Origin of the sequence: Enterococcus sp. OL5 (genome assembly GCF_006491895.1) — a bacterium.
In the GTDB taxonomy this organism is placed as follows: Bacteria; Bacillota; Bacilli; order Lactobacillales; family Enterococcaceae; genus Enterococcus_D; species Enterococcus_D innesii.
Map to the genome: position 1 here is coordinate 1 of NZ_VHIL01000015.1, position 57671 is coordinate 57671.

The window sequence follows — 57671 nt, forward strand, 5'->3', positions numbered from 1 at the left end:
GAGATTAATTTTTAAATTACCATAAAGTAAAAAAATAGCGTGACCGAAAAATCATTTTTTTGTGTTAAGTAAAATTTCTTTACAACTTTTTATTGCAATCACTCTTGGCATTAGGTATAATGACTAGTGTTGATTTATACGTTTTCTAAACGTAATTGAACTTTTTTTCGGAGGTGAAATACATGCCAAACATTGAATCTGCAATCAAACGTGTTCGCACAAGCGAAGCGGCTAATGCTAAGAATTCATCTCAAGTAAGCACAATGCGTACAGCAATCAAAAAATTTGATCAAGCTGTTGAAGCTGGTGCTGATAACGTAGATGCGTTATATAAAGATGCTGTTAAAGCAATCGATATGGCTGAGACTAAAGGATTGATCCACAAGAACAAAGCTAGTCGCGACAAATCTCGTTTAAGTAAAAAAATTGCAAAATAAGCAAATTAAGAAAGGCGCAGCAATCGATGATTGCTGCGCCTTTCTTTTTGACTTACTGTTTGCCATGTTTTAAAACAAATAGCTGGAACAAATACTCTTTGTCCATCTGACCACTTTTTACTAAGTAATCATTTTCGATCAATTCACTATATAGTGCTGCTAATTGCTTTTCTCCAAACCCACGAGCTTGCTGCATCGCTAACTTCACTCGGTACGGATGAATCCCCAACGTTTCTGCGATATTGGCTTGCTGGTAGCCAATTTTCATCAAAATCGCCGCCTGTAACAGCAGACGGACTTGGCTGATCAAGATAGCATTGATCTTGATCGTCTCTTCCCCTTGCAATAATAGATCGTCATACAAGCGCAACGCATCCGATACGTTCCCCTTTAAGACATCGCTGGTTAATTCAAAGACATTGTGTTCCAACGTCTTAGGGATCAACTGCAAGACGATCTCCTTCGTGATTTTATTGCCATTTCCAGCATACAACCGTAGTTTCTGTAACTCCTGCATCGCTTTTGAAAGTTGCAGATCCGTTAACCGTAAAAACAAATCAAACGCCTCTCGGCTCATCTCGATGCCGTCATTGGCCAACGACTGTTGGAGATACTGACGCACGTCGGCTTCTTTCATAGGTGCGACATCAATCACAACTGCGGCTTTCTTCAGCTGCTTAGTAATTTTTTTCCGTTCATCTAATTTATCGACATCTGCAAAAATCACCATTACCGATGATTCCAATGGGTCTTTGATATAATTCAAGAAATCATCTAGGTCATGCTCAGGTGCATTGCTCTTTTTTTCAGCCGTTAAGAAAAATGGCCGCTCGACGAAAAGTAAGCGCTGATCGCCAAAAAAAGGCAACGATTGGGCTTCTTGGATCACCATATCAAGGGGATCTTTCTCCATGTCAAAGGAAGCAAAATTCAGATCATCTTTCCCAACGGAAAAACGCTCCAAAAATGCCGTGCGAACTTGCTCTTGTAAAAACATTTCACTGCCGATGACCAGATAAATCGATTGCAACTCCTTGGTTCGAATTGCATGCAACGCTTTTTGTAATTCCATCGTTCCCCCCGCTTTCATTCTTATCCTACCATTAGTCAATCGGATAGTCTAGCAGCGTTTTTATCAAAAATGATTGTTGTTTTTCAGACCAAATAAATTGGATCATGCCTTGCTGATCGGTTCGCAAAACGGTCTGATTTGCCAACGTTTCCAGCACCTCTTCATGAGGATGCCCGTACCGATTTTTCCGTCCACTTGAAACGATCCCGAATTGGGGATCGATTGCCGTAACAAACTCAGGTGCCGTAGAGGTTCGACTGCCATGATGCCCTAGTTTCAAAACATCAGCTTTAAGATTCGGATAATCATAAATCAACTTTTTTTCCCCAGCTTGTTCGAGATCACCAGTAAACAAAAATGTTTTATCCCCTACCTTGGTTTTAATCACCATCGAATCTTCGTTTTGTCCTGCACCTGATTCTGGTGCCAATACTTGCAACTGAAGGAAATCACCCACCACTTGGCCAACCGTCGTCCAAACAACGCTTGTCTGCTTAGGGAGCTCTTTTAATAGCTTGGCAATCCGGTGATCTTGTTCACTTCCTGGTACAAGATATAACGTTTCAACGGGGATCGCCTTCATTAATGCTAGTGCGTCCCCCATATGGTCCGTGTCCCCATGAGTTAGAAACAAACCAGTAATCTTCCTGACTCCCTCCCCCTTCAAAAAAGGAATCAATGTAGATTCCGCGGCAGCTTGTCGTTTACGCTCTTGCCAGTTTTCTTTCGGAAAAGACAAAGAACCTCCAGTATCGATCACATAAACTTCGCGATTCTTTTCTGCCTGCAAAACGATGCTGTCTCCTTGCCCAACATCGACATAGCTAATCGTCGGTACAACGCTGTTTTTTTGGTAGACCGTTGGTATAACGAGTGAGAAACAGATCACCAGCAACCACCGTTTCTTTTGATAAAAAAACAGGCCAAGCAGACAACAGATGCCAGCCAATCCCACAGGTATAGCACCAATTGTCAGGGAAATGCCCCCAACAGCGCCTATAATTATTTCCATAAGCAGCAAAAGTCCTTCGAAAACGACAATCAGCCCCCTGATGGGTGGGAAAAGTGTACTGACCATAAACAATAAAAGACACGCTGGTAGCAAAATTACTTGAAAAAACGGCAGAAAGAAAAACGTCAATAAGCCGCCAAAGAGCGGAAATTCATAAAAAACTGCGACAATGATGGGTGCTGCAAGTACAGGTAAGAATTGGCAACACCAAAACCATGACCATCCAACTGGTCGTTGCATCAGTAGCAAAAATGTCATCAAAAGGCTTAGTTGCCCCGATGTTTGAAGCAATACTTTGGGGTCAACGAATAAAAGTGCTGTCAGGACAATCCCATAGCGATCACTCCCCGATAGGCGTTGAGGAAAAAGGGCGTTCACTTGATTAACAGCCAATGCCAAGACGGCGCGCCATACACTAATGCCACCCCCACACAGACCGATCGCCCCTAAGAAAAAGACCACCAAAGGTAACAACATTTCTTTTTGCGTGAAACCCAATCGGCATAAGATCTCGCGAAACCATTTGAAAAATAAGACGATATGCATTCCTGAAATCGTAAAAAAATGCAACAAGCCACTTGCACTGTAAATTTGTCGCACCTCTTGAAACGCGTGATCTTTAAAACCAAAGAGCAATGCATTGATATAGGTAGCGGATCGTTCAGGAAAAATTCGTTGAACAGAAGAAATAACATCCGCTCGAACTTTTGCAAGCGAAAAGCCTGAGTCTGCTGCTTCCATTCCTACAATTTGCTCGATATGGACTGAGCCAATAATTGATCGACTGGACAGATAGGCAGAATAGTCAAACCCGTGGCGGTTTCGTGGTCTTTCAGGAAGAGAAAAAAATCCTTTCACCAGCAGCTTTCTTCCCCAATCGGATCGATCCTGCCATTGCTGTTTTTCAGTCTCTGAAGAAATCGTGTAATGGCCAATCACTTTACCTGCGGAGGATTTTGCTTCAAACGTAAGCAGATCACCATTGATTTTGATCGTGTCTGGCAGCACATTGACTACCCCTCGATACTCACCTTCTTGTATGTCCCCAGTCCGAAATAGAGAGACGCGGACACTTAACAGCAACAGTCCGACAAAACAAACCATGCACAAAAATGCCTGTCGTTTTAAGACAAGCATCGCGAAATAATAAAGTGCAATGAATCCAAGTAGGATAGACTGCACATAGTATGCAGTCACCGAACAAGCGAAAATAATACTAAGAAATAGAAATGAATCAGTTCTCTTTTGTTGGTTGTGCATCATTCAGCACACCAAAGGATAGTTTTTCGAAGTACACAGGATCGAGTTCAACTTGGTGGACGGAAGCACCTACTTGTTGAATCAATTCTAGTGCATACTGGTTGTTACGATAATCATTCAAATAATGGATCTTTTTAACACCTGCTTGCAAAATGGCTTTCGTACAAGGAAGACAAGGAAAATGTGTTACATAGATTTCAGCATTCTCTGTCGATACCCCTAATTTTGCACATTGCAGTAAAGCATTCATTTCAGCATGAATCGTCCGAATACAATGGTCATCGACAACATAACAGCCATCGTCGATGCAGTGTACATCGCCACTGACTGACCCATTGTAGCCTCCAGCGATGATTCGGCGATCTTTGACTAATGTAGCGCCGACTTCAAGTCGGGAACACGTACTGCGTAAAGACAGTAAAACAGCTTGCGCCATAAAATACTGGTCCCAAGGGATTCTCGTATTGCTCATTCATTTGCTCCTTTGCGATTGATTAGTTCTATTCTAATCGAATTTCTTGAATTTTCAACCGTCATTTCTTAGTATTGCTTACTTTTATTTGGTTCAGTCTGTCACTGTAATCATCTCTTTCAAGGACTCAAAGGTCTTCTCTCCGATGCCTGTGATCTTTTTTAGGTCATCAATCTGTTTAAAAAAACCATATTCTTCGCGGTAAGCGATGATTGCTTCTGCTTTTTTGGCACCCACACCCGGCAGTTCTTGCAGTTGCTGCGCATTGGCTTGATTCAGATTGATTTGTGTCACTACTGTCTGGCTGCTACTTACTCCTGAAGCATTTATCTCCATAAACCCTTCATCCTCTTGATGGAGAACGATCACCATCTGTTGATCTTGCAACACTTGTGCTAAGTTTATCGCTGTTTCTAACGCCTCTTCTGTCAGACCACCTGCTTGTTCGATCAGTTCATACATCCGCGCACCTGATTTTAAGCGATAAATGCCCGGTTGGTGCACTTCCCCTTTGATATCTATGACGATCTCAGATTCTTCATCATGAGGACTATCTTCTTGAAGGGTTCCACCTTCTCCCATTTCAGACGTTTGCCCTGCTGCATCTGCCATTGAATGCCAGTTTGTTTCTTTGTTCTGCGAAAACGGCACAAACCAGATAATCAACAAAACCACCAGCACCGCACCTACAAGTGCAATCCGCCAGTAATCTTTAAGCATTTTCCATCGATCCATTTTCACCACCTCATAGATGAAATACGCAAAAAGTAATCAAGGACAGAAAAAAAGTCAACACTTTCCACGTGTCGACTTTTTCACTAGTTAAGAGTTTCTGTTTCACGCAATTCAGGAATTCACGACGCCGAGCCTCGATGATACAACGTTGTATAATAAGGCTGTTCGCTGGTATCGATCGCAATACCGATCCCCAGGTAGTCATACCCTTCAGTTAAGATCGTTGCCCGATGTCCTTCTGAATTCATTAAGCCTTGGTGAGCGTAAATGCTGCTGGCTTGGCCAAATGCTAAGTTTTCTCCTGCGGCGGTGAAGCTGATCCCGTCTTCTTGCATCCGATCAAAGGGGCTTGACCCATCCAAAGCAATATGATCAAAATACCGATTTTCAGCCATATCTTGGCTATGCTTACGGGCAGTCTCACTTGTTGCAGCACTAAATTCTAATGGCTCCAATCCAAATTTTACTCGAGTCGCATTCGTAAGTTCAAACAGCTGCGTACGCAGACCGCTTAATACCGCTGTCTGATTTTGCCTAAAATCATCTGCATGCAAGACCTCTAGCTCTTGATTGATGATTTGGATCGCGGTCACTGTGTCTTCGGCATGAACATCATAGAAAAAAGTAATCAATTGATCATCATGTAAGAAGAGATCATAGTTCGCATCTGGCTGGATTCGATACCGTCGTGATCCTCGTTGAAAACTTTCTTGACGCGTGCCCATCTGATTACGAACGCTGGCTTTTGAAGACCCGATTCCTAGCGTGTCATCGATATGCAGGGTATCTTGGTTCGTATAGATTCCTTGCGCGATATCATTCTCATCATACATCACCATCATGAAGTTACGAAAATCATCGTGGTAGGATGTCCACGTTAATCCATACCGATTCGCTGATTCATTGATTGCTTCTCCAAAGGTTTCTTCAATCACTTGTCGTGATTCATTGTATAAATGTGTCTGAGCAGGCGTTTCTTCCACTTGTCTGTCTGAAGCATCTTGTGAAAGAGAAAATCGGGAAGAGATAGTTTGAGTGATCTCGTTGAGGCGGGCATCCCGAAAGGCCAAACGACCGTCATGCCATGTGATCATCTGGCTTGCAAAATAAAGAAGCCCGATGAGAAAAATGCTTTTGAATAAGAATTTTAGTTTTTTCATACGACTCCTCCGTCAATGATTTTTTTATCTGCTAGCTGTAAGGCGATCGGTGATCCACTTCACTCATCCTTAGTTTAGATCGCTGAAGAAGCCTTCTTGTCTTTTCTAAAGACTATCATTCCTGTGGGAAGTTGACCAGTTGCAGCATGAAATTTCTTAGATGGTCTATGTCTTTTTAAGCTCCTGTTAAGAAATTTTTTTTACTCACGAAAATTTTGCAGTGCCATCGAACGCTCCATCAAAGGATTGGCGATTTTAGCCAATGTATGACGATCGTACTTTTCTGGACGTTTGATGGTGAGGTAAAGAATAAACTGTGGATCATCCGTTGGATAGATCGAGACCGCCGAATAAATATAATCAAACTCTCCTGTCAGGTAGCCTTGACCATTCTCATTGGCAATCTGAGCTGTCCCAGTTTTGACAGAAATCTCATGGTTCGTTAGTTGGTATACATCATAAGCGGTGCCATAACGTTCATCCGTCACTACATCGGTCATGTATTCCAATACAGCATCAGCCGCTGTTTGTGAAATAGGCTGGGAAACGACTTCTGGAAAAACTTGGGTCTCTTCCCCCACTTGCCGAATCAATTGGGGACGAATCATCTCGCCACCATTGGCAAATGCACTAAATAACTGCATCATCTGCATCTGATTAACACCAATCGCATGACCATATGAACTCATAGCTTGATCAACCCGATTTCTTGAAGGTAAGATACCTGGTACCTCACCGAAAAGCTCACTTCCAGTAACTTTCCCTAGTCCAAAATCAGCTAAATACTGCGCCCATATTTCACCGCCGATCCGCTGCTGAAGACGAACCATCCCTGTGTTGCTAGACCAAGCTAACGCTTGCCGCATCGTCAGCTCACCATTTGCCCCTGAGTCGTGGTCACTGATGAGTCGATCTTCAATCTGCATACTCACTGGATTATAACGTTCCGTGGGATCAAACACTCCTTCATCAATTGCTGTCGCAACGGTTGCCAGCTTCAAGGTCGAACCAGGTTCATACATCTCTTCTGTGAAAAGGTTGCGCCATATAAAATGCGCATCATCAATCCCCTCTTGGGTCTCTGGATGAAAAGTCGGTCTTTGAGCCATCGTTAAAATTTCACCCGTTTTGGCATCCATTAATAAAGCAGTTAAATTTTCTGGCCGCGTTTCTTCCAAAACTTCATCCATCAGAGATTCAGTGAATAACTGCAAATGCGCATCTAATGTCGTCCAAACATCTTGTCCGTCAATGCCTTCTTCAACCGTTTGATTGGTTGCAGGAACAGGATTCCCTGAAGCATTGACTTGAAAGGACTCTCGCCCGTTTTGATTGCTCAGGAAATGGTTCATTACATATTCTAACCCAGATACACCGACACGAATCTCTTCATCATCTGAGGTCGTGCCTATCAAATGTGAAGAAAAGATGCCATTCGGATAGCTGCGACTTGTACGAGCCTCGAAATAAATGCCATTGATTCCAGCTGCATCAAGGGCCGATTGAATTTGATTTCTAATAGTCACACTTAGACCACTCCCCACACTGCCAAATTCCACTTGATATGCAGGTGGTTCCGTTTGATTCACACCGTTTGTCAAAATAGTCAAAACTTGATCGTTTGAAATAGGTAAATACTCTGAAAGAATCGTTGCTGTTTCCTCAAAATTCTCTCTGCCTAGATACATAGGTCGTCCATTATCAATGTAATCTTCAGAAAGAATTGCTCGAACAGTATAAGAAAGAACGTCTTGTGCAATCACAGACCCTTGTCGATCAAAGATTGAGCCTCGCCTTGTTTCAATCGGTCTGGAACGATAATACAAATGTTCTATTCTTTCAGACAAAGAGACGCCTGCGATGACGCCAACTTGAACAATGTAAATCAGACGTGCAGAGAACCCCATAAAAAGTACAAAACTGATGATGTACAACCAATGACCGACTAGCTTACGATTTTTTTTCGCTTTATTCTTATTTAGCATGCGAGAGTCATGCATCGTAAAAGCGCCCCTTTCGATCGAATATATCTCTATAGTATTGGGTATTTGTGATAATCCTGTGAGGGAAAGAACAATTATTTTTCAAAAGGGCATTTCCCTGTCAAACTAACCAGCACGCTGTGATATAATTTAAAAAATATAATTTAATTGTTAGGATGTGACCAAAATTGCAAAAATTATTGATTGTTGATGATGACACCCATATGCGTGCCTTAGTGAAAACCTATGCGGAGATCGAAGGCTACCTTTGTTTTGAAGCATCAGATGGAAATGAAACACTGGAAAAACTAGCCAATCGTTCATTTGATTTGATCCTCTTAGATGTCATGATGCCGGGAAAAGATGGCTTTCAGACGCTTTCGGAAATCAGAGGGAGCTGTAACACGCCAGTCATCATGATTACCGCTCGAAAAGAAGAGTACGATAAACTCTTTGGCTTCAATCTTGGTGCCGATGATTACATCGCTAAGCCATTTAGTCCTAAAGAGTTAATGGCTCGCATCAAAGCTGTGTTGAAACGGAGCATTCAGTTTCAGTTCGAAAAGATCGTTTTTGGTGATCTCGAGGTCAATGTTTTTTCACATACCGTGACGATCAAAGGGGAACCTTTGCCGCTAACACCGAAAGAATTTGACCTGCTGGTCTATCTAACGAAAAACAATCATATCGCATTGAGCCGAGAATCTATTTTGGAAGGTGTCTGGGGCTTTGATTATTTTGGTGATACCAGGACAGTGGACACACACATCAAATCGTTAAGAGAGCGTCTAGGCGATTATCGAGAATTAATCCAGACGGTTTGGGGGGTAGGGTATAAATTTGATTATGAAGACTAGTCGGTTAGGATTCAATTATTTCAAAAGCAAATTACTTATTCGACTTTGGTCCGCCAATATGTTGCTGGTCATCATTGGTATCGCTTTTTTATGGACCGTTCAAATTTTACTCTTTGAACCAAATTATATCAACACAACGAAAGAATCACTTCTGGAAACCGTTCAAGAAACAGCTACTTCTCTTGAAGATATGGCAGTAGATCCTACTGGTTTACCAGATGAGCCATTACTTTTCCTCAGTAAAACAATTGTTGGAACTCTCTTCTTAATCGATGATTCCGGTGAAATCCTTTCTGCATATAATAATGGACAGAAACTGAACATAGACGGGTTGAAAAACGAATACAACTGGTTATTATCACATGCGCCAACTGTCCTCAATGGGGAGAGTCTTAGTACCGTAGAAAACTTTGAAAAATCTTCTGCCATTCTTATTGGCGTCCCTATGACTCTTTTCCAACGTCCAGCTGCCCTTTTGCTTTCAAATACCATCACTCAAATCGAAGCGCTTCAGAGGTTGAATCGTCAACAGCTCTTTCTATTCACCATCATATTAACTATTTTGGGTCAACAATCTCCTTTTTTTTGGCACAACATTTTATTCGTCCAATCAAAACGATCAAAGAAGCTATTGTTCGCCTAACGAAGGGTGAACTTTATTCAGTGCCAAAACTCAACCGTGGAGATGAATTAGGAACACTTTCTGAATCAGTTGCGGATTTAAGCACAGAACTTCAGCGAGTAGACGTGTTGCGAAAAGAAGTGATTGCCAACGTTTCTCATGAACTACGCTCCCCCCTTGCGTTAATCACTGGTTATGGGGAGATGGTACGTGATGTATCTGGAAGCGATGAACGACTTCGAAAAGAACATATGGACCTAATTATCAGCGAAGCCCACCGTATGAGTGCCATGGTCGATGACATCATGGATTTCTCTATTATGCAAGCAGGCTATACACAACTAAAAAATGAAGTTTGGAATACATACGAGGTGGTTTCCTCCGTCGTTGCTTACGCAAGAGGGATCGCCAATCAATATGACATCACTGTCGATTTTGAAGCAGATAGTACGAATGGAAATGCTCTTTTTGATCGCATCAAAATGGAACAAGTCTTGCGTAATTTAATAAACAATGGCATCAACCATACACCAAAAAATGAACGACTCTTGATCAAATTGACGAATACAGCTGCAGGAACAAAAGTTGCTATCATCAACCCTGGAAAAGATATCCCTCCAGAACAACTCGAACTTATTTGGGAAAGATACCAACGCGTCCAACATCAAGCAGGACATAAAGAAGGAACCGGCATCGGCTTAGCGATCGTAAAAACCATTTTGACTTCTCATGCCTTCGAATATGGTGCTGAGTCGAAAAATGGCGTGACTTGTTTTTGGTTTGTTGTGCCGAGACTAGAAGATCAATGAGAACTACGTTTGTACCGTTCATCATGAGTACTGAATGACTTACTTTCTATGCACAAAAAAAGCCTTGATTTCTCAAGACTTAATGATTTCTTGTATTTCAGCCATTGATTGGACGGTATGGTCGGCAGATACATCTTTCAAGAGACCTTCTATATCATAAAATATCGTCTTGACACCTGCTCCTTGTCCTGCAAAAACATCCATCGTGCGATCACCGATCATGACAGTCTGATCTTTGTCTAGTTGATACTTTTCAACAAGATAAATCAGGGAAGTTGGATCCGGTTTGCGGGGGAAGTTGTTTTCTGGGCCAACGATCTCAACGATCAGGTCTGCCATCTGTTCTTTTTCTAACAACTCTTTCGTTGAGACGACATCGCGGTGGGTCAAAATGTAGTTCTTGCCCCCAGCAGCAACCACGGCTTCTAATGTTTCTTTGGTTCCTGCAAAGGAAAGCGGCAAACGATCATCCAGCGCTTCATTTGCTTTGAATGCTTTAGTGAACTCTTGAAAATCTAAGTTGTATTTTTCAGCAACTTTTTTGGAAGATGAATCTTTCAGTATATAATAAATCTCCGCTGGATCTGGATCAAAGCCATACTCCTTCAATGTCTTGATAAAAGCTTTTAACATGATTGGGTAGCTGTCGTAAAGTGTTCCGTCAAAATCCCATATGTAAGATTGGTACATGATATCCCTCGTTTTCTCCCTTTTTCAAATGAATGAAAGTTCCATTCATTTTCAGTAACTCTAAAAAGTTTACCACACTTTGTTTGGTTTGTCTTATTTATCAAGGGATTTCCTCTACAAGAAAAAACGCCATTGACCATACAATCCTTCCGCTTGCACAAACCTACATGCAAGCGAATGCATTGCAGAACAATGAACGTTCCTCACTACGAAAAATTACCAGCTACCAGAAACACCGCCACCGCTGCTGCTTCCTCCGCTAAAGCCGCCAAAATCATTCGAAGAACTTTGCGTATCGGCAATGACTTGTTCTTGATGGGTCACATGATTATTCATCATTACAAAGAACAACGCCATATTCATACCATGGGGGTCATACTCTTGGCGAGCATTATTCAAAACGGCTGCTCGATCAGAAGCATCAAATGAGGATAATTTGTTCGCTAAATCTGGGTGATTTTGATAAACCTGTTTCAAGTCAACTTGGAACAAGGCATCTGTTTTCACTTCCGCTAGAACATTAGAAACTTCTTTTGGAATGGCTTGTACCATCTCAGGATAGGTCGCTTTTTCCGTCACAAGTTGCGCTAAGTATCGCCCTTGCTCATTGCGTCTTCTGATCTCTTCTTTGGCTTGCTTGGCTATTTCTGCTCGATAAGCATCTGCTAAAGGCAGATTTTCGGGTAACACCGCATCAGTTAAATCGTAGTCTGCCATCCGTTCAGACACTTCCCTGCCTAATTGGGCTTCATAGGTTTTTAAGGTGTCATGTTGTGTAAGGATCACCTGACCGAAATGTTTGACCGTGGTTTTTTTCTTCATCAGCAGATTTGAAAAATAGGCCCCAATTGCCGGATTCGTCAAGGCATGTTGGATGACTCGTTTATCTGCTGTCGACAATCCAGTGACCGAACTCAATTTCGCTGGCACGTAAGTACTCGTCACATACTGCGTAAATGCTTGTTGACAATCTTTGGCTGTCTGATACTGATGGTAACGCTGATAGTTCTTTCTATTGCTAGCCCATTTCAAGAAATCTTTCTGTTGGAAGTGACTATCTTCTAAGAGATGTTTCGGCAACGGCAGGTGCTCTGCAAAACGCTGTTTGGTTTTAAGATGACGAAAACTAATGAACCCTACAAGGCCTGCAGCTGCTGCCGCTACAACACCACTAACGATTTTTCCAATAGTGAACCACATCTGCTTGTTGGCTTCTGCTTCTTGTGCCTGTTTTTCTGCTAACATTTGCTTGCCATCTTGATAGATCGTCCCTAAACCAATCGTTTCATCCGCTTCTTTCATGCGCTGATAGACTTCATTAGAAGCTGCCAATATCGCTGTATCATAATCTTCATCTCGTAATGCGTCTTTGGCATCTTCATCCACTAAATCATCTTCCGATAGCTCACTGAAGACATAGGATAGTCCATCGCCATAACCCAGACGAAATTCACGATCATCAATAGCAAAGAGAAACAATAGTCCATTATTGTCCTCTGGATTTCCTAAACCATACTCATTGAACAGTTCCAAATTACGCTCTTCAATCGATTGCCCATCTAAGGAAGGGATTGTGATCACAGCATATTCTGGCGCTCCGGTCAATGATTGGAACCCCTCTTTATTCAAGGCATCGATCTGTTCGATCGTCTCTTGTGAAAGGACCCCGGCATCATCACGAACAAATGTCTGTCCAAAGGCAATTGATGGTTGAAGGACAAAAAATCCCATCAAACCAATAAAAACCAACATCCCAAGTTGGAAGATTTTCTTCATTTTACCACCCCTTTTTATCGTGTTATCTTTCATTGTATTCGATTCCAAACAAAAAAACATCCGTCTTAGGAATGAAAAAAATAGTAACAGGACCAAAAAACCTTTAAAAGACAGCATTCTGATTAGTCTTTTAAAGGTCACTTCATCATATTTTCTTACAAAATGAACACGAGCTAGTTTTTAAATGAATGGATCGGTGCGGGAATACGGCCGCCACGCAAAATGAAATCGGTAGACTGCGCAGGATTGGTTTTCATCACTGGCGCCGTCCCTAATAAACCACCAAACTCGATGCGATCGCCGATTTCTTTGTCTTTCGCTGGAATGATTCGAACCGCTGTCGTCTTGTGGTTGATGACACCGATCGCTGCTTCATCCGCGATCATTGCGGCGATCGTCTCAGCCGAAGTATCTCCCGGAATCGCAATCATATCTAAACCGACAGAGCAGATTGCCGTCATGGCTTCAAGTTTTTCTAAATTCAATAAACCAGCTTCTACTGCTTTGATCATCCCTGCGTCTTCAGAAACGGGGATAAAGGCACCCGACAGACCACCAACATGGTTGCAGGCCATTACGCCGCCTTTTTTGACTGCATCATTTAACAAGGCCAAAGCAGCTGTCGTTCCGTGGGTACCGACAGATTCTAAGCCCATTTCTTCTAAAATCAATGCCACGCTATCGCCGACTGCAGGAGTCGGTGCCAGCGAAAGATCGACGATCCCAAATGGAACGCCTAAGCGCTCTGAAGCAACGCGCCCGACTAACTGCCCCATCCGTGTGATCTTGAAGGCAGTTTTTTTAACGGTTTCCGCCACGACATCAAAGGACTCCCCTTTGACTTTTTCCAAGGCACGTTTGACGACACCAGGTCCGCTGACACCGACGTTGATTTCCACATCAGCTTCACCGACCCCATGAAAAGCCCCCGCCATAAAGGGATTGTCTTCCACTGCATTGGCAAAAACAACCAGCTTTGCACAGCCCATATCTGATGCTTCAGCAGTCTTCTTGACTGTTTCTCCCATCAAACGCACTGCATCCATGTTGATTCCGGCTTTCGTTGATCCAATATTGACCGACGAACAGACAAAATTGGTTTGTGCCAAGGCTTCTGGAATCGATTCGATCAATGCAAGGTCGCCGCCTTGATAGCCTTTTTCTACTAGCGCACTATAGCCGCCGATGAAATTGACCCCAACTTCTTGCGCCGCTCGATCCAAGGTCTGCGCAACTTTGATACAGTCGGCTGGCGTCGGCTGGCAAGCGGCCACTACGATCGCTACAGGGGTAACCGAAATCCGCTTGTTAATGATTGGAATACCATATTCACTTTCGATCTCTTCGCCGACTTTGACAAGGTCTTTAGCTTTTGTTGTAATTTTTTGAAAAATTTTCTCACAGGTACGATCAATATCGGCGTCAATACAATCCAATAATGAGATCCCCATCGTGATCGTACGAATATCTAAATTTTCTTCTTCCACCATGCGAATGGTTTCAAGTATTTGATTTGTCTCCATAGTGCCTCCTATAATTTGTGCATGGTATCAAAAATTTCTTGATTTTGAATGCTGATTTTCACACCTAATGTCTGACCTACTTGGTGAAGCTCCTCACGAATACCGTCAAAATCCTGATTGGCATCCATGTTTAAAAGCATCATCATCGTGAAGTAATCTTCCATGATCGTTTGGGACACATCTAAAATATTGATTTCTAATTCTGCTAATTTCTGGCTGACACCAGCAATGATCCCAACCTTGTCTTTTCCAATAACGGTTAATACGGCTTTCATATCCTCCCGCCTTTCATTAAATTTTTCTTATTATAGCACAACAAAACCACATTTTCGATGTAACATCAAACGAGAATGCGGTTTCTTCTATAAATGTTCGTTATTACGCCCGTTTAATCAAGTTTGCCTGGCTATCAAACTCATAAATGATCGGCTGTGCGTTAGGAATATCGATCGTATCCATGGCATCTTTGGGCACGTTCTCCAAGTACTTGACTAACGCCCGCAAGCTGTTCCCATGACCAGTAATGAGAATATTCTTATGATCTTTAAGTAACGGAACCACCTGGTCTTGCCAAAATGGGACTACTCGCGCCACCACCATCCCCAGATTTTCGCCCTTAGGTATCAAGCGGGGGTCTAAAGAATCATAGCGGCGGTCTAAATCATTTTCCTCCACATATAAAGGCGGTTCATCATATCCACGTCGCCATTTTTGCACCTGTTCTTTTCCATACTTTGCCACCATCTCACCTTTATTGACCCCTACTAATTGGCCATAATGACGTTCATTTAGGCGCCATGTTTTTATCACAGGAACCCAAAGTTGATTGCTGGCTTCCAAAACGGCATCGCAGGTGATGATCGTTCGTTGAAGCACAGATGCAAAGGCAAAATCAAAAGTAATCCCTAAGGTTTTGATCTGTTCACCCGCAGCCCAAGCTTGTTGTCGGCCTTTTTCGGTCAGAGAAACATCCAGCCACCCTGTCCAATAATTTTCGAAATTTGCTTCACTTTCGCCATGTCGAATCAATACGACCTTCATTCTATCGCCTCCTCTTCTCTTTTATTATCTCAAGAAATCTAGAAAATGTCTTATGTTTCGTTTTTGTCGCTTTGTTTCAACCCACTTCTCATTTTGTCATTGCAGATCCTGGTTCTCGTTTAAGCGAAGCTGTTTCCTTTCTTCATTATCCGTTATTTTCTAAGCATCCTTTCAAATAGACGTATTTAGAAAATGGCTGCTGCTCCTTCACCACTTTCTTCTTGCTTGGATTGCAAATAATTTGAATAAATGGTTTGACGCTCTAAAACAATTTTTGACTTTTTTTCTCTGACTTATTGACTTCAACTGATGTTATGCTATGATAGTTTCTATCACTTATATGTATTTTTATACATTCATTAGTTATTATTTGCATTTTTAATAGATGCGTAGAAAAAGTTAAAGGGGCGTTTACATGAAAAGGTTTAGTAAGGGAACTGTTTTATTAGGGATCATCACAGCGTTGCTGCCGTTTTTCTTTGTCGGACAAGCACATGCAGAAGAAACCGATCCAATCTATAAAAAAGTCAAAGAAAATGGTGTATTGGTCGTGGGTTTATCTGCCGATTATGCACCTTATGAATTCCGTGCCAATGTTGACGGAAAAAATGAAATCGTCGGGATCGATATTTCCATTGCCCAAAAAATTGCAGATGACTTAGGGGTCGACCTGAAAATTGAGGAACTTGGGTTTGATGCGTTGTTAGGAGCGTTAAAAACGGGCAAAATCGATGTCGTCATCTCTGGAATGGCTGCTACGGATGAGCGCCGCAAAGAAGTCAATTTCACTGACACTTATATGGAAGTCCAACAGACCGTTTTAGTTCGAGCAGAAGACGCGGATCGTTTCCAATCGACGGCTGATTTTGATGGTGTGGCTGTCGGTGCACAACGTCAAACCACTCAAGAAGAGCTGGCAAATACAGAATTGACTGGCTCCACCGTCACCTCTTTGCAAAGGGTGCCTGATTTGATCACCAATCTAAAATCACGCAAGATCGATGCGATCGTGATGGAAGGTCCCGTCGCCGAAGCTTATGTGACGGCGAATGATACCTTGGCATTAGCCGAAAATGTCACGTTTGAAAACGGCGTGAAGGAGACCGCGATCGCCATCTCGAAAGAAGCGCCAGTTTTACTGGAAAAACTCAATTCCTCCATTGAAACTATCATTAGTAATGATCTTTTAAGCCAATACAAAGAAGATGCCTATCGATTGATGTTTACCGAAGAAGGCACGATCGATGAAGAGCAAAGCTTTTGGGAAAAATATCTGCCTTTTTACATCACTGGAACTGGCTATACGATCTTCCTAGCCTTGGTTGGGGTATTATTCGGCTCTATCGGTGGCAGCTTGTTAGCCTTTATGAAGCTTTCTAAGTCAAAAGCATTGAAAGTCATTGCCGCTGTCTATATTGAATATGTTCGGGGAACACCTTTGTTAGTACAAATATTTATTGTATACTTTGGAACAGGCGTGTTAGGCTTAGAGCTTTCGAAATTAGCTGCCGGCTGTATTGCCTTAGCACTAAACAGTGCCGCCTATGTGGCAGAAATCATTCGTGCCGGGATCAATGCCGTCAATAAAGGACAGCTGGAAGCCGCTCGTTCACTAGGAATGAATCAGATCCAAGCGATGCGCTTCATCATTTTCCCGCAAGCCATCAAAAACATCTTGCCTGCTCTAGGAAATGAATTTGTCACGGTCATCAAAGAGTCTTCGGTCGTATCGGTGATCGGCGTGTCTGAACTGATTTTCCAAACAGGCGTCGTTCAAGGGGCCAGCTTCAAACCATTTTTACCATACGTTATCGTATCATTGATCTACTTTGTATTGACCTTCGCCCTCTCACGTCTATTGGGTGTTGCTGAAAGGAGAATGAAAACTAGTGATTAAAGTTGAAAAATTAGTGAAAACATTTGGCGAGAATACCGTCTTAAAAGAAATCGATCTTGAAGTGACACCTGGTGAAGTCGTTGTGATCATCGGACCCTCAGGAAGTGGGAAAAGTACTTTCTTACGCTGCTTGAACCTTCTTGAACAGCCGACTGGTGGGAAAATCACCTTCGAAGGCAATGATTTATTAGCAAAAGGGGTGAAAATCGATCAGATTCGTCAAAAAATGGGAATGGTCTTTCAAAGCTTTAATCTATTCCCTCATAAAACGGTCTTAGAAAATCTGACTATCAGCCCGATCAAAGTCAAACAGCAAGAGCAAGCCGCTGCCGAAGAGACAGCGAAAGGATTGCTGGAACAAGTTGGCTTAGCTGAAAAAGCAGATAGTTACCCCTCTAGCCTTTCTGGCGGGCAGCAGCAACGGGTCGCTATTGCTAGAGCGTTGGCAATGGATCCTGATGTAATGCTCTTTGACGAACCAACCTCAGCATTAGACCCAGAAATGGTCGGAGAAGTGTTGACGGTTATGCAAGCTTTAGCAGAAAAAGGCATGACGATGGTGGTCGTTACCCACGAAATGGGCTTCGCCAAAGAAGTTGCCGATCGTGTCATCTTTATGGCTGACGGTATCATTCAAGAACAAGGAACACCAGAACAGATCTTTGAGCATCCGCAAAATGCGCGGACACAGGATTTTTTAAGCAAAGTTTTATAGAAATTGGAGATGACAAAATGAACCGTCCGTTGATTGCAGAACGTTTTTTACAACCAGAAGAAAATCTTTTAATGGAGATCGCCACTCTTGCGAAGAAAACCCCAAATTTGATTGATTTGTCGATTGGTGATCCTGATTTGATTACAGATGCGACAATCATTGAAGCAGCTTTTGCTGACGTCAAAGCGGGTCATACAAAATACACCGCTTCAGACGGCAGTGCTGATTTTATCCAAACTGTCGTTGATTTTTATCAAAAGCAATACCAGCTTACTTTTTCTCCTAGTCAAGTACGAGGAACTGTCGGTGCATTGCATGGCATGTACTTAGCTTTGGCTGCCATCATTGATCCTGGTGATGAAGTGATTATTCATGAACCGTACTTTTCGCCTTACAAACAACAAGTGGAACTAGTCGGTGGTGTGCCAGTCTTTATTCCGACCTTTGAAAAAGATGGCTTTCAAATCGATGTCGAAGTCTTAAAATCCGCCATCACTGAGAAAACTCGGGCGATCATTATCAATTCACCAAACAATCCTACTGGTGCTGTTTTTTCTCCAGAAACTTTTGAAAAAATCGCAGCAGTTGCCATTGAACATGACTTGCTGATCCTCTCAGATGAAGTCTATGAAGCCTTTTGCTTTGATGATACCTTTGTACCGATGGCAGCCTTCGCACCTGAGAACACCATCACTTTCAGCAGTTTCTCAAAAGCCTTTGCCATGACTGGCTGGCGGATCGGCTACATGATTGCACCTGAATCGATCAATCTTACGGCAAAACTGATCAATGAGGCGATCGCCTATTCGGCACCAACCCCTTCACAACGGGCAGGTATCTACGCATTGAATCACTATGATACCCTCGTGCCGCAAGTGGTTGCTGTCTTTAAGGAACGACTGACTTACATTGAACAACGGGTTGCTGAGATCCCCTTCCTTTCCTTATCTCCAGTCAAAGGAAGCATGTATGCCTTCATCAACATTGAACAAACGGGGTTGGACTCTGTCAGCTTTGTCGAGAAATTATTAAAGGAAACCAGTGTGCTGATGATTCCTGGGAAAGCCTTTGGAGAAACGACCGGCGATGGCTATGTTCGCTTAGCTGCCACCCAATCGTTGGACTTGTTAAAAGAAGCTTTCGACCGGATTGCCGCGTGCTCATTTGACTAAAGAAAATCCCACTCACTTCTAGTGTGTGGGATTTTTTTTGGTGGCAGCCGTTTTTCAAAAGTATCACGTTCCATATAAAAAAGGGACAGAAGAATCCGATTTGATTCTTCCATCCCATGACTATCTACTCGCTTTTACTTTTTTGCTTCTTCAAGCAATTTTGCCATCGCTTCTTTTTGATAAGCTTCTGTCAATTCAGCGATTTTTGCTTTTTGGGCTGCCTCATCCATAGTTGGATCAGCCATTAATGCAGCTTGCATTTTTTCTTGGACATACGCTTGTCCTTGTGTTTTCATGGTGTCCGCTTGTTCTTTCGCTAAAGAAGCCAGTTTTTTTGCTTGATCCACACTCAAGACTTCCCATGAATCTGGCAATGAGAACGTATTGGTACGGCTGACATATTGGCCATCGTTATCAGCGATTCCGAACAAGAAGCGTGATAGGTCACTTTTATAAACCCAGCGGGTCGTTTTTATTTCCAATTGAGCTGAATCAGCCCCTGTTTCCACGACATTGGTCACTTTATCAGTACCGGTTTGTTTTGGTTCCTCTTGATCAGCATCCGTTTTATACAGGTAGATTTTTTCCGTACCATCTCCTAATGGCTGATACAATAGCAAATCAAAATTCTCGTTATCGGCACTAGAAACCAGTGGGGTTGTTTTAGCAGTCGTTTCTTTTTCCATTCCAAAATGGTAAGTCAAATTGGCCATCAATGCGACGACACTAGCTACGAAGACGAGACCTAAGACCAATGATAAACCTGTTTGCCGCTTGTTTTTGGCAAAGACATTCAATACCGCAAATCCTAACACGCTAAGAACGATCAAAAGCAAGATCATTTGTCCGCACCTCCTTCAAGAACCGTCAATCGTGGTTCTTTTTTCTTTAAGGAGAAGGCGATCAAGAAACCTAAGAAACTAAAGACCGCTGCCACATAAAAGGCGGCATGGTAGCCGGATAAAGTCGCTTCGATTGCTTGGTCTTTGTAGGCCAAAGGCGTTTTATCCAACAAAGAATCACTTGGCAAATTGCCTTTAGTCACGTTTGTCAAGACACTGATCAAGATAGCCGTACCAATTGAGCTGGCTACTTGACGGAACGTATTGTTTACCGCGGTACCGTGACTGATCAAATGACCAGGTAAGGCATTCATTCCTGAAGTCGTTACTGGCATCATCACCATTGAGATCCCGAACATCCGAATCCCATAAAGAATAATGATATGCAAAATCGGTGTATCTTTTGTTAGGAAAGCAAATGGTAAGGTTGCAGCGGTCAAGATAAACATCCCGGTGATGGCTAAACGTTTTGCACCATACTTATCAAAGATCGCACCAGTGATCGGCATCATGATCCCCATGATCAGCGCACCTGGTAATAACATCAATCCTGAATGGAACGCTGATTCACCACGAATGTTTTGGATATACAATGGGAGAACCATTTCAGCACCGATCATCGCCATATTCGTGACCCCTGAAAGGATCGATGCCAAGGTAAAGGTCGTTGATTTGAACACGCGCAACTCTAAGAACGGATGCTCAATGTGCAATTGACGCCATGCAAAGAAAGCAATGAAAAAGACACCGGCTGCAAGAAAACCGATTACTTCAATACTGCCCCACCCTTTGTCACCGACGCTTGAAAAGCCATAGAGCAATGTACCAAAACCAAGCGTTGATAAAATCGCTGAGAACAGATCGATTTTCGGATGCGACAATTCAATCACACTCTTCATTAGAAAGAGCGCTAAGACTAAGACTAAAACGACGATCGGAATGACCATTCCGAACAAATAACGCCAGTCATAATGATCAATGATCCAACCAGATAACGTTGGGCCTAAGGCTGGTGCCAACCCGATAACGATTCCGGACATACCCATGGCTGAACCGCGTTTTTCTGGTGGGAAGATCGACAACATGATATTTTGCAAAAGCGGCATAGAGATCCCTACACCAGCAGCTTGCACTAAGCGACCAATCAATAATGTAGAAAAGTTTGGTGCAGCAAAACAAGCGATCGTTCCAGCCAGGAAGATGCTCATTGCCGTTAAGTAAAGATTTCTTGAGCTGAACTTATTGATCAGCCATGCGGTGATCGGGATCATGATCCCATTGACCAGCAAGAAACCGGTGGTTAGCCATTGGACATCAGATGCTGAGATGTCAAAGGCATCCATCAAGGTTGGAAAAGCCGTTGTTAACAATGTTTGGTTCAAAACAGTACAAAACGTACCGATCAGCAAAACCATAACCAGTAAGGAACGGTTGTAAGGTTTGCCATAGATATCTAAAGGACGACTCGTTGACATATTTCACACTCTTTTCAGTATATTTTTCATAAAACCTTCTTTACTTTAAATCTTTCCCTAACATTTGTCAACCTACTTGACATAAAAGTAAAACAAGTTACAATATTAACAAATACCTTTACAAGAATGGAGTCCGTATGTCTCATCTTTTTCGAAAACTCGTTGATAATGAAAACTTGTTGGTCGGCATCAGCGAACTTAGTCAAATGTGTGCTATCTCCCCTCGCCAATTGCGTTATTGGGAACAAAAAGGATTTATTCAATCGGTCCCACAAGAAGAAAATGCCCCACGAAAATACCGACTGCCCACGGTCGTCAAAGTGGAAATGATCAAAACGTTTTTAGATGAAGGCTTTACGTTAGCCAAGGCTGTAGAAAAAGCCGACAAAAAAATCAAGACCGCCCATCATATTCGCAAAGTGTTTTCTGGGGTTTTACAGAATTTAGAAGTCATCAATGAACGGTTTACGATCATCAGTCTGGGACCAGTAGACGAAGACGGAAAAATCCTCCATATCATTCACGATGAAGAAACAGAACGATTGCAATATGAAGTGTTGCCTGCTAATCAAACGATCGATTTTGAAAAGTTCAAGCAATGCACATCAAAACAAGCGGAATAAAGGATTCCCTATCCTCACCTCCTAATGAAGCAAGCAGCCTTGTGACAGTGCTTGCTTCTTTTTGGTGTTCGCTTTCCTTTTAAAGAAGGTGTCCTTTCATTTACAAGGAAAAAGCCTCATGATATAGTCGAAGGGAGAAACGAACCTTTACAAGAATGGGAAGTGTCATATATATGGAAAAAGAAGCTTTTATCCAACAAATCAAGGACGGAGTAATTGTTTCGTGTCAAGCCTTACCTGGAGAACCCTTATATACTGAAAACGGCGGAGTCATGCCCCTATTGGCAAAAGCGGCTCAAGAAGCCGGTGCTGTTGGCATTCGTGCCAATTCCGTTCGCGATATTCGTGAGATCCAAGCCGCTGTTGATCTGCCGATCATCGGAATCATCAAAAAAGACTATCCACCGGAAGAACCATTTATCACAGCAACCATCAAAGAGGTGCATGAATTAGCCGCTTTACATATTGCGGTGATCGCTTTGGACTGCACCTTGCGCAAACGTCATGATGGCTTGACGATCAATGCCTTTATCAAGCAAATCAAAGCTCTTTACCCCCATCAACTACTCATGGCAGATATCGCCACCTATGAGGAAGGCATCAATGCCTTTGAAGCGGGTGTTGATTTTGTTGGTACAACTTTGTCCGGCTATACGGCGAATAGTCCTACCAATGAGGAACCGGATTATCAGTTGATCCAGCAATTGGTTGCGGCGAAGGTTCCGGTGATAGCCGAAGGCAAGATTCATACGCCAGAGCAAGCAAAGAAAATCCACGAAATGGGTGTGACGGGTATCGTGGTTGGTGGTGCCATCACCCGACCAAAAGAGATCGCCAGTCGATTCGTGCAAGAGCTGCGCAACTGAGTCGTTCATTTCCTAAAATAAGCTTTTCTATGCGCCTTGTGACAGAAGGCGCATTCTTTGTTGTCTTTTTGAGAAACGTTTATACTTAAAAGAGAACGAATGACAACAGAGAAAGCGAGTGAAGAAAATGACAAAAATCAATGCTGGTACAGCAATGATCAAGGTTTTTGAAGCGTGGGGCATCGACCATATCTATGGAATCCCCGGTGGATCTTTCAACTCAACGATGGATGCTTTGTACCATGAACGGCAATCAGTCAAATATGTCCAAGTACGTCATGAAGAAGCGGGTGCGCTGGCAGCAGCGGCTGATGCTAAGCTAACGGGAAAAGTCGGTACGGTTTTTGGTTCTGCTGGTCCCGGTGCCACCCACTTGATCAATGGCTTATATGATGCTCAAATGGATAACGTGCCCGTCGTTGCCTTGTTAGGACAAGTAGCTTCGAGCTCGATGAACTACAATGATTTTCAAGAAATGAATGAAAATCCGATGTTCGCAGATGTCAGTATCTACAATCGCACGGTCATGTCCCCTGAAAGTTTGCCCCATGTGGTGGACGAAGCCATTAAAGCCGCCTACAAATTTAGAGGAGTCGCTGTGGTAACGATCCCGGTCGATTACGGGTTTGCAGAAATCGACGAACAGGAGATTTCAACCGCAAAAAATCATAAGACAGGTGTTCTCCAGCCGGATGAAGACGATTTACGAGCTGCTCTTCCTTATTTTGAACAAGCAAAAAAACCTGTCCTATATATCGGACAAGGTCTCTTTGGTCATTTTGATGCCATCGATGCTTTTTCTAAGCACTTCTCAATGCCTATCGCAGCTTCTGTCTTAGCCAAAGGCATCGTGCCTGATCTTTATGAAAACTTTCTTGGATTTGCCGGCCGGGTTGCGACAAAACCTGCCAATGAAGCTTTAGCAGAAGCTGATCTCATCGTGTTTGTCGGCAGTGACTTCCCTTTCGGACGCCGCTTTTTCAATCCTGATGCCAACTTTGTCCAAGTTGATATCGACGCCTCGAAATTTGGTCGTCGACATCAGACAGATGTCTCTGTTTTAGGAGATGGTGCAACCGCTCTTAGAAAATGGACAGAGATGGCTGCCCCTCGTCCTGCAGATGCTTGGATAAAAGCCAATCAAGAAAACGCTCGGAATTGGCATGCATGGCGTCATAGTTTTGACCATGATTCGCAAGAACCATTGCGTCCCGAACCTGTCTATCGAGAAATCAACCGTATCGCAGCTCCTGATGCCCTGTTTGTCACAGATGTCGGTAATGTGACCATTCACAGTATCCGTCATTTAGAAATGACAGGTGAACAGCGTTTCACAACGTCTGGCTGGTTTGCGACGATGGGCAATGGCGTACCTGGTGGGATCGCCGCTCAATTGAGCTATCCGGATCGTCAAGTATTCACCTTTAGTGGGGATGGCGGTTTCGCGATGCAAATGCAAGACATCATTACTCAAGTAAAATACAATTTGCCGATCATCAATGTGGTCTTTTCCAATGACTCATTTGGCTTCATTGAAGCGGAACAAGAAGATACCGAGCAAACCAAGTTCGGTGTGCAACTAGCCGGTGTTGATTTTGGTAAAGTTGGGGAAGCATTAGGTGCGAAAGGCTTTACGGTAACGAAGGAAGAAGAATTAGCGTCCGTCTTCACACAAGCAAAAGAAAGCCACGGACCCGTCGTGATCGATGTCAAGATCGCCAACGAACGACCTCTTCCTGTCGAAGAACTGAAACTGGATCCTAAGCGCTTCAGTGCTGAAGAAATCGCAGCGTTTAAAGCAAAATACCAAGTCCATGATTTGCCAGCTTTGAGTGAGTTGTACGTGGATTCTGAAGAATAAAAAAAAGAGAGAAAGACAGCAACCCTGTCCTTCTCTCTTTTTTAATCGATCATTTCGTATTAATAAACTATCGCCCTACTTATTATAAATTTTCGGGCCTTTACGCATGTTTTTCCGATCGTTTTTTGGGGATTCCATCTTTTTTGAACGGCCGCCGCCTTGTTTTTTCTTGATTAGTTCTAACATTTTTTCTTTTTGATCCATCGATTCCACCTCTATTTCTTAGCAATACGATCTGTCGGTTGAAAAGAAGTGTCCCTGACTTCTTTTATGTTTGCGAACAACTACTTTATTTCGATTGGGTTAGAGAACAAAATCTGCCTCTTGATGTGTCTACAATCAGCAGTTGCTTTTAACCTTTTTACTACCCTGATTTAATCTACTTTGATTTTCATTGTTTGTCAATGGTTGTTGAAAAAATCATGTGTATTTGAGGCTTCTTCCATCATAACAAACCCACCATTATTATATTATTTAATCAAATTATATAATTATATGAAATATTTTTCTTATTTATTGGTATAATTATAATAGAATACCTATTCTATTCTTTTGCTTCCCTCGATCTTCTTCCGACTGTCTCCTAGCTTTCGTCGTACTCATAATCACACTATATGAAAGGAGGTGGATATGTGCTGCACACTTATGCACCTGAGCAAATTTATTTGTATATTTTGATTGGCTGTGCCATTTTAGCTTTTTTGCTGCTTCTGTTTAGCGATATCTTCGATTTCGATGGTCCAGTAGATCCAATGTTGATCATCCCATGGTTTGCCTTTACAAGCCTCTTCGGTTACTTAGGAGAAACTTTTCTGCCTGGCTATTCGCTCCTGCTTTTCGTCATTAGTGGCTGTCTTTCGACAGGGCTCGTTTTTCTCTTAAATTTTTACGTGCTGATTCCCATGCGGAATGCCGAAGCAACACTTTCGAGTTCTGAGAAAGACTTTGAAGGTCGCATCGCAACGGTGCTGACGCCTATCCCTTGTAAAGGAATGGGCGAAATTCAACTTACAAGTGTCACTGGTTCAAGTAATCGACCAGCTACGGCTTTCCAGCCGATCGATGAGCCATTAGCAGCAGGATCGAAGGTTTTGATTATTGAAGTCAAAGAACGCATTTGCTACGTCGTTCCTTACACAGAAAAATTTTTGAATCACTAAACAAAATCACAAAAGAGGTGTATCTATGGATATTATATTATCACCAATTGTTTTCCCAATCGCGATCGTGGCATTTATTTTGCTAATGCTTTTGATCGTCTTTGTCACGAAATATCAAACAGCCAAGCCCGATGAAGCGTTGATCATCAGCGGAAGCTATCTTGGTAGCAAAAATGTACACGCCGATGAAAGCAACAACAAAATCAAAATCGTGCGTGGTGGCGGAGCCTTTGTTTTGCCAGTGTTTCAACGATCGAATCGAATCAGTTTGCTCTCCAGTAAGTTAGACGTCTCCACACCGGAAGTCTACACAGAACAAGGGGTTCCCGTGATGTGTGACGGAACTTCCATTATTAAGATTGGCTCATCCGTGGAAGAAATCGCAACAGCAGCAGAACAGTTTCTCGGAAAAACCCGGGAAGAATTGGAGAATGAAGCGCGAGAAGTCCTAGAAGGTCATCTGCGTTCGATCCTTGGTTCCATGACTGTAGAAGAAATCTATCAAAATCGTGACAAGTTCAGTCAAAGTGTGCAAGAAGTTGCCTCTGTCGATTTAGCAAAAATGGGCTTGATCATTGTCTCCTTTACGATCAAAGAAGTCCGCGATAAAAACGGCTATTTGGATTCTCTTGGAAAACCTAGAATCGCCCAAGTCAAACGGGATGCTGAAATTGCGGAAGCTGAAGCACTGAAAGAAACCCGCATCAAAAAAGCCCAATCGGAACAAGAATCGCAAACAGCGGAATCAAAACGCATGACCGAAATCGCTGAAGCATTGAAGGAAAAAGAATTGAAACTGGCGCTTTATAAGAAAGAACAAGACATCGCCAAAGCCGATGCCGATCAAGCCTACCATCTACAAAGTGCCATCATGAAACAAAAAGTCCGAGAACAAGAGATTGAAGTCGAAGTCGTTGAACGACAAAAACAAATCGAATTGGAAGAAAAAGAAATCTTACGTCGTGAGAAGCAATTTGATTCTGAGATCAAGAAAAAAGCTGATGCGGATCGTTATGCGCTTGAGCAAGAAGCATTAGCGAAAAAAGCGTCTGCGTTAGCAACCACTGAAGCCGAGCAATTCCGAACAGAGTCCCTGGCAAAAGCCGAAGCCGATAAAATTCGTTTGATTGGTTTGGCAGAAGCCGAGACCACTTTGGCGAAAGGAACGGCAGAAGCCGAAACGAAAGAAAAAATCGCCGAAGCCTTCAAGAAATATGATGAAGCAGCGATCCTTAGCATGATCGTTGAGATCATGCCGCAATTAGTCAAAGAAGCTGCCGCACCATTAGGCAATATCGATAAAATTTCAGTCGTTGATACAGGATCAGGTGAAGGCGGCGGTGCCAATCGTGTCACCAATTACGCCACCAATCTCTTGTCGACCACACAAGAAACATTGAAAGAAACCCTCGGTCTTGATGTGAAATCGTTGATCGAAAACTTCGCCGGTTCCAATACGAGCGAGCCACCTCAAGAATAAGAAAACTGCTGTTCGTCTTCATCGCTTCAAAAGCGACAAGGCGAACAGCAGTTTTTTTCTTACTCATTGCTATTATGCTTACTCAGTAACCTCTTTGACATATTTTGCAGGTACACCAGCCACGATCGTGCGCTCAGCGACATCTTTAGTCACCACTGCCCCAGCAGCAATAACCGCATGGTCACCGATGGTCACACCAGCAACGATCGTTGCATTTGAGCCAATCCAGACATTCTTCCCAATCGTAATGGGTGCTGGATAAAGCGTGCTACGATCTTCAGGGTGAAGTCCATGATTCAAGGTAGCTAGAACAACGTTATGCCCAATTAGGGTACCATCACCGATCGTGATCCCTCCTTGGTCTTGAAAATGACAACCCGCATTGATAAAGACATCTTTGCCAATGCTGATATTCTTGCCATAATCTGTATAAAAGGGTGGAAACAGCGAAAATGTCGGCTCAACTGGTTTTCCTGTCAATTGGGCAAAAAGTTCTTGTAACTCATCAGACTCATGGTAGACTGTATTGATTTTCATCGTGAGTTTTCTCGCCTCTGCACTCAAAGTCACCATTTGTTTTGAAGCTTGCGAACCGCCAAGTAAGGGTTCGCCACTTGCCATGAGTTTGTTTAATTGATCGATCGTCATGTGTTTTACTCCTATTCATTCGTTATTCACGAGGTTTTCTTACCGAAAACATAACCTCTACGTCTTCCGCTCCCAGTGCTTCGTTTAGCCCCACCGGATCTTCAATGACACCGATACGATTATAGCCACCATAAGAATTGGTGAAGGTCTGATAAAACAGCACCAACGTATGACTATTCCAGCTCATGATTTCTCCTTCGTGAATGATTTCCGGCCGTTCTGTAGTCATTTCTGGCAAATTCTCAGAAAAACGATAATATTTCTCGTTGTTGTTCAAGTCACTCATTGTCAACGTGAAGGGCATTTGATTCATTAGGTGTTCAGACGCCTCATTTTCATAGAACTTCGCTATAAAATCCTGTTGTCCAACCGTAATGACGACAGCTGTTGCTGATTCAATAATCGGTTGTTCATGATCCTGACTTGTCTCAGAGGAAGTTTCGCTGGCAGACAGCGCATGCCTTTCATCTATTCCACTTGTCCCACAGGCACTTAGTAGGAGCAGCAAGACAGCAGGGATGAGTTTTATCAGCATGGCTTCGCTCCTTTCTGCTGATGATTCGATGTAGAGGCTAGCAACGGAATGCTTATTTTCTAAAACATGACTGCTCAGAAGAGGAAACAGGCCTGAACAGTCGTGCAGCTGGTTGTTGCTATTTAATTCAAATGTTCTTGGAAGAATTCGGTCATTTGGTCAAAAGGAATCACCTCTATTTGGTCATATAGATCAACATGCGAAGCATTAGGAATGACCGTCAGCTCTTTGTTATCGCCTTGTAATTGCTCAAAGGCGTCTTGACTGAAGTAAAGTGAGTGGGCTTCTTCTCCATGAAGCAATAAAACGGCGCTTCGGATCTCATCGATATACGACAAGAGCGGCATATTTAAGAACGACAGCGATGATGTCACGTTCCAACCGTCATTGGAATTTAACGAACGTTCATGATAGCCTCGTTCTGTTTTGTAATAATCAAAATAATCCTGCATAAAGACAGGCGCATCTTCTGGCAGTGTATCTGGTACCCCACCTGCTCGTTCGTAGCTGCCATTGGCAAAATCGACTGTCCGCTGGGCGTTCAGCTGCTGGCGCAATTCATGGCGTCCTTCAGCTCCCATTTCATCAAAATAACCTTGAGCATTGACTCTCGACATATCATACATGGTGGCCGAAACCGTCGCTTTCACACGGGTATCGATGGCTGCGGCATTCAATGCCATCCCGCCCCAACCACAAATTCCAATCAAACCAATTCTTTCTTCATCTACATTCTCTTGGACCGATAGAAAATCGACTGCTGCTTGGAAGTCTTCTGTATTTATGTCTGGGGAAGCCACATAGCGTGGTTCGCCACTGCTTTCACCTGTATAGGACGGATCAAAAGCGATCGTAACAAAACCACGCTCTGCCATCATTTGAGCATATAGACCAGATGCCTGCTCTTTGACTGCTCCAAAAGGTCCGCTAACGGCGATTGCTGGAAGTGGTCCTTGTGCATCAATTGGTTCATAAAGATCAGCAACTAAAGTGATGCCGTATCGATTCTGGAAAGTTACTTTTCGGTGATTCACCGTATCACTTTCCGGGAAGACTTTATCCCATTCATTTGTAAATGATACATTTTCTGTCATCGTTTCTCCTCCTGAACTGCCTTGTGTTGCTTCGTTTGCCTCCTCGTTATTGCTGCTGCAAGCACCTAAAACCAGCGGTACCAGCAAAACTAAAGACACAAGGGCCTTCTTTTGCCATTTTTTCATTTCTTTCGCCTTCTTTCTCGGTCAACTATCCTGTACCTTAGGGCGATCCTCCAATTTTCCTCAACTGATCAAGGTGTGAATTATCACTTTTTCTTGATTGAGCTATTTTTGGATAAACCTATTGTACTTGCAGCATCTTTCTATGTAAAATACTAATATCAAATACCTAACTATTCATATAAAGCATAGAAAAAGGAGTGTAGACCTATGGAATTAAAAAATTTAACCACCTTTCTAGCAGTTGCAGAAAAAGAAACGATTTCAGCTGCCGCAAAACATCTACATCTCTCTCAACCATCCCTGTCACGACAGTTAATGGACTTAGAAAAAGAATTGGGCGTGACGTTGTTCACCCGAGGCAATCGCAAAATCACACTAACAGAAGACGGACTGTTGTTTCGTAAACGGGCGGAAGAAATCGTAGAATTATTAGAAAAGACCCGCTCAGAATTTTTGTCGCCTCGAGATACGATCGCCGGCAATGTATCGATCGGAGCTGGAGAAACTTATGTGATTCAGTTGCTAGGAGCAATCATCAAAGAAGTCCAAGCTGAATACCCCAACATCAAATTTCACTTTTATAGCGGCAACGCCGATGAAGTCAAAGAACGTTTGGATAAAGGATTGTTGGATTTCGGTGTCGTAATCAGTCCAGCAGACGTCAAAAAGTACCATTCCTTACGCTTACCTGCCAAAGATACCTGGGGCGTGTTGATGCGAAAAGACAGTCCTCTAGCTGTCAAAGAAGTCATTACTCCAAAAGATCTCTGGGACGTTCCCTTGATTACTTCGCGACAAAGTTTGGTCAGCAGTGAACTTTCTAAATGGTTGAAAAAAGACCTGAAAAAATTGACGGTCGTCGCCACATATAACCTTGTTTACAATGCATCCAAGCTGGTAGAAGAAGGTGTCGGCTACGGCTTGACCCTAGATAAATTAGTCAACTTCGCCCCTGACAGTCCTTTATGTTTTAGAAAATTGAGTCCTGCATTGGAATCAAACCTTGATGTCATCTGGAAAAACACCCAAGTTTTTTCAAAGGCTTCTGGACTTTTCTTGGAGCGGATGAAGGAACAGTTTTCCGAGGACAGTTATTGAAAAATAAAAAACTAGGTGCTTCATCTTTTGACATGAAACACCTAGTTTTTCTTTATTAAATAAGATGATTTATTAGTTAAAATCAGTTAAGGCATTTTCTCTCTTGAACTTGGACGTCTTTTTCCATCTGCAGAAATAGATAAAAAATAGTCTACGCCCTTTAAATCACAGTTGCTTATCACGGATTCCCCAAAAGTTATTGCACTTTCCGATAGCTATGGGAAAAAAATATACAAAATTCCTTAGTTTTTAAGAACGACAAATATAAGAATTTTATTTTCTCGAATGAAAATTGCCTAAATAGAATGCTTTCGAAACTCAGCGATTTGGTAAATATCATTCAAAGGACTATCACTAGCTACATCAAAAATCACAGAAAAAAACTTCATTTTCGTGCCATTGGTCGGCGCCTTATAAATGGCTTCTTTTGTCTCTTCACTGATTGGTAAAGACAATAACTGTGTTCGGACTTTCTCGCTAAAGTGAAAGGAAACTTTGAAGAAACCCTCCCACATCGAGAGCCAAAAAATCGGTTTCACTTTATTCGTTCCACGAGTCGTTGTCCATTTGTATTCGCCTTTGGACAACCACGCTTTTCCATCTTGGTAATAGCGCCAATCCATAAGAGAGATGCCCTCATTTTCAAGGGTTTCGATAAAACGTTGATAAATGACATATCCTTCACCCAGTGCTTCAGCAATCAGCTGCTCTGTTGGTTTCACGTTTTTGTCTCGAAACAATTGCTTTTTGCCTTCCATCCGTTCACTCAACTCCTTTACTGTCTTCATATTTAATTATTGAAAAAGACAGGTTGTAATCTCTTCGTGTGACATCCCTAAATCTAGTTGGCCAGACTTGTCCCTGTCATCAGGTAATATTTTACGATTAGGTTTACGCTTTATAGAAAGCAAGCGAATGATATCTTCACAAAGCGAGTTATCATAGATATCAAAACCAAGCCATTTACCGTCATGGTAAGTTTTGGCTTGATCATATATATAACCTACTTTTTTACTTAACAGTTCCCGTTCTTCTTCAAATGTCTCTCTTTCCCTTTTACCTAGAACAATACTAGCGATAAAATATCCTTGACGAATTGAGAGAGTAATCAATGTCTTACCACCCCGCCTAAAACGCAAATTGTGATAGTGCTTATGATTAGGATTTCCTTCAGCCCATAACTCATCCATTATATAATAGTTTCGGATATATCCGACTAACATTTCCCAAGCCTCACTTGCTGATCCAAGCATGGTTTTAACCTCATCATATGATTTTATTTCTTTACTCATTTACAAACCTCCTTTTGAAAAGTTCATAGTTTTCAAAAAATCCTTCCCACTAAATGTTGATAATATTACAGTACAAAATAAGCAACCCAGTCCCGTTTACATAAATTTGGCAAATCAGCTGTTGCATAGGCTTCTTTGAGCACTCTTAATATAAGGTTCTGAAAGAATAAAAAACGCTGATATTCAAATATGTAAAAATCCAGGTTCTTTCGTTCGTTGACCACTTGTATCTTTCTTTGTAGAATCATTTTTCATTTTTAATGGCAGCGCATCCAAAAGTGTAATGTGCTCTTTTTCAAACGTCGTTAAATCGTATCTTTATTACCTAACGCTCCAGCAAGCCACTGCATGCTAATTTAATCTTATTGATATCATCAGTGATGATCCAATCATCCATATTTTTTTCACGATTGTATTGAAATGGCGTTATTTCTTCTAATTGAGCGATTTCATAAACAGCTAGATACTTTTTCCCTGCCCAACGATCGACTTGTTTTTTCGATAAATTCAACTCTTTTTCATAGCGTTTTACAAAATCTATGGATTCTTCTTTCGTCATCTTTTCAGATTCAATCACGTTGGCGAGGATGCCCCGATGAGTGATGGTCAAATCGCCGCCGGTCTCCACAAAATAAACAAGATCGTTGATTTTGGCTCTTCCTCCTAATGGTGATTTTCTTCCGGCTGCCCCCCGAATGATCATTGTTTTGTCACCTTGAATCAGTTTCTCAAGCTCTTTGGCTTCCTTATTTAAATAGACCAAATGTTCTGCCCGACCGGCTTTTCCTTGATACCATTCTGCTGTTTTTGTCATAAAAAGTTCCTCTTTTCATATGAATTGTTTTTTGCGCTGTTTATTCCATGGTGGCTAAGTTATTTGAACGTTTTTTCAATCGTATATAGGTGAGAGCGGCAACTGTTTAAATTGATGAACGAATAAAACTTTTGTGCAAAGGCATTTGGCGTGCCGCATCGGGCAAATGCTTCCGCATCTTCTTTCGTTTCGAACTTGGTGATGTCCGCCCAAGTTTCTCCATCTAAGAATAATTCAAAAGAAAGGTATCCTCTTTGTTTGGACATGTATTCTCGGTTTAATTGTTCAACAACACGAACAAATTCCGCTGTTGAAACACCCTTTTTTAATTTGTATGAGTTATGAAAAGCAACCTGTGCCATCGTGTTCCCCTCCTTTCTGATTCCCTCAAAAAATAGAGCACTTAAAAAACGAATAGTTGTCGATTCAACATTCAAATGACTTTTTAACGTCCTGTTGTATTTCCACTTGTAATCTCTAGACAGTTGCAACGAAAAGTCCGTTCAACTGGAGAGCCTTCGATACTGAATCGATCACCCAACAACTTCCCCCAATAGCTTGTCGTGGGGAACGATCAAACATTTTTCCATTGCTTTCCAATAACTTTCATACAACCTTTTTTGAGCTTTGCCATAGTTTTCTTCGGTATCAAACTCCCAATAGTGGGCATATTTCACACATTTTATGACTCTTGTCAATGGATCAGGCAGGCGCCCTTCCTTGATGGTGCTCATTTCTTTAATGTAGTGGGTTCGTTTCATTAATCGAAAGAACATAGCTCCCTCCATGACCTTCATTGCCTCTGTTGCTTCTTGCATGATTGCTTCAAAGGTATCGATTTCACTTGGTTTCACTTGATAGATACTGATTTCTGAAAACACTCCTACCGCTCCTTTCGCTTGTGATTTTCTTCTCAAATATAGTATACCAAGTTTACGACGGTGATTGTTTGGTCATTTTATTCATTTCTTATTTATCTTCCGTTTATTATTCATTTAGCCACCTATATGTGGTACCAAATTGCTAGATTATAAATTCATAATACGAGTAGCCAATTTTTCTCAATAGGTCTCTGCTTGTCGCGATCAAGAAAGGATTCTTAAAACTGTTACCTACAAAAAAGCAGTCGGCTTATGACAGCGGACTGCTTTTACTTATTGCTCGTTATTGAAATAGAAATGGTTTAAGATCTGTCTCGATAAAGTCGATTCGATCAAAGACAGTTGGCTTAAAATAAGCCGTAATGGCGATAACAATCTCTGATTTGGGATCGATGTAAAGGACATTTCCACTATTGCCGATGGCGGCATAGGTGCTTTTCTCAGTATCCAAAATCCACCACAAATATCCATAACTCATGTTTTGAAATTTCTCGATGTTTGTCTCTAGCGGATTGACCATTTCAGTGAGCCATTGTGAGGAAATCACTTGTTTTCCTTGATGGATGCCATGGTTCAAGCATAGCTCACCAATTTTGGCTAAATCTTTTGCTGAAAGACAAAGCCCGTAACCTGCAGTGCCAATATTTAAAGGATCGCAAAACCAAACTGGTTTTTTGGTGCCTTGTCCATCGTAAAGTGCTTATGCTCTTCTGCCGTTTCCGCATAATAACTGGTCATTTCGGCTACACCAAGAGGTCGAAATAAATAATGGTTCGCATAATCAACAGTCGTCATTCCAGAAGCTTTCGCTAACAAACCAGTGAGAATCTGCAGACAAACGGTTTGATAATTAAATTCATTTGTCACTCCTTTTCTTCCTCCCAATAAATCAAGCGAGGCGCTGGTCCAGTCATCACTCGAGCAAACCTTTGTCCATGGATCACCTTTGCATTTATACGGCGCTCGCATCGTTAATAGGTGTTTGATGGTAATGTCGTAAATCGTTTTTTCGCCCCGTTTTACTTGATAGTCTGGAAAATAATCGAGGACTTTGTCATTGACACTCCTGATGAAGCCTTGATCGATCGCTATCCCGACTAGTAGAGAAACGATACTTTTCGTAGCGGACATAAGGTGGCAAGTGTCCTCTGGCTTATACTCATGCCATTCATCCGAGTAAACTTCCTTTCCTTTTTGGTAGGCAGAAATTTGGCAAATATTGGGCTGGTTTTTACTGATACATGCATGCAGTTCTTGTCTATTCATCTGTAAGCCTCCCTTTAAAGATAAGCATAAGGCCATTAAAAATGGTTTTCAACGTTATTTTTAAAATTGTTTTTAACGAATCTTTTAAAAGACTACTAGCGATGAATAAGCAAAAAAGGCCCTCAATGATAGAGGCGCCTTAGTTAAAACTTTCGATTATCGATTTTTGATTTCTATCCAGTTTTTTTGAGAGGATCGTTATCAGCAATTCTTCAAATGCGGAAATAGTGGCGATGATCCCCAAAATCAAGATAACAATTTTTTCATGGAACATGATGAGCAACAACGGGAAAATACATAAAAGAAATCCGACTGCTTTGTTGAGCCATGTATGCAGACTGCTAAAAGACCGATATTTTACATAGCCAATCAGATAACTGACGAAACGGATGATAGCGATCACCAAGATCCAAACCATGATTGCTTGGGTTTCCAGAAGCCGTGGTAGTAAAGAAAGAAAAACGGAGAGAAAAAAGCTAACATCTGCGAAACTGTCTAGTAAGGCACCGAACTCACTGGTGAGCTTCATCCTTCTTGCAAGCAGCCCATCGACAAGGTCACTTAAAAAACAATAGGAATAGAGCAGCCAAAACCATCCAGACATTGGCTGAAGGAATAGTAAAAGTGGTGATAGAATCAGTCGAGAAGTGGTAAGGATATTGGGTAATTGCTTCATTTGTTTCCCCCAGAGATACATTTTCTGAATACCTAAGATTGTTGCAAATTTTTTAAAGAAGCTCAGAAACGTTTAAATGTTCTTTCTTCTAATCATTTCGACGATGCCCCCTATGAATGTTTCACAGCTTGTCCCTGATGCTCCTGCAAAAATCTTATCCGTTCTGTACTATCTGGCATCTGATTCCAAACCTTTATCCATCGTCCTTCTCGGTAAACCTCGTATTCTTCAAAACGACAAGGAAGCCCTTTTGCATGAGCGATATCACTGGTGTCCATCACTTGAAAATGCAGATGAGGCGAAGTCGAATTTCCTGAATGGCCGACCTTTCCGATCACCATCCCTTTGGTGATGTTTTGACCTATGGAAACAGTGACAGATCCATTTTGCAGATGGACAAATGCCATATAAACGCCCTCAGAAGCTTTTATCACAATGTAGTTGCCAGCTATTTGTTGATAATCATCTTTGTGTTCATTATAAAACAAACCTTTTTTTACAGCGATCGAAGAGTCTCTGATCCAGTGAACGATTTTCCGTTCCCGATAGCCATCTCTTGCAACAATTACTTCGCCATCACAAGGTGCATAAATTTTTTCGCCCCAACAATAACAGCTCTCCAGCGGAACCCCTAAGAAGAAATAGCGCAGAAAGCTTCGATCATGAAAAGCCTTGGTTTTCCCCTCAAAATTAACTTGTAAAAAATCAAAGGCATAACGCAACCCCATTCGATCGGTACCATGGCTAGGAATCTTTTCGGCTGGTGTAGTCGGCGCAAGCCACTCACCTCTTAAGGGGAATCCAATGGTTATCGGCTGCTCTTTCATAGGGCTTTCTCCTTTTTGGATCACATGATCCCTTTTATTTGGAAATGACTATCATCCGCACGGCACTCTACACCTGCGCTTTACTCCTTTTCACTATAGGTCACCTAAGGCTTTTTTTCAACTCTAAAAAAGTGGGCTAACGGGCGTGTTATCAAAAAAACACCTCAATCATGTAGCAATTCCAAAATGTTAGACCAAAAATTCTAACTTTTGAGCGTCGCTTCACGAATGGGGTGTTCTTACATTTTATTTTTGTAGCTCCTGTCGGTGACGGCTAATCCATCCAGCTATCATCTGACAAAATAGCGTTTGTCCATCTTCTACTGTTTGCGCTCCACCAATCGATAGTAGACCCTTGCGGTGATGAAATACACCAGCAGATAAATCATTGTAAACAATAGGACAGAAATAATCGATACCGTAATCAATAAGTTGCGATCTGTTAGACCAAAAAGAAGCAACAACTTCTGAATCATCGGAAAAGCAAACGCTAAATGGATGATCGCAGCAGCCAAAGGAAACGAGAAGATCATCAAGACTTGCTGCTGGATCACTTGTTTGACTTCCTTATGGCTTAACCCAACTTTTTGCAAGATCTCGAAACGTTCTTTGTCCTCCATTCCTTCGGAGACTTGTTTATAATAAATGATTAACGCGGCAGCTAAAATAAAGATCACACCAAAAATCAAGCCTAAGAAGAAAAAACCACCGGTAAAGGTTTTTGTCTCACCTTCAAAAAGATCTTTTGACTGAACGCTCGCATGAGCATCTGCTGCCAGAAGTTCGCTGCGAATCTCTTTTGCGATGATTTCACGATCGCTTGCTTCTGCTGTTTGAAAATTGAAGACTGTTGTTGTTACTGGTTGCTGGTAAAGCTGGAAATCTTCGTTTTGATACCAAGAGCTTAGCTTTTCGGCAAGCCACTGATTATCCGCCACGAGAACAAGATGCTGAACGGGGTTTTCTGTTTTCGTGAATGTTGGCAGTTCTTTCAATTCCCGCAAGCGAAATTGACGATCATCGATTGTGGCCTTTTCTGGTAATGCTTGTTGCGTCCAGGTGGCGGGAAAAACGAATAGTTCGTCGTCAGCGGGTCCTGTTTTCCCGGTGATTTCATGGTATTCAGAACTGGTAAGAAAAATAAGATACACGGCTTTATCTAAACTACCACTATTTTCTTCAAAAGTGGTTGAGGGAACAAAATTTGGTTCCTCAAAGGTAAAAAGCAACGGTCTTGTTGTAGTGACTTGCTGGCGCTCTTTGATCGTTAGCTTCTCTTCAAGTCCATTAATTGCTGTGTTGATTTGCTGGGAATCAGCCGCTGACTCAATTTGAACATCGTAAGGAAAACGGGTTTCGATCACATTCTTTTGTCCAAAATAAAGACTGGCGGTCGTAGCAACGGTCACTAACACCATCGTTGATAAAATACAAATACTTGCTAAACCAGCCGCATTTTGTTTCATCCGATACAACATGGTAGAGACATTGATAAAATGGTTCGTTTGATAATAATAGGTCGTTCGTTTTCTTAAAAACTGCAATGCTTTGATACTGCCAGAAATAAACAACAGATAGGTGGCTAAAATCACGAGGATAACTGCGACAAAAAAGAGGCCTAAGGCACTGATGGGAGACTTGATTGTCACAGAAATCGTATATCCTGCTACTAAACAAAGGACACCCAAAAGTGCTAAAATGCCTTTCGCACGAGGCTCTTTTTCATTCCGTTTGCTTCCCTGTAGCAGTTGAAGTGGGTTGGTTTTGCGTACTTGCAACAGGTCAAATAAAAATAAACACCCAAAGATGAATATAAAATACAGGATCACCAAGCCAATACTCTCAAATGACAGTTTAAAAACAAAGAACTCGCCTACGGCTAAGATTTTCTTCAGTATCAAAAATCCTAATCGTGCAAACAATAAGCCACTGATCAATCCGGCAGCAAGGCTAATGAGAAAACTGTAAAAGAGTTCCCAAAAGACCACGAAAGCTATCTCGCGTTTTCCTAGTCCCAAAACATTGTAGAGACCAAATTCTTTTTTTCGCTGCTTGATCAAAAAGTTATTGGTGTAAAAGGAAAAGATCGCCGCAAAAATCATGAGGATGATATTTCCTAAACGAAACATGAAGATGGCGCTTTGACTACTAGGAAGTTCTCTCATTCCCGGATTGTTCACGATGATTTGCGTCATCATCAAAACAGCCACCAAGAAGCTCATGGATAATAAAAAGGGTGTGTAAGCTTTGGCATTTTTACGCAAATTGGAGAAGGCGATTTTTTGAAAGAACATCGTTACTCCTCCTTTGCAAAGACAGCAGTCATTGTTTCGGCGATTGCTTCTAGAAAAGCGGTATTGCTGCGATCCCCTCGATACAGCTGGTGAAACACATACCCGTCTTTGATAAACAAGACGCGTTGTGCGCGACTGGCTGCGATCGAACTGTGAGTGACCATCACGATCGTCTGTCCATTTTGATTGATCTGTTGAAATAATGTCAGCAGTTGATCAGAGGTTTTCGAATCCAGCGCTCCGGTTGGCTCATCTGCTAAAAGCAGTTCTGGTTTTGTGATGATCGCTCGTGCGACGGCGACCCGTTGCTTTTGTCCGCCAGACAATTCATACGGATAGTGCTGCAATAAATCGGCGATCCCTAAAGTTTGTACGATGGGCTGAAGCTGCTTTTCCATTTGTTTGACGGAAACTTTCGATAAAACTAATGGCAATAAAATATTGTCCTTTACCGAAAAGGTGTCCAACAAATTAAAGTCTTGAAAAACAAAGCCTAAGTGATCCCGTCGAAAACTCGCTGCGTCTTTTTCTTTGATCGTGGTCAAATCGATGCCATTCAGCTGCATTTCACCCGCTGTTGGTTGGTCTAACGTTGCCATCAAGTTCAGCAGCGTACTCTTTCCCGAACCTGATTCCCCCATGATAGCGACATATTCCCCTTCTTCTACCATAAAGGTAATATTTTTCAACGCTTCAACGGGTTGTCCGTTCAGCTGGCTTTGATAGATTTTTTTTACTTGTTGAATGTTTAAAAGTGTCATCTTGTTCCCTCCTTCCTTTTTAGAATAAGCTGACTGGCAGAAAAAAGCGACTTACAATAAAAACCGCAAACTTACAGTGTTGAAAGTTTGCGGCTATCGGTTATTTGTGGTGGGAAAATGAAGCGTGACGATGGTTCCGTGTCCTACTTCAGAATCAATCGATAAACGGCAGCCGATTTTTTCAGCCGCTTGTTGACTCATATATAAGCCTAGCCCGCTCGCTCGTTGCTGAAAGCGACCATTTTGTCCCGTATATCCTTTCTCAAAAACCCTTGGCAAGTCTTCCTTGCGAATACCAATGCCGCTATCTTGAATCACCAAGGCATTGTCTTTAGTGAAAACAGTGATGCCACCGGTTTCGGTATACTTCAAGCTGTTGAAAAGAACCTGTTCAAAAATAAAAACGAGCCACTTTCGATCGGATGTCACCGTTAAATCCACCGCCATGTCCAGTTGCAGATTCTTTTTCGAGAAAAACAAGGCATATTTTTTGATCGTTTGACGAACAAGGGGCGCTAAAGCAATCGACTCAAAGACAAAATCTTCATTGGCTAAATTTTGTCGTAAATAATTCAACATCATTTGCAAGTAATCATTCACCTTAAATAATTCCGCTTTGACCTCCGTCGGTGACAACGAATCGCTTTGCACCAAAAGATCTAGCGCCGCTAGAGGCGTTTTGATTTGATGAAGCCACAAACCGAAATCTTCATAAATTTCTTCATTTTTCATGGTTGCTTTGTAATCGGACAGCGTTTTTTCTTTTGCCAGCTGCCTTAGAAGGGCTTGGTATTCGTCTTCTAAACGATTTCGAGTGGCAGGCAAGAACGCCAACGCCGCTTCCGTCATACGTTCTTTTCTTAATAAATGCTGCAGCTGCTTTCTTTTTTGTGCGTAACGAAAATAATGAAAAAGGGAAAGTCCCCCTAAGATCACCCCTGAAAAGACCACATAGTCAATGAAGGGCTCCAATGAAAGGCTATGGAGAAAGAATAGCCCAAATAAGCCCGCACTAAATAGCAGGTAAACGAGATAAAACTTTCCATAAAGGACGAAATATTCTTTCACGTTAGTCATAGGCGTGTTCCTTTTCTATCAAATAGCCTTTATTCTTTACCGTTTGGATCAAATCGGATAGTTCGATCTGGCTTAATTTTTTTCGCAAGCGGGTCATATTGACCGCTAATGTGTTATTATCGATGAATTCTTCACTATTCCAGAGCATTTCAATGATGGTCTCTTTGGCTACGATCTTCCCTCGATGCTGCAAAAGCAAGGAAAGAATCCGAGCTTCATTTGGAGACAGTGGCAACTGTTCCCCCTGTTTTTTTAATACATTTTCTGTGGGATAAAAGGTTACTTGCCCTATCTTAAAGGTCAGCGCTTGTTGGTGGCTATACTGATAGCTGCGCCGCAGCAACGCTTGGATTTTTGCCAAAACGAAGGCTAAATCAAAGGGTTTTGTTAAATAATCATCCGCCCCCATGTTCATCGCCATGATCTGATTCATCTGTTGATCCATCGACGAAAGGAAAATGATCGGCACTTCTGACGTCTTGCGAATTTCTTGGCACCAATGATACCCGTTGTAATAAGGCAGCGAAATATCTAAAAGAACGAGATCCGGTTTGATCTCATGAAACTCTTGCAAGATACTAGCAAAATTCTTCGCCGAAATACATTCGTACCCCCATTGCTGCAAATATTCTGCTAAAACAGAGACGATCGTTTCATCATCTTCAACAAGATATATTTTTTGCATGTCTTTCTCCCCTCTGTTGTTTAATCAACTGCTTCTTTACAGAAAGTGTACCAGAAAAGAAAAAGAATCGTCTAGATGGGGGAAAACTTTCAAAGGGCTGTTTTTTCCTCAATCCTCTGACAATCGAGCAAGGATTTCTTGGTAACGCTGTGTAGCAAAGGGACTTATTTGTCCTTTTTTACAAAAATTCAGTTTCCCCAGTTTTGGTACGACCCGTTCTACGATGACATTGCCATTTTGAACTTTTGCTTCAAACTGCTGCAAAGCCTCCAAAAACCGTGCGTCTTTTCTGGCAGCAGGATAAAAAGACAAGACATACAGATAATAAAAAAGATTGTACCCTCTAAAGGGATATTCTGTCTGCATAAATAATGTGCCCATCCCATAATGACAAGGACTGATTGGCCGCCGGATCTCCCAATGAGCAAGCAAAAATTCGATTGCTTGATGAAGCGTTTCTATCTGTTCACGATCATGAGTATATCGAAAGGCATCAAGGACCGTTAACGTCGTCATTGGAGTAGAAAAGTGGGTCTCCGGTCCGCGACCAAAACTATACTTATTACACTTCCAGCCGCCATCTGCTTCCTGAGTAGCAAGAAAATAGTGAAAGCTCTGTTGCAGCCGTTGGTCCCTTGCGTAACCAAGAGCACACAGCGTTCGCAAAGCCTGTGCTGTATGACAAGGATAGATCCCCCCTGACGGCGAAATTTTAAATCTGCCATCTTCTCTCCATCCTTGAAAGATCAATGCAGCTGTCTCTTTTAATAAGTTCTCCTCATGTGACATGCCAAGTTCAAGTAAATAAAGAGGACTTTCTAAGGTCGTAAAGGGTGCTCCTTTTAGTAATTTATGGTCTGGCGTCGACCATAAATCGGCGCCATGATCATATTGATGGGAAATGATTGCTTCGATGTCTTGCTGAATGCTCTGATCCATATTGATCTTCCTCCATCTCTTAAGTGTCGTGCAATCAACCCAATAATCCTCATTGACCCACGGTGCACTCGCTTCTAGAATGATAAAAATTCGAACGTTTTTTAACACACGAGTTAGATTTTCATCTTCGAATTGTCCAAATGAATTTTAGAAATCAAATAGTTTTTTCCAAACGGACGTACTTTAAAAAAAGAGTGGTCTAGTTTTCCTGATGACAGGTTCGAAAAAAGTTTGTCTCTGAAATCGCAAGGTCATCCGAACCTATAATGAAAGATCACCTGAATAGGAACACGTTCACGCAACAAGTTCATACCACGCTCTTTTAGTTTAAAGAATCAGGCATAATGAAATAGTTCAAAACGAATGCCTTCTGGGCTTTCAAAGAATAAGGCATAGTAGTTAGGGGCGATGCGCTCTTTGTATTCCATTGGTCGATCGTGAAGGATCTTTACCCCTAAAGCTTTTATTTTGGGAAAAATCGCATCTACTACTTCGCGGCTTTCCGCCTTAAATGCTATGTGCTGAACAGAGCCAGGTTTTCTTGAATCGATTTTCTCGTTCTTCCATTCTTTTCGTGGGGAACAAATACCGAAATCAAATGAATCCCCTATATATTCTACTACTTCCATCTCGGCATGTTCTAAATACCCAGAATATTTCTTTTGAAGGTCGAAACCTAATAGTGCAAATAATTGGTCATAAAAGCCTTCTGCTTTTTTTACATCATTGACTGTGATTTGGATATGGTGAAACTGAATGCTCATAATCGCTCCTTTCTGGCTAACCAAATAAGTGTTTCAGGAAGAAAAGCCGCTTGCGAAAGTTTGATTCAATTGAATTAACTAGGAAGCTCACTTAATTTAGAAATCACCTTTTCCATTGCCTTTGCTACTTCTTTAGGCAACTTATTATAGCCATCATTTTCTGTCTCCTGAGCCAAAATAAAGTCCAACCGCCCTTGCATCCGCTCTCTTAAATAAGCAACATAAGAGACATCTTGAAAATCAACTTCAAAGCCTGTTACTGGCAGGAAACTCATCTCTGTGATCCCGCCAAAATTTTTAAATTCAGCCTCATCTTCTACGATTTTTTCAATCGATGTCAGCGTGACCTCAGGTGTGACCTTCATGTCTTTGAAAAAGCCTGTATTTAGAATATAACAAGCCGTTTGGTTTTCTTTGAATAAGTGCATGAAATGAGCAAAATCTTCTCCTAAAGGATAAACTCTAAATGGATTGGCATAAGGTTCGATGACCAGTTTATCTATATCCGTGGTCTCGACAACATGTTCAGCTGTCGTACGCTTCGTAGCTAAGGTCAAACCAAAAACAGCGGCTAAAATCGGATCGTCAATTTTTACTACAGGAGGCAGCGTGTCATCTTTCATGATCCAAAATACTGCATCGATCGGCGAATCTAAATGATCCACCCGATTGGGTGTGACATACCGTGATTTGACGGTTCGGCCATTCCCGTTACGAATATCTTGGGTCACGAGGACCTTTTTTCCTTCCTCGTCCAAAGTAACCCCAACATTTTGACAGGTGATAAAGTAGCGGACATTTGGGTTGGTTAATGGATAGTCTTGCGTTTTATCAAAATAAGAAGGCTCCAGAGCAGTGGACGCACCATTTGTTTGATTAATCACAAATGCATCGTCATGCAGAACCTTGATCTCATATTTGCCATCATGTTCCGCCAATGTGATAGTCGATTTTCCTGATCCTGAAAGACCAAAAGCAGCCATCGTAAATGTTCGATTCGGTAACTGATATTGCTTCATTCCCCCATGACACGCCACAAAGCCATTGCGATGCGCGGTAGCCCAAGCCAAAGTTAATGTCGCTTTTTTCAATTCACCAAAATAGTTTAAGCCTAAGACTGCCGCAACATTGTGTTCAGGATCAAAGAGAGACAGCCCATAAGGAAAATCAGGATGAGACCAATCTGGATCAGCGTACAAAAAAATGTCCGTCTCTGGATATTCTTTGGAACGTTGATACCTTTCCTCCCATGATTTCGTCATCAATTGAAAATTCAACAAATAAGAGTAAAAATTGGTTTCATAGTGCTCTGGTAACAACAGGTGTGCTTTGACCATAAATGCTTCGTCTAATCCTACAACAACTTCACTGCCATAAAATTTTTTACGTGTCCCTTGAAATAAAGCATCTCTTAAAATCCCTTCATACAATTTTCGATCAATGCCGGGATGTTCGATGATGCGGCGAGCTGCTGCTGTCCGTCCGACTACTTTTCCGTCATTGAACACGATGACTTTTGCATCCTCTGGTAAACCTAGCTCTTCGGTGTGGGTGACCGGCATATCCGTAAGAATAGCGCCAGAAGATTCTTTTGCTAAGTGATAGGCAGTGGCTAGATCATGAATCCAAGTGACATTGTTCCCATAAAAAGCTGACTCTATCAACACTTTAAAACTAGACAAATGCGTATTCTGCGGTGTAATCTCTTTGTGTGAAAATGCACGAATCGTTGCCATGTGCAATCCCTCCTAACAAAATTTTCTGTTTACTACGTTTATTATAATACTTTCTAATCACCACATGCCATATTTTTATACACATTAACTATAAATTGCCGACAAACCATTTTGTTAAAGAATTTGGCTGTCTGCATATTTGAAGCTTCACTGCTTTTTACATTGATTTTTTCCCTGCTCATCAATAGTGAGAAAGAACAAAAAAACTGGAACAGAAAGAGTGTCTTTCTGTTCCAGTTTCTGGTTTTATCTTTCATCCATTCTATACATCACAATCGACGTAATTAGAGAGACAAATGGGTTATAGTTGCTTATTTCTCAGTTGACTCCCTTTCTCTAGTAACTTTGCTATCGTAAGATTTTATGACAATTACCATAAAAAGACTTCAATGTCAAAATTGCTGAAAAAACTTGTTATTTCTTAACGACGTTCTAACAACACGACACACTCCACATGGGTCGTTTGCGGGAACAAATCAACAGGTTGGACTTCTTTTGTCATATACCCTTCTTCCGCAAACAATGCGAGGTCACGAGCCAAGGTTGCTGGATTGCAGGAAATGTAGACGATGCGCTCTGGTTTAACCGCAGCGGTCGTTTCAATAAAGCTGGCATCTAAACCTTTGCGAGGTGGATCAACGAAGACGACTGTCGGTTGAATGCCTTCGCGTAGCCATTGCGGCATGATTTTTTCGGCTTTACCGATAAAGTAATGCACGTTTTCGACACCATTTCTTTTGGCATTGGCTTTGGCATCGTTCACTGCTTCAGGAATGACTTCCATCCCTAACACTTCTTTCACGCGATCAGCCAAACTGATCCCGATCGTTCCGATTCCTGCATAGGCATCCACAACGACATCATTTTCAGACAGTTGTGCCATCTCGAAGGCGGTTTGGTACAAGACTTCTGTTTGCGCTGTGTTGACTTGGTAGAAAGATTTCGCTGAGATTTGGAAGGTTTTGCCTAATAATTGATCATCGATCGATGACTTGCCATACAAAACACGCTCGAACTCGCCCATGATCACATTAGTTTTTTCTTCATTGATGTTTTGAATGACAGAAACAACTTCTGGAATCTCTTCGTGGATCACTTCCGCGATCTCTTCTCCCTTGAAGAATTTCGGTTTACGTGTCACTAATACGACCATCATTTCACCTGAGTGATGCCCACGACGAAAGACAATGTGGCGTAAGAACCCTTCATGGGCTTCTTCATTGTAGGCTTTGACATTGAAGCGCTGCAAAATATCTCTGACTTTGATGATTGCTTGATCGATGTTTGGATCTTGAATATAAAAGTCTTCGATCGATACCAGAGTATGGCTGTTTTTGCGGTAAAATCCAGTCGTTAATTTTCCATGAATCTTTTGCACAGGGATTTGCGCTTTGTTGCGGTAACCAAATGGTTTTTCCATTCCGATTGGTGCATTGACCTTAATTTCAGGCAGTTTGGCGATTTTAGCCAAAACATTCTCTACTTGCTGCTGTTTGAAGGCTAATTGTTTGTCATAGCTCAAATGACTCAATGGAGCGATCCCGGTGCGCAACAATGCTTCATTCGGTAATTCTTGCCGATCAGGACTCGCTTGCAACAGTTTCATCACTTTGGCAAAACCAAATTTGTTACCGACTTTCAACACTTTGACTAAGGCACGTTCATTTGGCAGGGTGTTTTCAATAAATAATAAGTACCCATCGACTTTGGCGATTCCATTTCCTTCATGGGAAAGGTCCAAAATATCGACTTCAAGTTCCTGATTCTTTTTAACAGGATAATTTTTCATAGATTTCTCCTTTGTGCTTACTTTCTCCATTTTAAAAAGGAATGGTCGAAATTGCAAGCGGTGCTTATTTTAATGGTTCAACAGATCGGGTAGACGTGCAAAAAAGAACCGAAGGAGGGAAATCGGCTGATTGCTTTTCTAGGGGGTGCGGCGAAGAGCCGCTGCACCACAGGAGCAATCCCTTTTCCATCCTTCGGAAAATCGAACAGATCAGAAGTTGGTAAAAACCTTGATCATTGTTTATTTGTCAGCTGTTTTTTTCTTTTTCTGTGATTTTTCCCGTTCGCTCTTGTTTAAGATTTGTTTTCTCAAACGAATGCTTTCTGGTGTTACTTCACAGTATTCGTCATCGTTCAAGAACTCCAATGATTCTTCTAGTGAAAGGATTCTTGGTTTCTTGATGACAGATGTTTGGTCTTTCGTCGCTGAACGGACGTTGGTCATTTGTTTTGCCTTCGTAATATTGACCGTTAAGTCATTGTCACGAGAGTTTTCGCCGACGATCATTCCTTCATATACTTCAGTACCTGGTTCAACGAAGACCGTTCCACGTTCTTCAATACTCATGATTGAGTAAGTCGTTGCTTTTCCTGTATCGATCGATACAAGTGCGCCGTGGTGGCGTCCGCCGATTTGCCCTTGAATCATTGGCAAGTATTGGTCGAAGGTGTGGTGCATGATACCGTACCCGCGAGTCATTGATAGGAATTCTGTCGTATAGCCGATCAAGCCACGAGCTGGTGCTAAGAAAATGATCCGTACTTGTCCATTTCCTGTATTGATCATGTCTTGCATTTCTGCTTTACGAATCCCTAGTGATTCAATCACTGAACCCATGTATTCTTCTGGTGTGTCGATTTGCACTCGTTCAAATGGTTCGCATTTCACGCCATCGATTTCGCGTTCGATAACTTCTGGACGAGAAACTTGCAATTCAAAGCCTTCACGACGCATGTTTTCGATCAAGATCGATAAATGAAGTTCGCCACGTCCTGAAACAGTCCAAGAATCTGGTCCGATTGGTTCAACACGTAGAGACACGTCTGTTTGTAGTTGCGCCATCAAGCGTTCTTCAATTTTACGAGCGGTTACGAATTTCCCTTCACGACCTGCAAATGGTGAGTTGTTCACGACAAAGGTCATTTGTAACGTTGGCTCATCAATGTGTAAAACAGGCAATGAATCTTGGTGATCGATCGGTGTGACTGTTTCACCAACGAAGATGTCTTCCATCCCAGAAACAGCGATCAAATCGCCAGCTTTCGCTTCTTGGATCTCTAAACGTTTCAAACCGAAGAAACCGAATAATTTTGTGACACGGAATTTCTTCACTTGGCCATCAAGTTTCATCAAAGCAACTTGGTCGCCAACTTTGATCGTTCCACGGAAGACACGTCCGATTCCGATACGTCCAACGTAGTCATTGTAATCAAGTAAAGATACTTGGAATTGCAATGGCTCATCGCTATTGTCGATTGGTGATGGAATGTGTTTTACGATCGTATCAAACAATGGTGCCATCGTTTTTTGTTGGTCGGCAGGATCATCTGATTCACTTGAGGTTCCGTTGATCGCAGAAGCGTAGATCACTGGGAAGTCCAATTGGTCATCGTCTGCACCTAATTCGATAAATAGTTCTAATACTTCATCTACCACGTGCTCAGGACGAGCAGATGGTTTGTCGATTTTGTTAACAACAACGATTGGGACTAAATGTTGTTCCAATGCTTTTTTCAATACGAAACGTGTTTGAGGCATCGTTCCTTCATAAGCATCAACAACTAAAACAACACCATCGACCATTTTCATGATCCGCTCTACTTCACCACCGAAGTCCGCGTGTCCTGGGGTATCCATGATATTGATTTTGGTTCCGTTGTATTCAACCGCTGTATTTTTCGCTAAGATCGTGATACCACGTTCTTTTTCGATCGCATTTGAATCCATTGCCCGTTCTTGTAATTGGGTATGGCTATCTAACGTTTGGGATTGTTTCAATAATTCATCAACTAATGTAGTTTTTCCGTGGTCAACGTGGGCAATAATAGCGACGTTGCGGATATCATTTCTAATATTCAATTTATAAACTCCTTTTTTGGTGACATTGCACTCGACAAGCCATTATACCAGAATTTCTTTCTGAAATATAGTGCAAAGTTTTCATTTTTACAGAAAAAACCAGATATTAAAAAAATATCTGGTTTTTTCTTATTGATTGACGATCGCCAATAATTCTTCAAAAGCTTTCGGTGTACCGCCGACAAACAATTCCCGTCCATTCAGGGATAGCGGCTCTCCTTTGATGTTTGCCATTTTTAATCCAAGGGTTTCTAACAAAACGCCCCCTGGCGCATAATCCCATGGCGCAAGATGAGAAAGATAGCCTGCTCTTTGTCCTTTAGCGAGGGCGATCAGCTCTACTCCAGCACATCCAGTCATACGAATGCCTAATGCTTTGTCACTGACCTCAGTTTCATGGTGGCGGTTATGGATCAACATGGGTGAATTCAAGCCAACGAGACCTTCGGATAAGGCAATATCTTTCGGCGGTTCGATCTTCTTGCCATTGTTATAGACACCAATCTCTGGACCACCCCATAAGAATTCATCTTTCATGACATTATAGACAAAGCCAAAGCGCCCTTTGCCCTCTTCGTAGATCGCAATCATGATACAAAAGTTTTCTTTTTCCAACACGAAATTCATCGTTCCATCGATCGGATCAATGATGAAGACCCGCCCACTCATGTCAGCAAGTGTGTCCAGTCCGTTTTCTTCACCTAAAATTTTGGCATTCGGATCATAGGATTGGATCTTACCAATCAGAAAATCTTGCGTGGCTTTATCCAATTCTGTCACTAAGTCTTTCCGTCCTGATTTTGTCTCGACCACCAAGTCTTCTTTATTTAAATTGTCTTTGATCGTTTCGCCTGCAGCGACCATCCACTGGCGAACTTCATTAACGATTTCATGCATTCGTTGATCTACCCTTTCATTTTTAGTTTTCCCTCAGTCTTTTTCGCTGCCTGCACAGTATGGTATAGCGAATAGCCTGATAGTTCTTCAAATTCTCTACCTAAACGGCGTTCCTCGCCAATGCTAGGAACGACTTTTTTAAAGGCTTGATACGCCTCAAGAAACGTGCTGCTAGGAAGGCCTTTTTCATAGGCTTGTTCTAACCGTTCCCACATCTTCATGACGACGACCATTTCATCTGTCGACCAATCTAAGTCAAGAGGATATTGATAATCCCGCATATTACCACTCCTATTCATCTTATTCAGTGTACCACAAAATTGAAAATAGGTCAGAGCCTCCACTGCAAAAAAAGGTACATCCTGGCAATGAATGTACCTCTGGTTTACAAACTATTGGGATTTTTAGAAGCTGAACTCCATGAATCTCAAATAAGAAGGAAATTCCTTTGTTCTTTCAACGAGATCGCCAATTAAAAGATGGCCGATTTCAAAAAGGTTCGTCTAGAAAAGCCCGCAAAAACAAAAAATTTTTAATGATAGCAATTGATTTCCACCACTGTTTACTAATGAAAAACTCTGGGTAATCCGTTCCCCATTGCCATGGAATGACAAATGATCCGTCTGCTTGTTGGTGTTCTAAAATTTTTTGAGCTTCTTTTTTACATAATTCTTCACTAAAGATCCCAAGCAGCTGCTCTCTTGTAAAGAAAAAATTTGAAGGTTTGCTGACATAAGATGTGAACCACTCTTCTGGCTCGTTTGAGACTGTATGGCGAATTTGCTGGAATAAGATCTCGCGAAAGCGTTCATTTGCTAAAACAGGCTGATACTGGATTTCTTCACAGTCTTGTAATAATTCTAGATAGACGACTAATGTGTGCATTTCACTGGTTGGCTCATTAAGAAAACTTGCAACTGCTGTTTCGGCGATTGCTTGTGCTTTTTGATAGAGGGTCGTTTCCCCTGTCCTTAAGATCGTACCAGCTAGACTGACCGTTGGGTTGTCTGCTGGCACGCCCACAGGACTCTCCCACCAAATCGCATGCGGATAGGATACCGTTGACGGCACTTGGTTGAACCATTTCCCTTCAGAAAATTCTTTTCCACTAGCTAAATACCTTAGAATCCCTTGGACTTGTGGATTTGTCGAATGAAGGCATTCAAGCTCTCTTAAAATTCGACATGCCTCCCACACTGCAATTGGTGTACTGTTGGGATTCCAATGATCAGGTTCCAAACCATGCCCATACCCCCCATCTTCATTTTGGTAGACTTGTAACGCCTGTAAGACAGCCTCGCGAGATCCATTTTCAAAATGGTACTGCCAACGAGCAAGGTCTACAGGGCGCGCGTTTTTGTAAATAAATTTTCGAGCTTTTTCGAATGCTTCCACATCTTCGCCTCCTTTGGCTTTCTCTCATTATCTCTTACTTTCCTTGTGATTACAACGCTTACATCATTACCATTGCTCTGAATGACCATTCTCAAAATAGCTCCTTGGCATTTTTTAAGAAGCATACTTTTGGTGTTTCTCTTTGCATGATGTTACAGTAAGAATAACGAGAAAAAGGAGGAATTCTCTTGCGTTTAGAAAACAAAAAAATCATTGCCTTAGTCGACAATGATTTCGAAGATTTAGAACTGTGGTATCCGGTCCATCGGTTACGGGAAGAAGGCGCACAAGTCGATTTAGTCGGTGAAGAAGCGCATAAAACGTATATTGGCAAATACGGCGTACCCGCAGAATCAGCCTTTGCTTTTTCTGATATTCATGCCGATGACTACGATGCCATCTTAGTTCCAGGTGGTTGGGCGCCTGATAAATTGCGACGTTTCCCAGAGGTCATCTCTTTCGTGCAAACGATGGACAAAGACCAAAAAATCATTGGTCAAATCTGTCATGCAGGCTGGGTCTTGATTTCTGCGAATATCCTGCAAGGCAAGACGGTCACCAGTACACCAGGCATCAAAGATGATATGACAAATGCTGGAGCCACATGGGTCGATACACCTGTTGTTACGGATGGACATATCGTTTCCAGCCGCCGTCCCCCAGATCTACCAGACTATATGCGGGAATTTATCGCTGTATTAGAAAAGAAATAGTACCCGTTGATCAGATTCAAAAGAGTTGCGACCGAAGCAAATACGGCCGCAACTCTTTTTTTTACCTATCGATCATTCGCTTACGATCGCTAATTTCTTGTCGCTTTTAGGGATTTTTTTCACACCGATAAAGGTCAATGCAGCACCCAAAACGGCAAACCCAGTCCCAATCAAAAGCATTTCCCAGACACCGAAGCTTTGGATCAGCATCCCCCCTAAAAGATTGCCGATCACGCCACCGATCGTGGTAGCAATAATGATGATCGTTTGTCCAAAAACCCGGTCTTCATCTGCCAAACTATGGTTGAACAAATAAGCCGAAGCTGGAATAAACAAAGCAAAACTAACCCCTTGCATCAAATGGCTCATTTCCATCAGGATGATGGAGCTGATCAACAGCATCAGCACCCCACGAATGGCAAAGGCAACACTGGAAAACAACAGCCAAAAACGGCTAGACCGTATCCTCACTAACTGTTCAAAGAAAATCATGCCTGGCAATTCGCATAACGCCGCAACCATCAGGGCGATGCCAACTTCCTTACTGCCACCGCCAATATCGGCAAAAATTTGTGCCAAAAAACTGTTGATCATCGTGTGGAAGCTGAAGAGAAAGCTAAACCCGACAAAGAGAAAGAGTAAAAAAGGATATTTTTTCAAAAAGGCACCTGAATGCCTTTGTTCTGTAAGCATCACGGGCATTTCTGGCTTCTTGATCGCTGGCAGCAAAAGCAAAATAATGAGAAACAAAACGGCCTGCCCGATAGCGATCATTGGCAAAAGGGCTGCCGAAAACTCCTCCAAGAGCTGCCCCAGTAAAAAGGAGGTCCCCGCAAATCCTAGTGATCCACCCGCACGCGAAAAGCCAAAATTGATTTTGTTGCCGCTATTCGTGTATTCAAATGCCAAGGCGTTGAGAAAGGACTGCATGGAAACGAGCAAAATCCCTCCTAAAACATAAGTCAGTATCGATAATGCAGGGAAAATCACACCTGCTAAGAGCACCGTGACCACGCCGATTGTCATCGTTTTCAATACAACGATCAGCGGTACTTTGCTTTTTTTGATAATGACTTGACTGATGAAGGGCTGCAAAATCGTAGACGCAATATTGACTAGGGCTAAAATACCGCCAATTTTTGCCGGATCGACCTTGAAATAAATCAAAAAGAGTGTCGCAAAGCCATAGATTGAGCAAAACATCATCCAATAAAGAAATTGCAAACTTGTGTAGTAAAACCGAATCCTCTTGTCACTTGCATGATTACGCATACATCCCCCACCTTATCCATATTCCTTAGCAACTAAATATAGCATAGAACCGATGGATTTACTATCCTTCTATCAACAGAAACCGCAGTTTTATTTGAAACACTAACCCACAACAAAAAAGCGCAGCATAGTATCCTGCGCTTTTCCTACTTATCCAACTATTTAGAGCTGTTGAAAAGCTTGTGTGAGATCTTCCAATAGATCATCGATGTTTTCCAATCCAATGGATAAGCGAATCGTCTCTGGACGAATTTTGGCTGCTGCAAGTTCTTCTACGCTAAGCTGTGAATGGGTCGTCGAAGCTGGATGGATGATCAAGGACTTTGCATCCCCGACATTTGCCAGCAAAGAGAAGAGCTTGGTTGCGCCACAAAAGGTTTTGCTTGCTTCTGCCCCACCCTTTAATCCGAAGGAAAAGACCGAACTGGTCCCTTTGGGGAAATACTCCTGCGCCCGCTTAAAATAAGGACTGTCCGGCAGGGTTGGGAAATGAACCCAAGAAACTTCCGAGTGCTTGGCTAAAAATTCAGCAACTTGTTGCGCATTTTCTACATGACGTTCCATCCGCAACGAAAGCGTTTCGATGCCTAAAAGCAACACCCATGAATTGAAGGGAGAAATCGCAGCACCTGTATCCCGTAAAAGAATCGTTCGGGCCCGAGTGATATAGGCAGCGTTACCAGCGGCTTCTACCCATGAGATTCCATGGTAACTATGATCGGGATCGACCAGCTTGGGAAATTTGCCGTTTGTCCAATCAAAGTTGCCACTATCAATAATAGCCCCTCCTAAAGCAGCCCCGTGACCACCGAGATATTTTGTCGTGGAATAAACGATGATGTCCGCCCCATGCTCAAACCCTCGAAACAGATAGGGAGTCGCAAAGGTGTTGTCAATGATCAGGGGAATCCCGGCTTCATGAGCGATCGTTGCAATCTTTTTAAAGTCGGCAATATCAATATCTGGATTGCCTAAAGACTCTAGAAAAACTGCTTTGGTATTTTCTTGGATGGCTGCTTTTAGTGCTGCCAGATCTTCACTATCAACAAAGCTTGTGGTGATGCCAAAATCTGGCAATGTATGGGCGAACAAATTATAGGTACCGCCATAAATTGAAGCAGCAGAAACGATATGATCTCCTGCTTGCGCGAGATTTAAAATTGCATAGGTGATCGCTGCTGAGCCAGAAGCCGTAGCTAACGCACCGACACCACCTTCTAAAAGGGCTAATCGTTCTTCTAGAACCGCGGTCGTCGGATTGGTAATACGGGTATAGATATTGCCATTTTCACTAAGACTAAATCTCGCTGCCGCTTGGTCAGCATCATCAAACACATAGGATGTGGTTTGATAAATGGGTACGGCGCGACTCCCTGTGGTAGGATCTGGTGTTTGTCCTCCGTGTAATTGAATCGTCTCAAATCTTTCTGTCATACTATTCCTCCTTAATAATGCAAATAAAAAAGCCCTCTGATATCGAAATATCAAAGGACGTGTTTACGTGTTACCACCTTTATTCAAGCAGACTTTTCAGCATGCTTCTCAGCAAGTACGCGACAAATAAACGTCGTTATACTTTGACGCGATAGCGGGCGCACCCGGATCTCCTTATCTTTCGTACAAGTTCAGAAGATCACCTTAGAGGCCATTTTCGATTGATCCTACAAGTTCTTCTTGCACCTTACGAAGACTCTCTAGGCTTGCCAAATCAATTTACTTTCCTCATCAACGGTTGAAATATTAAGAGCATCGTATCATTTCCAGAAGATTCTGTCAATAGCATAGGATCGCTTTATTTCTGGTGATAAAAAAACTCGTTCACCAAATGATGAACGAGTTTCACAAAGCTTAAATGTGGATTGGTAATCCTAGAGCTAACTCAGCAGCATCCATTGTGATCTCACCTAGAGATGGATGTGGATGGATCGTTAACGCGATATCTTCTGCGTTCATGCCAGATTCAATAGCAAGAGCAAGTTCTGAAACCATATCGCTTGCTCCTAGACCAGCAATTTGCGCACCGATGATCACATTGTCTTCAACCGTTGTTACTAAGCGGATGAATCCTTCAGTTTTTCCTAGAGATAACGCACGACCGTTACCTGAGAATGGGAATTTGAATGCTTTTGCTTCAATTCCAGCATCTTTGGCATCTTTGATCGTCATACCGACAGAAGCCAATTCTGGGTCAGTAAAGGCAACTGCAGGCATCGCTTTGTAATCAACGGCAACTTTTTTACCAGAGATTGCTTCAGCAGCGATTTTTGCTTCGTAGCTAGCTTTATGTGCTAATGCAGCACCAGGTACGATATCACCAATTGCGTAGATGTTTGATACGTTGGTACGGCCTTGTTTGTCAACCGTGATCAATCCGCGTTCGCCTACTTCAACACCTGCTTGTTCTAAGCCCATGTCATCAGTATTTGGACGACGACCAACAGTAACCATTACGTAATCAGCAGTAACTGATTCTTCTTTACCATCTACGGCATATTTCACAGTTACGCTATCGCCATTGTCAATTGCTTCTTTCGCCATTGCGTTGGTAACGACTGTTACACCTTTTTTCGCAAAGTCTTCTTCAACCAATTTGACCATGTCTTTTTCATAGGTTGGCAAGATTTGAGGAGAGCCTTCAAGGATCGTTACTTCTGCCCCTAGGTTTGCATAAGCTGCACCTAGTTCAGAACCGATGACACCGCCACCGATAACAACGAATTTTTTAGGAACTTCTTTTAATGCCAATCCGCCAGTTGAATCAAGAACACGCCCGCCGAATTTGAAACCAGGGATTTCAATTGGACGAGAACCTGTTGCGATGATTGCATTGTTGAAAGAGTATGTTTGTGCTGAATCTGGGTGGATGACACGCAATGTGTGATCATCAACGAAGAAAGCTTCTCCTTCAATCGTTTCTACTTTGTGTTTTTTCAATAGGAAACCAACACCTGAAGTTAATGTTTTAACGACTTTGTTGTCTTTCCATTCTTGAGTTTTAGTAAAATCAAGGGAAACATTTTCACTTGTTACACCAAACATTGTTGAATCCAAAGATTCTTGGTAATGATGACCTGCAGCGATCAAGGCTTTTGAAGGGATACAACCAACGTTCAAACAAACGCCGCCGATGTATTCTCTTTCAATGATTGCTACTTTTTGTCCCATTTCAGCAGCGCGGATGGCAGCTACATAGCCGCCAGGTCCCGCACCGATTACAACTGTATCTAATTCAACAGCAAAATCTCCAACTACCATTTGTTAATCATCCTTCCATCATTAATAGCTCTGGATCAGCTAATAGACGTTTGATATTATTCATTGCTTGTTGCGCTGTTGCGCCATCAACGATACGGTGGTCGAAGCTTAATGAAAGTTTCATCACACGTCCGACAACGATTTCGCCTTCAGCGTTTACGATTGGTTGTTGCGCGATCGTACCTACACCCAAAATAGCTACTTCAGGGTAGTTGATTACTGGAGTGAACCAGCCGCCACCAACTGAACCGATGTTACTGATTGTGATGGTACCATTACGCATATCATCTGCAGCCAATTTGCCGTCATGAGCAAGTTTTGCTTTTTCGTTGATTTCATCAGCGATAGCAAACATGCCTTTACGATCTGCATCTTTTACGTTTGGTACATACAACCCATGGTCAGTATCTGTTGCGATACCGATGTTGTAATAGTTTTTGTATACGATCTCTTGTTTTGCATCATCGATTGACGCATTCAAGATAGGGAATTTTTTCACTGTTGCAGTCAATGCTTTCACAACATATGGTAAGAATGTAAGTTTTGTGCCGTTTGCAGCAGCAACTTCTTTGAATTTCTTACGGTTATCCCATAGGTTTGTTACTTCAACTTCATCATGCAAGGTTACATGAGGTGCTGTTTGTTTGCTGTTTACCATCGCTTTAGCGATTGCTTTACGGGTAGGTGTTAAGGCCACACGTTCTTCTAAATCACCTAAGTTTGATTTGAAGGCTTTTGCTGGAGCTGCTGGTTTGCTTTCAGTTGCTGCAGCTTTTGTTTCTTCTTTCGCAGGAGCTTGAGTTTCAGCTTTTGCAGCTTGTCCGCCACCTGATAGGAAGTTTTCGATGTCTTCTTTTGTTACACGGCCGCCTTTACCTGTTGCTGATACTTGAGAAATATCAACATCTTTTTCGCGAGCAAATTGACGGACAGAAGGCATAGCCAATACACGTTTGTTAGGATCTGCTGCTTCAACAACACTTGCTGAACCAGAAGTTTCCACTTTTTCTTTTGGTGCTTCTGCAGGTGCGCTTGATGAAGCAGGCGCACTGTTGTGACCAGGTGCGTCGATTTCAACTAAAACATCTCCAACATTTGCGACTGTTCCTTCAGCAACAACGATGTTTTTCACTGTTCCTGTTACTGGAGATGGGATTTCTTCCACTGATTTGTCGTTTTGAACTTCAAGCAACGTATCATCTTCATTGATGGTATCTCC

General features: G+C 42.2%; 52 protein-coding genes, 2 pseudogenes and 1 other annotated feature (1 of these 55 running past the window's edge). Of the genes and pseudogenes, 13 read left to right on the forward strand and 41 right to left on the reverse strand.

From position 1 onward, the window contains the following. The first annotated feature begins 182 nt into the window (after positions 1-182). The gene (gene rpsT, locus FJU10_RS15230; protein ID WP_005230162.1) at positions 183-437 is read left to right on the forward strand and encodes a 30S ribosomal protein S20; all 255 of its coding nucleotides are present in this window, start codon (positions 183-185) and stop codon (positions 435-437) included. A 52-nt stretch (positions 438-489) separates the two neighbouring features. On the opposite strand, the gene holA is transcribed toward rpsT, so the two are convergent. From holA to FJU10_RS15260, 6 genes are all read right to left on the reverse strand, one after another. Then, positions 490-1509 carry a DNA polymerase III subunit delta gene (gene holA / locus FJU10_RS15235; RefSeq protein ID WP_288362188.1) on the reverse strand — a complete coding sequence of 340 codons (1020 nt, stop codon included), beginning with the start codon at positions 1507-1509 and terminating at the stop codon, positions 490-492. Between the two features lie 31 nt (positions 1510-1540). Further along, positions 1541-3784 (reverse strand): DNA internalization-related competence protein ComEC/Rec2, encoded by a 2244-nt coding sequence (locus tag FJU10_RS15240; RefSeq protein ID WP_140966293.1) that lies wholly within the window; start codon positions 3782-3784, stop codon positions 1541-1543. After that, positions 3756-4253, reverse strand: a complete 498-nt coding sequence (locus FJU10_RS15245) for a ComE operon protein 2 (RefSeq protein WP_140966294.1) — start codon at positions 4251-4253, stop codon at positions 3756-3758. Before FJU10_RS15245 ends, FJU10_RS15240 begins: the two co-directional genes overlap by 29 nt. A 93-nt stretch (positions 4254-4346) precedes the next feature. Then, a complete protein-coding gene (locus tag FJU10_RS15250) occupies positions 4347-4988 on the reverse strand; it encodes a ComEA family DNA-binding protein (protein ID WP_140966295.1) in 642 nt (213 codons plus the stop codon). Positions 4989-5107: 119 nt separating this feature from the next. Continuing rightward, positions 5108-6148 carry a CAP domain-containing protein gene (locus FJU10_RS15255; RefSeq protein WP_140966296.1) on the reverse strand — a complete coding sequence of 347 codons (1041 nt, stop codon included), beginning with the start codon at positions 6146-6148 and terminating at the stop codon, positions 5108-5110. Between the two features lie 200 nt (positions 6149-6348). After that, positions 6349-8133, reverse strand: coding sequence for a penicillin-binding transpeptidase domain-containing protein (locus FJU10_RS15260; protein ID WP_223273087.1), 1785 nt, complete (start codon positions 8131-8133; stop codon positions 6349-6351). Between the two features lie 185 nt (positions 8134-8318). Between FJU10_RS15260 and FJU10_RS15265 the strand changes: the two genes are divergently transcribed. Further along, positions 8319-8987 carry a response regulator transcription factor gene (locus FJU10_RS15265; protein WP_140966298.1) on the forward strand — a complete coding sequence of 223 codons (669 nt, stop codon included), beginning with the start codon at positions 8319-8321 and terminating at the stop codon, positions 8985-8987. Next, a pseudogene (locus tag FJU10_RS19785) lies at positions 8977-10418 on the forward strand (sensor histidine kinase). The gene FJU10_RS15265 and the pseudogene FJU10_RS19785 overlap by 11 nt, the downstream one beginning before the upstream one ends. 72 nt (positions 10419-10490) lie before the next feature. Here FJU10_RS19785 and FJU10_RS15275 read toward each other — a convergent pair. The 5 genes from FJU10_RS15275 to FJU10_RS15300 all read right to left on the reverse strand — a co-directional run bounded on the left by FJU10_RS15275 (position 10491) and on the right by FJU10_RS15300 (position 15448). Continuing rightward, complete coding sequence (locus FJU10_RS15275) at positions 10491-11108, reverse strand: HAD-IA family hydrolase (protein WP_005230151.1); 618 nt, start codon at positions 11106-11108, stop codon at positions 10491-10493. A gap of 216 nt (positions 11109-11324) precedes the next feature. Further along, the gene (locus FJU10_RS15285) at positions 11325-12917 is read right to left on the reverse strand and encodes a TPM domain-containing protein (protein ID WP_140966299.1); all 1593 of its coding nucleotides are present in this window, start codon (positions 12915-12917) and stop codon (positions 11325-11327) included. 140 nt (positions 12918-13057) lie between these two features. After that, on the reverse strand, positions 13058-14407 hold the full coding sequence (locus FJU10_RS15290) for a PFL family protein (RefSeq protein WP_140966300.1): 1350 nt from the start codon (positions 14405-14407) through the stop codon (positions 13058-13060). An 8-nt stretch (positions 14408-14415) separates the two neighbouring features. Further along, on the reverse strand, positions 14416-14682 hold the full coding sequence (locus FJU10_RS15295; RefSeq protein ID WP_081118964.1) for an ACT domain-containing protein: 267 nt from the start codon (positions 14680-14682) through the stop codon (positions 14416-14418). A gap of 103 nt (positions 14683-14785) precedes the next feature. Continuing rightward, the gene (locus tag FJU10_RS15300; protein ID WP_140966301.1) at positions 14786-15448 is read right to left on the reverse strand and encodes a 2,3-bisphosphoglycerate-dependent phosphoglycerate mutase; all 663 of its coding nucleotides are present in this window, start codon (positions 15446-15448) and stop codon (positions 14786-14788) included. Between the two features lie 415 nt (positions 15449-15863). Here FJU10_RS15300 and FJU10_RS15310 point away from each other — a divergent pair, with 415 nt between their 5' ends. From FJU10_RS15310 to FJU10_RS15320, 3 genes are read left to right on the forward strand one after another with little or no spacing between them, the layout of a single operon-like run. Continuing rightward, positions 15864-17345, forward strand: a complete 1482-nt coding sequence (locus tag FJU10_RS15310; protein ID WP_140966303.1) for an ABC transporter permease subunit — start codon at positions 15864-15866, stop codon at positions 17343-17345. Then, positions 17338-18060 carry an amino acid ABC transporter ATP-binding protein gene (locus FJU10_RS15315; RefSeq protein ID WP_005230134.1) on the forward strand — a complete coding sequence of 241 codons (723 nt, stop codon included), beginning with the start codon at positions 17338-17340 and terminating at the stop codon, positions 18058-18060. Before FJU10_RS15310 ends, FJU10_RS15315 begins: the two co-directional genes overlap by 8 nt. Positions 18061-18077: 17 nt before the next feature. Continuing rightward, on the forward strand, positions 18078-19232 hold the full coding sequence (locus tag FJU10_RS15320; protein ID WP_077453746.1) for a pyridoxal phosphate-dependent aminotransferase: 1155 nt from the start codon (positions 18078-18080) through the stop codon (positions 19230-19232). A gap of 134 nt (positions 19233-19366) precedes the next feature. Here the strand turns inward: FJU10_RS15320 and FJU10_RS15325 are convergent, their stop codons facing one another. Continuing rightward, entirely contained in the window at positions 19367-20074 is a 708-nt protein-coding gene (locus FJU10_RS15325; RefSeq protein WP_081118960.1) for a DUF4811 domain-containing protein, read from the reverse strand. Then, positions 20071-21549, reverse strand: coding sequence for an MDR family MFS transporter (locus FJU10_RS15330; RefSeq protein ID WP_081118959.1), 1479 nt, complete (start codon positions 21547-21549; stop codon positions 20071-20073). The genes FJU10_RS15325 and FJU10_RS15330 overlap by 4 nt, the downstream gene beginning before the upstream one ends. 137 nt (positions 21550-21686) lie before the next feature. On the opposite strand from FJU10_RS15330, the gene FJU10_RS15335 reads away from it, so the two are divergent. From FJU10_RS15335 to spxB, 3 genes are all read left to right on the forward strand, one after another. Next, positions 21687-22172 carry a MerR family transcriptional regulator gene (locus FJU10_RS15335; protein ID WP_081118958.1) on the forward strand — a complete coding sequence of 162 codons (486 nt, stop codon included), beginning with the start codon at positions 21687-21689 and terminating at the stop codon, positions 22170-22172. Between the two features lie 173 nt (positions 22173-22345). After that, complete coding sequence (locus tag FJU10_RS15340; protein WP_140966304.1) at positions 22346-23038, forward strand: N-acetylmannosamine-6-phosphate 2-epimerase; 693 nt, start codon at positions 22346-22348, stop codon at positions 23036-23038. 127 nt (positions 23039-23165) lie between these two features. Next, a complete protein-coding gene (gene spxB, locus FJU10_RS15345; RefSeq protein WP_140966305.1) occupies positions 23166-24899 on the forward strand; it encodes a pyruvate oxidase in 1734 nt (577 codons plus the stop codon). A 75-nt stretch (positions 24900-24974) separates the two neighbouring features. On the opposite strand, the gene FJU10_RS19725 is transcribed toward spxB, so the two are convergent. Then, positions 24975-25103 carry a hypothetical protein gene (locus FJU10_RS19725; RefSeq protein WP_005236316.1) on the reverse strand — a complete coding sequence of 43 codons (129 nt, stop codon included), beginning with the start codon at positions 25101-25103 and terminating at the stop codon, positions 24975-24977. Positions 25104-25513: 410 nt separating this feature from the next. On the opposite strand from FJU10_RS19725, the gene FJU10_RS15350 reads away from it, so the two are divergent. Together FJU10_RS15350 and FJU10_RS15355 are read left to right on the forward strand one after the other, a co-directional pair. Beyond that, complete coding sequence (locus FJU10_RS15350) at positions 25514-26059, forward strand: NfeD family protein (protein WP_140966306.1); 546 nt, start codon at positions 25514-25516, stop codon at positions 26057-26059. 25 nt (positions 26060-26084) lie between these two features. Continuing rightward, positions 26085-27539 (forward strand): flotillin family protein, encoded by a 1455-nt coding sequence (locus FJU10_RS15355; RefSeq protein ID WP_096742609.1) that lies wholly within the window; start codon positions 26085-26087, stop codon positions 27537-27539. Between the two features lie 78 nt (positions 27540-27617). Here the strand turns inward: FJU10_RS15355 and FJU10_RS15360 are convergent, their stop codons facing one another. From FJU10_RS15360 to FJU10_RS15370, 3 genes are all read right to left on the reverse strand, one after another. Further along, complete coding sequence (locus FJU10_RS15360; protein WP_140966307.1) at positions 27618-28187, reverse strand: sugar O-acetyltransferase; 570 nt, start codon at positions 28185-28187, stop codon at positions 27618-27620. Positions 28188-28209: 22 nt separating this feature from the next. Then, positions 28210-28722, reverse strand: a complete 513-nt coding sequence (locus FJU10_RS15365; RefSeq protein WP_140966308.1) for a cyclophilin-like fold protein — start codon at positions 28720-28722, stop codon at positions 28210-28212. A 122-nt stretch (positions 28723-28844) separates the two neighbouring features. Continuing rightward, complete coding sequence (locus FJU10_RS15370; protein WP_140966309.1) at positions 28845-29942, reverse strand: alpha/beta hydrolase; 1098 nt, start codon at positions 29940-29942, stop codon at positions 28845-28847. Positions 29943-30149: 207 nt separating this feature from the next. Here FJU10_RS15370 and FJU10_RS15375 point away from each other — a divergent pair, with 207 nt between their 5' ends. Further along, a complete protein-coding gene (locus tag FJU10_RS15375) occupies positions 30150-31040 on the forward strand; it encodes a LysR family transcriptional regulator (protein WP_140966310.1) in 891 nt (296 codons plus the stop codon). 296 nt (positions 31041-31336) lie between these two features. Here FJU10_RS15375 and FJU10_RS15380 read toward each other — a convergent pair whose 3' ends face one another. The 20 genes and pseudogenes from FJU10_RS15380 to FJU10_RS15485 form a co-directional block, all read right to left on the reverse strand. Beyond that, positions 31337-31798, reverse strand: a complete 462-nt coding sequence (locus FJU10_RS15380; RefSeq protein WP_140966311.1) for a DUF3788 domain-containing protein — start codon at positions 31796-31798, stop codon at positions 31337-31339. Positions 31799-31834: 36 nt separating this feature from the next. Then, a complete protein-coding gene (locus FJU10_RS15385; protein ID WP_140966312.1) occupies positions 31835-32332 on the reverse strand; it encodes a DUF3788 family protein in 498 nt (165 codons plus the stop codon). A gap of 325 nt (positions 32333-32657) precedes the next feature. Continuing rightward, complete coding sequence (locus FJU10_RS15390; RefSeq protein ID WP_081118935.1) at positions 32658-33146, reverse strand: hypothetical protein; 489 nt, start codon at positions 33144-33146, stop codon at positions 32658-32660. A gap of 59 nt (positions 33147-33205) precedes the next feature. Further along, positions 33206-33508: an antibiotic biosynthesis monooxygenase family protein gene (locus FJU10_RS15395; protein ID WP_140966313.1), complete on the reverse strand. Its 303-nt coding sequence runs from the start codon at positions 33506-33508 to the stop codon at positions 33206-33208. A 171-nt stretch (positions 33509-33679) separates the two neighbouring features. Next, positions 33680-34027: a hypothetical protein gene (locus FJU10_RS15400; protein ID WP_189372349.1), complete on the reverse strand. Its 348-nt coding sequence runs from the start codon at positions 34025-34027 to the stop codon at positions 33680-33682. Between the two features lie 283 nt (positions 34028-34310). Then, positions 34311-35293 (reverse strand): annotated as a pseudogene (locus tag FJU10_RS15405) (serine hydrolase domain-containing protein). 139 nt (positions 35294-35432) lie between these two features. Then, positions 35433-35969 carry a CDP-alcohol phosphatidyltransferase family protein gene (locus tag FJU10_RS15410; protein ID WP_140966315.1) on the reverse strand — a complete coding sequence of 179 codons (537 nt, stop codon included), beginning with the start codon at positions 35967-35969 and terminating at the stop codon, positions 35433-35435. A gap of 110 nt (positions 35970-36079) precedes the next feature. Further along, positions 36080-36796, reverse strand: a complete 717-nt coding sequence (locus tag FJU10_RS15415) for a M23 family metallopeptidase (RefSeq protein ID WP_140966316.1) — start codon at positions 36794-36796, stop codon at positions 36080-36082. 320 nt (positions 36797-37116) lie between these two features. Further along, positions 37117-39090, reverse strand: coding sequence for an ABC transporter permease (locus tag FJU10_RS15420; RefSeq protein WP_140966317.1), 1974 nt, complete (start codon positions 39088-39090; stop codon positions 37117-37119). A 2-nt stretch (positions 39091-39092) separates the two neighbouring features. Then, complete coding sequence (locus FJU10_RS15425; RefSeq protein ID WP_010749611.1) at positions 39093-39851, reverse strand: ABC transporter ATP-binding protein; 759 nt, start codon at positions 39849-39851, stop codon at positions 39093-39095. Positions 39852-39944: 93 nt separating this feature from the next. Beyond that, positions 39945-40928: a sensor histidine kinase gene (locus tag FJU10_RS15430; RefSeq protein ID WP_077453774.1), complete on the reverse strand. Its 984-nt coding sequence runs from the start codon at positions 40926-40928 to the stop codon at positions 39945-39947. Then, positions 40921-41613: a response regulator transcription factor gene (locus tag FJU10_RS15435; RefSeq protein WP_140966318.1), complete on the reverse strand. Its 693-nt coding sequence runs from the start codon at positions 41611-41613 to the stop codon at positions 40921-40923. The genes FJU10_RS15430 and FJU10_RS15435 overlap by 8 nt, the downstream gene beginning before the upstream one ends. A gap of 108 nt (positions 41614-41721) precedes the next feature. After that, positions 41722-42552, reverse strand: a complete 831-nt coding sequence (locus FJU10_RS15440; RefSeq protein WP_140966319.1) for a prenyltransferase — start codon at positions 42550-42552, stop codon at positions 41722-41724. A 335-nt stretch (positions 42553-42887) separates the two neighbouring features. Then, positions 42888-43316 carry a VOC family protein gene (locus tag FJU10_RS15445; RefSeq protein WP_086292515.1) on the reverse strand — a complete coding sequence of 143 codons (429 nt, stop codon included), beginning with the start codon at positions 43314-43316 and terminating at the stop codon, positions 42888-42890. Positions 43317-43390: 74 nt separating this feature from the next. After that, a complete protein-coding gene (locus FJU10_RS15450; protein ID WP_140966320.1) occupies positions 43391-45052 on the reverse strand; it encodes a phosphoenolpyruvate carboxykinase (ATP) in 1662 nt (553 codons plus the stop codon). A gap of 421 nt (positions 45053-45473) precedes the next feature. Beyond that, on the reverse strand, positions 45474-46841 hold the full coding sequence (gene rlmD / locus FJU10_RS15460) for a 23S rRNA (uracil(1939)-C(5))-methyltransferase RlmD (protein WP_140966322.1): 1368 nt from the start codon (positions 46839-46841) through the stop codon (positions 45474-45476). A gap of 240 nt (positions 46842-47081) precedes the next feature. After that, the gene (typA, locus tag FJU10_RS15465; RefSeq protein WP_140966323.1) at positions 47082-48920 is read right to left on the reverse strand and encodes a translational GTPase TypA; all 1839 of its coding nucleotides are present in this window, start codon (positions 48918-48920) and stop codon (positions 47082-47084) included. A gap of 129 nt (positions 48921-49049) precedes the next feature. Beyond that, positions 49050-49817 carry an inositol monophosphatase family protein gene (locus FJU10_RS15475; RefSeq protein WP_140966324.1) on the reverse strand — a complete coding sequence of 256 codons (768 nt, stop codon included), beginning with the start codon at positions 49815-49817 and terminating at the stop codon, positions 49050-49052. Positions 49818-49825: 8 nt separating this feature from the next. Beyond that, complete coding sequence (locus FJU10_RS15480) at positions 49826-50098, reverse strand: UPF0223 family protein (protein WP_140966325.1); 273 nt, start codon at positions 50096-50098, stop codon at positions 49826-49828. 208 nt (positions 50099-50306) lie between these two features. Beyond that, positions 50307-51212, reverse strand: coding sequence for a hypothetical protein (locus tag FJU10_RS15485; RefSeq protein ID WP_081118916.1), 906 nt, complete (start codon positions 51210-51212; stop codon positions 50307-50309). Positions 51213-51400: 188 nt separating this feature from the next. Here FJU10_RS15485 and FJU10_RS15490 point away from each other — a divergent pair, with 188 nt between their 5' ends. Next, entirely contained in the window at positions 51401-51925 is a 525-nt protein-coding gene (locus FJU10_RS15490) for a type 1 glutamine amidotransferase domain-containing protein (protein WP_077453782.1), read from the forward strand. Positions 51926-51997: 72 nt separating this feature from the next. Here FJU10_RS15490 and FJU10_RS15495 read toward each other — a convergent pair whose 3' ends face one another. The 4 genes from FJU10_RS15495 to FJU10_RS15510 all read right to left on the reverse strand — a co-directional run. Beyond that, complete coding sequence (locus tag FJU10_RS15495; RefSeq protein ID WP_081118915.1) at positions 51998-53197, reverse strand: MFS transporter; 1200 nt, start codon at positions 53195-53197, stop codon at positions 51998-52000. Positions 53198-53359: 162 nt separating this feature from the next. Then, a complete protein-coding gene (locus FJU10_RS15500; protein ID WP_140966326.1) occupies positions 53360-54631 on the reverse strand; it encodes an O-acetylhomoserine aminocarboxypropyltransferase/cysteine synthase family protein in 1272 nt (423 codons plus the stop codon). A gap of 50 nt (positions 54632-54681) precedes the next feature. Then, positions 54682-54935: a binding site (T-box leader), on the reverse strand. A gap of 110 nt (positions 54936-55045) precedes the next feature. Further along, positions 55046-56452, reverse strand: a complete 1407-nt coding sequence (gene lpdA, locus FJU10_RS15505; RefSeq protein WP_005230052.1) for a dihydrolipoyl dehydrogenase — start codon at positions 56450-56452, stop codon at positions 55046-55048. Positions 56453-56459: 7 nt separating this feature from the next. Continuing rightward, positions 56460-57671, reverse strand: partial view of a dihydrolipoyllysine-residue acetyltransferase gene (locus FJU10_RS15510; protein ID WP_005236379.1) — the 3' portion only. Its footprint extends 435 nt past the window's final position; the window shows 1212 of its 1647 coding nt (coding positions 436-1647); its start codon lies off the right edge, out of view — the gene reads right to left on this strand; the stop codon is at positions 56460-56462.

Coding starts and splice junctions, on each gene's coding strand:
- rpsT (WP_005230162.1), top strand. CDS start 183: ATGCCAAACATTGAATCTGCAATCAAACGTGTTCGCACAAGCGAAGCG.
- holA (WP_288362188.1), bottom strand. CDS start 1,509: ATGGAATTACAAAAAGCGTTGCATGCAATTCGAACCAAGGAGTTGCAA.
- FJU10_RS15240 (WP_140966293.1), bottom strand. CDS start 3,784: ATGATGCACAACCAACAAAAGAGAACTGATTCATTTCTATTTCTTAGT.
- FJU10_RS15245 (WP_140966294.1), bottom strand. CDS start 4,253: ATGAGCAATACGAGAATCCCTTGGGACCAGTATTTTATGGCGCAAGCT.
- FJU10_RS15250 (WP_140966295.1), bottom strand. CDS start 4,988: ATGGATCGATGGAAAATGCTTAAAGATTACTGGCGGATTGCACTTGTA.
- FJU10_RS15255 (WP_140966296.1), bottom strand. CDS start 6,148: ATGAAAAAACTAAAATTCTTATTCAAAAGCATTTTTCTCATCGGGCTT.
- FJU10_RS15260 (WP_223273087.1), bottom strand. CDS start 8,133: ATGCTAAATAAGAATAAAGCGAAAAAAAATCGTAAGCTAGTCGGTCAT.
- FJU10_RS15275 (WP_005230151.1), bottom strand. CDS start 11,108: ATGTACCAATCTTACATATGGGATTTTGACGGAACACTTTACGACAGC.
- FJU10_RS15285 (WP_140966299.1), bottom strand. CDS start 12,917: ATGAAAGATAACACGATAAAAAGGGGTGGTAAAATGAAGAAAATCTTC.
- FJU10_RS15290 (WP_140966300.1), bottom strand. CDS start 14,407: ATGGAGACAAATCAAATACTTGAAACCATTCGCATGGTGGAAGAAGAA.
- FJU10_RS15295 (WP_081118964.1), bottom strand. CDS start 14,682: ATGAAAGCCGTATTAACCGTTATTGGAAAAGACAAGGTTGGGATCATT.
- FJU10_RS15300 (WP_140966301.1), bottom strand. CDS start 15,448: ATGAAGGTCGTATTGATTCGACATGGCGAAAGTGAAGCAAATTTCGAA.
- FJU10_RS15310 (WP_140966303.1), top strand. CDS start 15,864: ATGAAAAGGTTTAGTAAGGGAACTGTTTTATTAGGGATCATCACAGCG.
- FJU10_RS15320 (WP_077453746.1), top strand. CDS start 18,078: ATGAACCGTCCGTTGATTGCAGAACGTTTTTTACAACCAGAAGAAAAT.
- FJU10_RS15325 (WP_081118960.1), bottom strand. CDS start 20,074: ATGATCTTGCTTTTGATCGTTCTTAGCGTGTTAGGATTTGCGGTATTG.
- FJU10_RS15330 (WP_081118959.1), bottom strand. CDS start 21,549: ATGTCAACGAGTCGTCCTTTAGATATCTATGGCAAACCTTACAACCGT.
- FJU10_RS15335 (WP_081118958.1), top strand. CDS start 21,687: ATGTCTCATCTTTTTCGAAAACTCGTTGATAATGAAAACTTGTTGGTC.
- FJU10_RS15340 (WP_140966304.1), top strand. CDS start 22,346: ATGGAAAAAGAAGCTTTTATCCAACAAATCAAGGACGGAGTAATTGTT.
- spxB (WP_140966305.1), top strand. CDS start 23,166: ATGACAAAAATCAATGCTGGTACAGCAATGATCAAGGTTTTTGAAGCG.
- FJU10_RS19725 (WP_005236316.1), bottom strand. CDS start 25,103: ATGGATCAAAAAGAAAAAATGTTAGAACTAATCAAGAAAAAACAAGGC.
- FJU10_RS15350 (WP_140966306.1), top strand. CDS start 25,514: ATGAAAGGAGGTGGATATGTGCTGCACACTTATGCACCTGAGCAAATT.
- FJU10_RS15355 (WP_096742609.1), top strand. CDS start 26,085: ATGGATATTATATTATCACCAATTGTTTTCCCAATCGCGATCGTGGCA.
- FJU10_RS15360 (WP_140966307.1), bottom strand. CDS start 28,187: ATGACGATCGATCAATTAAACAAACTCATGGCAAGTGGCGAACCCTTA.
- FJU10_RS15365 (WP_140966308.1), bottom strand. CDS start 28,722: ATGCTGATAAAACTCATCCCTGCTGTCTTGCTGCTCCTACTAAGTGCC.
- FJU10_RS15370 (WP_140966309.1), bottom strand. CDS start 29,942: ATGAAAAAATGGCAAAAGAAGGCCCTTGTGTCTTTAGTTTTGCTGGTA.
- FJU10_RS15375 (WP_140966310.1), top strand. CDS start 30,150: ATGGAATTAAAAAATTTAACCACCTTTCTAGCAGTTGCAGAAAAAGAA.
- FJU10_RS15380 (WP_140966311.1), bottom strand. CDS start 31,798: ATGGAAGGCAAAAAGCAATTGTTTCGAGACAAAAACGTGAAACCAACA.
- FJU10_RS15385 (WP_140966312.1), bottom strand. CDS start 32,332: ATGAGTAAAGAAATAAAATCATATGATGAGGTTAAAACCATGCTTGGA.
- FJU10_RS15390 (WP_081118935.1), bottom strand. CDS start 33,146: ATGACAAAAACAGCAGAATGGTATCAAGGAAAAGCCGGTCGGGCAGAA.
- FJU10_RS15395 (WP_140966313.1), bottom strand. CDS start 33,508: ATGGCACAGGTTGCTTTTCATAACTCATACAAATTAAAAAAGGGTGTT.
- FJU10_RS15410 (WP_140966315.1), bottom strand. CDS start 35,969: ATGAAGCAATTACCCAATATCCTTACCACTTCTCGACTGATTCTATCA.
- FJU10_RS15415 (WP_140966316.1), bottom strand. CDS start 36,796: ATGAAAGAGCAGCCGATAACCATTGGATTCCCCTTAAGAGGTGAGTGG.
- FJU10_RS15420 (WP_140966317.1), bottom strand. CDS start 39,090: ATGTTCTTTCAAAAAATCGCCTTCTCCAATTTGCGTAAAAATGCCAAA.
- FJU10_RS15425 (WP_010749611.1), bottom strand. CDS start 39,851: ATGACACTTTTAAACATTCAACAAGTAAAAAAAATCTATCAAAGCCAG.
- FJU10_RS15430 (WP_077453774.1), bottom strand. CDS start 40,928: ATGACTAACGTGAAAGAATATTTCGTCCTTTATGGAAAGTTTTATCTC.
- FJU10_RS15435 (WP_140966318.1), bottom strand. CDS start 41,613: ATGCAAAAAATATATCTTGTTGAAGATGATGAAACGATCGTCTCTGTT.
- FJU10_RS15440 (WP_140966319.1), bottom strand. CDS start 42,552: ATGGATCAGAGCATTCAGCAAGACATCGAAGCAATCATTTCCCATCAA.
- FJU10_RS15445 (WP_086292515.1), bottom strand. CDS start 43,316: ATGAGCATTCAGTTTCACCATATCCAAATCACAGTCAATGATGTAAAA.
- FJU10_RS15450 (WP_140966320.1), bottom strand. CDS start 45,052: ATGGCAACGATTCGTGCATTTTCACACAAAGAGATTACACCGCAGAAT.
- rlmD (WP_140966322.1), bottom strand. CDS start 46,841: ATGAAAAATTATCCTGTTAAAAAGAATCAGGAACTTGAAGTCGATATT.
- FJU10_RS15475 (WP_140966324.1), bottom strand. CDS start 49,817: ATGCATGAAATCGTTAATGAAGTTCGCCAGTGGATGGTCGCTGCAGGC.
- FJU10_RS15480 (WP_140966325.1), bottom strand. CDS start 50,098: ATGCGGGATTATCAATATCCTCTTGACTTAGATTGGTCGACAGATGAA.
- FJU10_RS15495 (WP_081118915.1), bottom strand. CDS start 53,197: ATGCGTAATCATGCAAGTGACAAGAGGATTCGGTTTTACTACACAAGT.
- FJU10_RS15500 (WP_140966326.1), bottom strand. CDS start 54,631: ATGACAGAAAGATTTGAGACGATTCAATTACACGGAGGACAAACACCA.
- lpdA (WP_005230052.1), bottom strand. CDS start 56,452: ATGGTAGTTGGAGATTTTGCTGTTGAATTAGATACAGTTGTAATCGGT.